54 protein-coding genes, 9 pseudogenes and 1 riboswitch are annotated in these 55,303 nt (G+C 56.5%); of the genes and pseudogenes, 29 read left to right on the top strand and 34 right to left on the bottom strand.

What is annotated here, in order from left to right; translation table 11 throughout:
* Positions 1 to 323: 323 nt before the first annotated feature.
* From C3F35_RS23955 to C3F35_RS23925, 6 genes and pseudogenes are all read left to right on the top strand, one after another.
* Positions 324 to 607 (top strand): annotated as a pseudogene (locus tag C3F35_RS23955) (transposase); the annotation flags it as partial.
* 64 nt (positions 608 to 671) lie between these two features.
* Positions 672 to 1,360 (top strand): annotated as a pseudogene (locus C3F35_RS23950) (IS3-like element ISEc52 family transposase); the annotation flags it as partial.
* 672 nt (positions 1,361 to 2,032) lie between these two features.
* Positions 2,033 to 3,541, top strand: coding sequence for a group II intron reverse transcriptase/maturase (gene ltrA, locus C3F35_RS23940; protein WP_001189111.1), 1,509 nt, complete (start codon positions 2,033 to 2,035; stop codon positions 3,539 to 3,541).
* Between the two features lie 80 nt (positions 3,542 to 3,621).
* Positions 3,622 to 4,110 (top strand): annotated as a pseudogene (locus C3F35_RS23935) (IS3 family transposase); the annotation flags it as partial.
* 5 nt (positions 4,111 to 4,115) lie between these two features.
* Positions 4,116 to 4,598: pseudogene (locus C3F35_RS23930) on the top strand (IS3 family transposase); the annotation flags it as partial.
* Positions 4,599 to 4,605: 7 nt separating this feature from the next.
* A complete protein-coding gene (locus C3F35_RS23925; RefSeq protein WP_223610755.1) occupies positions 4,606 to 4,779 on the top strand; it encodes a hypothetical protein in 174 nt (57 codons plus the stop codon).
* 3 nt (positions 4,780 to 4,782) lie between these two features.
* Here C3F35_RS23925 and C3F35_RS23920 read toward each other — a convergent pair whose 3' ends face one another.
* The 4 genes from C3F35_RS23920 to C3F35_RS23905 form a co-directional block, all read right to left on the bottom strand.
* The gene (locus tag C3F35_RS23920) at positions 4,783 to 5,202 is read right to left on the bottom strand and encodes a helix-turn-helix domain-containing protein (RefSeq protein WP_103181184.1); all 420 of its coding nucleotides are present in this window, start codon (positions 5,200 to 5,202) and stop codon (positions 4,783 to 4,785) included.
* A complete protein-coding gene (locus C3F35_RS23915; protein WP_045898923.1) occupies positions 5,199 to 5,510 on the bottom strand; it encodes a type II toxin-antitoxin system HigB family toxin in 312 nt (103 codons plus the stop codon). Before C3F35_RS23915 ends, C3F35_RS23920 begins: the two co-directional genes overlap by 4 nt.
* 1,048 nt (positions 5,511 to 6,558) lie before the next feature.
* Positions 6,559 to 6,957 carry an H-NS family histone-like protein gene (locus C3F35_RS23910; RefSeq protein WP_103181183.1) on the bottom strand — a complete coding sequence of 133 codons (399 nt, stop codon included), beginning with the start codon at positions 6,955 to 6,957 and terminating at the stop codon, positions 6,559 to 6,561.
* A gap of 771 nt (positions 6,958 to 7,728) precedes the next feature.
* The gene (locus tag C3F35_RS23905; RefSeq protein WP_130588776.1) at positions 7,729 to 8,142 is read right to left on the bottom strand and encodes a hypothetical protein; all 414 of its coding nucleotides are present in this window, start codon (positions 8,140 to 8,142) and stop codon (positions 7,729 to 7,731) included.
* 664 nt (positions 8,143 to 8,806) lie between these two features.
* On the opposite strand from C3F35_RS23905, the gene C3F35_RS23900 reads away from it, so the two are divergent.
* The 3 genes and pseudogenes from C3F35_RS23900 (at position 8,807) to C3F35_RS23890 (ending at position 10,646) form a co-directional block, all read left to right on the top strand.
* A complete protein-coding gene (locus C3F35_RS23900) occupies positions 8,807 to 9,220 on the top strand; it encodes a hypothetical protein (protein WP_103181181.1) in 414 nt (137 codons plus the stop codon).
* Positions 9,221 to 9,395: 175 nt separating this feature from the next.
* Positions 9,396 to 10,082, top strand: a pseudogene (locus tag C3F35_RS23895) (efflux RND transporter permease subunit); the annotation flags it as partial.
* Positions 10,083 to 10,157: 75 nt separating this feature from the next.
* On the top strand, positions 10,158 to 10,646 hold the full coding sequence (locus C3F35_RS23890; protein ID WP_103793613.1) for a GNAT family N-acetyltransferase: 489 nt from the start codon (positions 10,158 to 10,160) through the stop codon (positions 10,644 to 10,646).
* 44 nt (positions 10,647 to 10,690) lie between these two features.
* Here the strand turns inward: C3F35_RS23890 and cadR are convergent, their stop codons facing one another.
* Positions 10,691 to 11,131: a Cd(II)/Pb(II)-responsive transcriptional regulator gene (gene cadR / locus C3F35_RS23885; protein ID WP_003804130.1), complete on the bottom strand. Its 441-nt coding sequence runs from the start codon at positions 11,129 to 11,131 to the stop codon at positions 10,691 to 10,693.
* Between the two features lie 85 nt (positions 11,132 to 11,216).
* Between cadR and C3F35_RS23880 the strand changes: the two genes are divergently transcribed.
* Together C3F35_RS23880 and C3F35_RS27145 are read left to right on the top strand one after the other, a co-directional pair.
* The gene (locus tag C3F35_RS23880; RefSeq protein WP_034375348.1) at positions 11,217 to 13,622 is read left to right on the top strand and encodes a heavy metal translocating P-type ATPase; all 2,406 of its coding nucleotides are present in this window, start codon (positions 11,217 to 11,219) and stop codon (positions 13,620 to 13,622) included.
* A pseudogene (locus C3F35_RS27145) lies at positions 13,619 to 13,822 on the top strand (hypothetical protein); the annotation flags it as partial. The gene C3F35_RS23880 and the pseudogene C3F35_RS27145, both read left to right, overlap by 4 nt.
* A gap of 53 nt (positions 13,823 to 13,875) precedes the next feature.
* Here C3F35_RS27145 and C3F35_RS23870 read toward each other — a convergent pair.
* A complete protein-coding gene (locus tag C3F35_RS23870) occupies positions 13,876 to 14,580 on the bottom strand; it encodes an IS6-like element IS26 family transposase (protein WP_001067855.1) in 705 nt (234 codons plus the stop codon).
* On the opposite strand from C3F35_RS23870, the gene C3F35_RS23865 reads away from it, so the two are divergent.
* Positions 14,571 to 14,864, top strand: coding sequence for a DMT family transporter (locus C3F35_RS23865; protein WP_233759495.1), 294 nt, complete (start codon positions 14,571 to 14,573; stop codon positions 14,862 to 14,864). The genes C3F35_RS23870 and C3F35_RS23865 overlap by 10 nt on opposite strands.
* 353 nt (positions 14,865 to 15,217) lie before the next feature.
* Here C3F35_RS23865 and nhaA read toward each other — a convergent pair whose 3' ends face one another.
* Positions 15,218 to 16,366: a Na+/H+ antiporter NhaA gene (gene nhaA / locus C3F35_RS23860; protein ID WP_011977829.1), complete on the bottom strand. Its 1,149-nt coding sequence runs from the start codon at positions 16,364 to 16,366 to the stop codon at positions 15,218 to 15,220.
* Positions 16,367 to 16,640: 274 nt separating this feature from the next.
* Positions 16,641 to 17,015 (bottom strand): fluoride efflux transporter CrcB, encoded by a 375-nt coding sequence (gene crcB / locus C3F35_RS23855; protein ID WP_004118534.1) that lies wholly within the window; start codon positions 17,013 to 17,015, stop codon positions 16,641 to 16,643.
* Between the two features lie 77 nt (positions 17,016 to 17,092).
* Positions 17,093 to 17,163: riboswitch (Fluoride riboswitch) on the bottom strand.
* A 380-nt stretch (positions 17,164 to 17,543) separates the two neighbouring features.
* On the opposite strand from crcB, the gene C3F35_RS23850 reads away from it, so the two are divergent.
* Positions 17,544 to 18,740, top strand: a complete 1,197-nt coding sequence (locus C3F35_RS23850) for an MFS transporter (protein WP_001549953.1) — start codon at positions 17,544 to 17,546, stop codon at positions 18,738 to 18,740.
* Between the two features lie 71 nt (positions 18,741 to 18,811).
* On the opposite strand, the gene C3F35_RS23845 is transcribed toward C3F35_RS23850, so the two are convergent.
* Together C3F35_RS23845 and C3F35_RS23840 are read right to left on the bottom strand one after the other, a co-directional pair.
* Complete coding sequence (locus C3F35_RS23845; RefSeq protein WP_004118529.1) at positions 18,812 to 19,639, bottom strand: universal stress protein; 828 nt, start codon at positions 19,637 to 19,639, stop codon at positions 18,812 to 18,814.
* Positions 19,640 to 19,657: 18 nt separating this feature from the next.
* A complete protein-coding gene (locus tag C3F35_RS23840; protein ID WP_001549885.1) occupies positions 19,658 to 21,136 on the bottom strand; it encodes a SulP family inorganic anion transporter in 1,479 nt (492 codons plus the stop codon).
* 483 nt (positions 21,137 to 21,619) lie between these two features.
* On the opposite strand from C3F35_RS23840, the gene C3F35_RS23835 reads away from it, so the two are divergent.
* From C3F35_RS23835 to arsC, 3 genes are all read left to right on the top strand, one after another.
* Positions 21,620 to 21,973: a metalloregulator ArsR/SmtB family transcription factor gene (locus tag C3F35_RS23835; protein WP_001549886.1), complete on the top strand. Its 354-nt coding sequence runs from the start codon at positions 21,620 to 21,622 to the stop codon at positions 21,971 to 21,973.
* A gap of 95 nt (positions 21,974 to 22,068) precedes the next feature.
* Positions 22,069 to 23,352 (top strand): arsenic transporter, encoded by a 1,284-nt coding sequence (locus C3F35_RS23830; protein WP_001549887.1) that lies wholly within the window; start codon positions 22,069 to 22,071, stop codon positions 23,350 to 23,352.
* 49 nt (positions 23,353 to 23,401) lie between these two features.
* On the top strand, positions 23,402 to 23,830 hold the full coding sequence (gene arsC, locus C3F35_RS23825; RefSeq protein ID WP_001549888.1) for a glutaredoxin-dependent arsenate reductase: 429 nt from the start codon (positions 23,402 to 23,404) through the stop codon (positions 23,828 to 23,830).
* Positions 23,831 to 23,887: 57 nt separating this feature from the next.
* Here the strand turns inward: arsC and arsH are convergent, their stop codons facing one another.
* Positions 23,888 to 24,601: an arsenical resistance protein ArsH gene (gene arsH, locus C3F35_RS23820; RefSeq protein ID WP_025801347.1), complete on the bottom strand. Its 714-nt coding sequence runs from the start codon at positions 24,599 to 24,601 to the stop codon at positions 23,888 to 23,890.
* Positions 24,602 to 24,606: 5 nt separating this feature from the next.
* On the bottom strand, positions 24,607 to 24,939 hold the full coding sequence (locus C3F35_RS23815) for an ArsR/SmtB family transcription factor (protein ID WP_001549890.1): 333 nt from the start codon (positions 24,937 to 24,939) through the stop codon (positions 24,607 to 24,609).
* Positions 24,940 to 25,187: 248 nt separating this feature from the next.
* Here C3F35_RS23815 and C3F35_RS27280 point away from each other — a divergent pair, with 248 nt between their 5' ends.
* Positions 25,188 to 25,493 (top strand): DUF6710 family protein, encoded by a 306-nt coding sequence (locus tag C3F35_RS27280; protein ID WP_011742557.1) that lies wholly within the window; start codon positions 25,188 to 25,190, stop codon positions 25,491 to 25,493.
* Between the two features lie 173 nt (positions 25,494 to 25,666).
* Here the strand turns inward: C3F35_RS27280 and C3F35_RS23805 are convergent, their stop codons facing one another.
* The 5 genes and pseudogenes from C3F35_RS23805 to C3F35_RS23785 all read right to left on the bottom strand — a co-directional run bounded on the left by C3F35_RS23805 (position 25,667) and on the right by C3F35_RS23785 (position 29,829).
* The gene (locus C3F35_RS23805) at positions 25,667 to 26,200 is read right to left on the bottom strand and encodes a phospholipase D family nuclease (protein ID WP_000792636.1); all 534 of its coding nucleotides are present in this window, start codon (positions 26,198 to 26,200) and stop codon (positions 25,667 to 25,669) included.
* Complete coding sequence (locus tag C3F35_RS23800) at positions 26,200 to 27,195, bottom strand: ATPase, T2SS/T4P/T4SS family (RefSeq protein ID WP_000128596.1); 996 nt, start codon at positions 27,193 to 27,195, stop codon at positions 26,200 to 26,202. Before C3F35_RS23800 ends, C3F35_RS23805 begins: the two co-directional genes overlap by 1 nt.
* A gap of 41 nt (positions 27,196 to 27,236) precedes the next feature.
* Positions 27,237 to 28,397 carry a type IV secretion system protein VirB10 gene (gene virB10 / locus C3F35_RS23795; RefSeq protein ID WP_000101710.1) on the bottom strand — a complete coding sequence of 387 codons (1,161 nt, stop codon included), beginning with the start codon at positions 28,395 to 28,397 and terminating at the stop codon, positions 27,237 to 27,239.
* Positions 28,397 to 29,191 (bottom strand): annotated as a pseudogene (locus tag C3F35_RS23790) (TrbG/VirB9 family P-type conjugative transfer protein); the annotation flags it as partial. The gene virB10 and the pseudogene C3F35_RS23790, both read right to left, overlap by 1 nt.
* Before the next feature lie 32 nt (positions 29,192 to 29,223).
* Positions 29,224 to 29,829 carry a recombinase family protein gene (locus C3F35_RS23785; protein ID WP_000509966.1) on the bottom strand — a complete coding sequence of 202 codons (606 nt, stop codon included), beginning with the start codon at positions 29,827 to 29,829 and terminating at the stop codon, positions 29,224 to 29,226.
* 94 nt (positions 29,830 to 29,923) lie between these two features.
* On the opposite strand from C3F35_RS23785, the gene C3F35_RS23780 reads away from it, so the two are divergent.
* The gene (locus C3F35_RS23780; protein WP_001553819.1) at positions 29,924 to 32,821 is read left to right on the top strand and encodes a Tn3-like element Tn5403 family transposase; all 2,898 of its coding nucleotides are present in this window, start codon (positions 29,924 to 29,926) and stop codon (positions 32,819 to 32,821) included.
* Between the two features lie 34 nt (positions 32,822 to 32,855).
* Here C3F35_RS23780 and C3F35_RS23775 read toward each other — a convergent pair.
* Positions 32,856 to 33,209: pseudogene (locus C3F35_RS23775) on the bottom strand (molybdopterin-dependent oxidoreductase); the annotation flags it as partial.
* 605 nt (positions 33,210 to 33,814) lie between these two features.
* Between C3F35_RS23775 and C3F35_RS23770 the strand changes: the two are divergent.
* From C3F35_RS23770 to C3F35_RS23745, 6 genes are all read left to right on the top strand, one after another.
* Complete coding sequence (locus C3F35_RS23770) at positions 33,815 to 34,825, top strand: zinc-binding alcohol dehydrogenase family protein (RefSeq protein ID WP_011191343.1); 1,011 nt, start codon at positions 33,815 to 33,817, stop codon at positions 34,823 to 34,825.
* Between the two features lie 73 nt (positions 34,826 to 34,898).
* Positions 34,899 to 35,330, top strand: a complete 432-nt coding sequence (locus tag C3F35_RS23765; protein WP_004357630.1) for a GlcG/HbpS family heme-binding protein — start codon at positions 34,899 to 34,901, stop codon at positions 35,328 to 35,330.
* Positions 35,331 to 35,392: 62 nt separating this feature from the next.
* On the top strand, positions 35,393 to 35,683 hold the full coding sequence (locus tag C3F35_RS23760; protein WP_011191344.1) for a DUF1330 domain-containing protein: 291 nt from the start codon (positions 35,393 to 35,395) through the stop codon (positions 35,681 to 35,683).
* Between the two features lie 151 nt (positions 35,684 to 35,834).
* Entirely contained in the window at positions 35,835 to 36,305 is a 471-nt protein-coding gene (locus C3F35_RS23755; RefSeq protein WP_011191345.1) for a TlpA family protein disulfide reductase, read from the top strand.
* Positions 36,306 to 36,308: 3 nt separating this feature from the next.
* A complete protein-coding gene (locus C3F35_RS23750) occupies positions 36,309 to 36,821 on the top strand; it encodes a DM13 domain-containing protein (RefSeq protein WP_004357637.1) in 513 nt (170 codons plus the stop codon).
* Entirely contained in the window at positions 36,809 to 38,080 is a 1,272-nt protein-coding gene (locus tag C3F35_RS23745; protein WP_004357638.1) for an MFS transporter, read from the top strand. Before C3F35_RS23750 ends, C3F35_RS23745 begins: the two co-directional genes overlap by 13 nt.
* 30 nt (positions 38,081 to 38,110) lie before the next feature.
* Here C3F35_RS23745 and C3F35_RS23740 read toward each other — a convergent pair whose 3' ends face one another.
* The 11 genes from C3F35_RS23740 to C3F35_RS23690 all read right to left on the bottom strand — a co-directional run bounded on the left by C3F35_RS23740 (position 38,111) and on the right by C3F35_RS23690 (position 43,856).
* Complete coding sequence (locus C3F35_RS23740; protein WP_004099044.1) at positions 38,111 to 38,512, bottom strand: RidA family protein; 402 nt, start codon at positions 38,510 to 38,512, stop codon at positions 38,111 to 38,113.
* Between the two features lie 106 nt (positions 38,513 to 38,618).
* A complete protein-coding gene (locus tag C3F35_RS23735) occupies positions 38,619 to 39,068 on the bottom strand; it encodes a hypothetical protein (RefSeq protein ID WP_004099042.1) in 450 nt (149 codons plus the stop codon).
* Positions 39,069 to 39,155: 87 nt separating this feature from the next.
* Positions 39,156 to 39,728, bottom strand: coding sequence for a hypothetical protein (locus C3F35_RS23730; protein WP_004099040.1), 573 nt, complete (start codon positions 39,726 to 39,728; stop codon positions 39,156 to 39,158).
* 91 nt (positions 39,729 to 39,819) lie between these two features.
* Entirely contained in the window at positions 39,820 to 40,788 is a 969-nt protein-coding gene (locus C3F35_RS23725; protein ID WP_032640602.1) for a magnesium and cobalt transport protein CorA, read from the bottom strand.
* Positions 40,789 to 40,824: 36 nt separating this feature from the next.
* A complete protein-coding gene (locus tag C3F35_RS23720; protein ID WP_103793575.1) occupies positions 40,825 to 41,382 on the bottom strand; it encodes a recombinase family protein in 558 nt (185 codons plus the stop codon).
* Positions 41,376 to 41,747, bottom strand: a complete 372-nt coding sequence (locus tag C3F35_RS23715; protein WP_003100853.1) for a hypothetical protein — start codon at positions 41,745 to 41,747, stop codon at positions 41,376 to 41,378. The genes C3F35_RS23720 and C3F35_RS23715 overlap by 7 nt, the downstream gene beginning before the upstream one ends.
* The gene (locus C3F35_RS23710; RefSeq protein ID WP_003100856.1) at positions 41,744 to 42,244 is read right to left on the bottom strand and encodes a hypothetical protein; all 501 of its coding nucleotides are present in this window, start codon (positions 42,242 to 42,244) and stop codon (positions 41,744 to 41,746) included. The genes C3F35_RS23715 and C3F35_RS23710 overlap by 4 nt, the downstream gene beginning before the upstream one ends.
* Entirely contained in the window at positions 42,241 to 42,567 is a 327-nt protein-coding gene (locus C3F35_RS23705; protein WP_003100858.1) for a hypothetical protein, read from the bottom strand. Before C3F35_RS23705 ends, C3F35_RS23710 begins: the two co-directional genes overlap by 4 nt.
* Before the next feature lie 254 nt (positions 42,568 to 42,821).
* Complete coding sequence (locus C3F35_RS23700) at positions 42,822 to 43,178, bottom strand: cupin domain-containing protein (protein WP_000215515.1); 357 nt, start codon at positions 43,176 to 43,178, stop codon at positions 42,822 to 42,824.
* Complete coding sequence (locus C3F35_RS23695; protein WP_001293886.1) at positions 43,168 to 43,569, bottom strand: HepT-like ribonuclease domain-containing protein; 402 nt, start codon at positions 43,567 to 43,569, stop codon at positions 43,168 to 43,170. The genes C3F35_RS23700 and C3F35_RS23695 overlap by 11 nt, the downstream gene beginning before the upstream one ends.
* Complete coding sequence (locus C3F35_RS23690; RefSeq protein ID WP_001247892.1) at positions 43,566 to 43,856, bottom strand: nucleotidyltransferase family protein; 291 nt, start codon at positions 43,854 to 43,856, stop codon at positions 43,566 to 43,568. The genes C3F35_RS23695 and C3F35_RS23690 overlap by 4 nt, the downstream gene beginning before the upstream one ends.
* Before the next feature lie 158 nt (positions 43,857 to 44,014).
* Between C3F35_RS23690 and C3F35_RS23685 the strand changes: the two genes are divergently transcribed.
* Entirely contained in the window at positions 44,015 to 46,981 is a 2,967-nt protein-coding gene (locus tag C3F35_RS23685; RefSeq protein WP_103793576.1) for a Tn3-like element ISPa38 family transposase, read from the top strand.
* A gap of 34 nt (positions 46,982 to 47,015) precedes the next feature.
* Here C3F35_RS23685 and C3F35_RS23680 read toward each other — a convergent pair.
* The 3 genes and pseudogenes from C3F35_RS23680 to msrB all read right to left on the bottom strand — a co-directional run.
* Positions 47,016 to 47,717, bottom strand: a pseudogene (locus C3F35_RS23680) (glutathione S-transferase N-terminal domain-containing protein); the annotation flags it as partial.
* A 132-nt stretch (positions 47,718 to 47,849) separates the two neighbouring features.
* Entirely contained in the window at positions 47,850 to 48,389 is a 540-nt protein-coding gene (msrA, locus tag C3F35_RS23675) for a peptide-methionine (S)-S-oxide reductase MsrA (protein ID WP_004099036.1), read from the bottom strand.
* 1 nt (position 48,390) lies between these two features.
* The gene (msrB, locus tag C3F35_RS23670) at positions 48,391 to 48,834 is read right to left on the bottom strand and encodes a peptide-methionine (R)-S-oxide reductase MsrB (protein WP_004099035.1); all 444 of its coding nucleotides are present in this window, start codon (positions 48,832 to 48,834) and stop codon (positions 48,391 to 48,393) included.
* A 124-nt stretch (positions 48,835 to 48,958) separates the two neighbouring features.
* Here msrB and C3F35_RS23665 point away from each other — a divergent pair, with 124 nt between their 5' ends.
* A complete protein-coding gene (locus tag C3F35_RS23665; RefSeq protein WP_032425611.1) occupies positions 48,959 to 49,990 on the top strand; it encodes an IS630-like element ISEc33 family transposase in 1,032 nt (343 codons plus the stop codon).
* A gap of 145 nt (positions 49,991 to 50,135) precedes the next feature.
* On the opposite strand, the gene C3F35_RS23660 is transcribed toward C3F35_RS23665, so the two are convergent.
* On the bottom strand, positions 50,136 to 51,011 hold the full coding sequence (locus C3F35_RS23660) for a LysR family transcriptional regulator (protein ID WP_199770258.1): 876 nt from the start codon (positions 51,009 to 51,011) through the stop codon (positions 50,136 to 50,138).
* Between the two features lie 228 nt (positions 51,012 to 51,239).
* Between C3F35_RS23660 and C3F35_RS23655 the strand changes: the two genes are divergently transcribed.
* From C3F35_RS23655 to C3F35_RS23645, 3 genes are all read left to right on the top strand, one after another.
* Positions 51,240 to 52,472 (top strand): bifunctional alpha/beta hydrolase/OsmC family protein, encoded by a 1,233-nt coding sequence (locus tag C3F35_RS23655; protein ID WP_004357650.1) that lies wholly within the window; start codon positions 51,240 to 51,242, stop codon positions 52,470 to 52,472.
* 107 nt (positions 52,473 to 52,579) lie between these two features.
* Entirely contained in the window at positions 52,580 to 53,068 is a 489-nt protein-coding gene (gene msrA / locus C3F35_RS23650) for a peptide-methionine (S)-S-oxide reductase MsrA (RefSeq protein ID WP_045269765.1), read from the top strand.
* Complete coding sequence (locus tag C3F35_RS23645; RefSeq protein WP_004357654.1) at positions 53,068 to 54,093, top strand: zinc-binding alcohol dehydrogenase family protein; 1,026 nt, start codon at positions 53,068 to 53,070, stop codon at positions 54,091 to 54,093. The genes msrA (C3F35_RS23650) and C3F35_RS23645 overlap by 1 nt, the downstream gene beginning before the upstream one ends.
* Positions 54,094 to 54,489: 396 nt before the next feature.
* Here C3F35_RS23645 and C3F35_RS23640 read toward each other — a convergent pair whose 3' ends face one another.
* Positions 54,490 to 54,984, bottom strand: a complete 495-nt coding sequence (locus C3F35_RS23640) for a MarR family winged helix-turn-helix transcriptional regulator (RefSeq protein ID WP_004099028.1) — start codon at positions 54,982 to 54,984, stop codon at positions 54,490 to 54,492.
* Positions 54,985 to 55,303 lie beyond the last annotated feature (319 nt).

Here is a 55,303-nt window from a genome sequence, read left to right as displayed (position 1 = left end):
GCGATCTCCCTAGGGGGCATCGGAAGACCTCTAAAAGTGAATGGCGCGGATTGCAGGGATACTTACACCTAGAGTTAACTAATTGTCATAAATTCACTATGGTCAGGTGTTTGTTACTAGGGGAATCATGGGAATTTCAGCTTGAAATTTTGATATTAAATCCTATTAAATCATGCTGTTGCGGAGGTTTTTTTATGGGTACATTTTCGTGCTTTTCGTTCAGTGAAGAGTCCTCTTGAGCAAAGAATTATGTATGGTAATGAATCGCCACGGGTTTAACAGACACCTCAGAGTCATTTAAGATGGCTTAAAGAGAGGTGCCCATGAGCGGTAAGCGTTATCCCGAAGAGTTTAAAACTGAAGCAGTCAAACAGGTTGTTGATCGCGGTTATTCTGTTGCCAGCGTTGCAACACGTCTCGATATCACCACCCACAGCCTTTATGCCTGAATAAAGAAGTACGGTCCGGATCCTTCCATTAATAAAGAACAGTCAGATGCTCAGGCCGAGATCCGCCGTCTCCAGAAAGAGCTGAAGCGGGTTACCGACGAACGGGACATATTAAAAAAAGCCGCGGCGTACTTCGCAAAGCTGTCCGACTGAAGTGGTTTACTGAATTTGGCCACCTGAACAGAGGTGATATGCTCACCTCAGAACAACACAGGTGCCATAATGAAAAAAAGAAATTTCAGCGCAGAGTTTAAACGCGAATCCGCTCAACTGGTCGTTGACCAGAATTACACCGTGGCAGATGCAGCCAGCGCTATGGATGTCGGCCTTTCCACAATGACGCGATGGGTGAAACAATTACGTGATGAGCGGCAGGGAAAAACACCAAAAGCCTCCCCCATTACCCCGGAACAAATTGAAATCCGTGAGCTCAGGAAAAAGCTACAACGTACTGAAATGGAAAATGAAATATTAAAAAAGGCTACCGCGCTCTTGATGTCAGACTCCCTGAACAGTTCTCGATAATCGGGAAACTCAGGGCGCGTTATCCTGTGGCCACTCTCTGCCATGTGTTCGGGGTCCATCGCAGCAGCTACAAATACTGGAAAAACCGTCCTGAAAAGCCAGACGGCAGACGGGCTGTATTACGCAGCCAGGTACTTGAACTGCATGGCATCAGCCACGGCTCTGCCGGAGCAAGAAGCATCGCCACAATGGCAACCCAGAGAGGCTACCAGATGGGGCGCTGGCTTGCTGGCAGACTCATGAAAGAGCTGGGGCTGGTCAGTTGCCAGCAGCCGACTCACCGGTATAAGCGTGGCGGTCATGAGCACGTTGCTATCCCGAATCATCTTGAGCGACAGTTCGCCGTAACGGAACCAAATCAGGTGTGGTGCGGTGATGTGACCTATAGTGTGCCCGGAGTTCAGGGCGGGCATGGATGCTTAAATGAACCGCGAGTCTGTCTGGAATATTGAACCGGTAACTCACGATGAGAAACCCAACAATCCCACCGGGTGTGACGGTGGAGAACCTGAGCGGCAGTGACCTGCGGCATGCCCGCAGGGTGATGTAACCCGCTGACAACGGGGATTGAGGCGAGATCACTAAGCCGAGATGATCCTCAAGGTTAAGTACTGAAAGGCTGAAGAACATGAACCCGTTAATCCGCCTCTGTGGGTTGAAAACGTCACCACGGCCTACGTGATCTGACAGGCCGTGCAGGAGGAACTGGCAGTGATACGTAAGCACTGCCGGTCGAAGGTGTTTTGACATGTATGCGAAACACCGGGGCAGCAGCGTCTATCACGCTTGCGTTGCTGACTTCTGCCAACTTGCGGCAAGCAAGGATAAAGAGTGCGACGGGCAGCCTCCTCAGTATGCCTGAGTCCAGGCAGGTAAACCGGGGAAGGTCAGCGACGGATGTTAAGGGGGCATGGCTCCGATGACGCGCTGGCTGGCGGAGCTTCCGTAGTAGTCCGCGATGGGGAAAGCCCATTACATGGCGAAGGGAAGCAGTTTGAATGTGTTTGCGACGTGAATTAACTGACCTAACGAGGTGAAGACCTTTGATAATCAGCGAAATGCAACGCAAGCTTGCCACATGGGCAGCCACCGATCCGTCCCTACGGATTCAACGGCTGCTGCGTCTGATAACACAACCAGAATGGCTGGCTGAAGCGGCGCGGATCACGCTTTCATCAAAGGGGGCCCATACCCCCGGCGTTGATGGCGTGAACAAAACAATGCTACAGGCCAGACTGGCTGTTGAGCTGCAAATCCTCAGGGATGAATTACTCTCAGGCCACTACCAGCCCTTGCCCGCCAGACGGGTTTACATCCCTAAAAGCAACGGCAAACTGCGACCACTGGGTATCCCCGCGTTGCGGGATCGTATTGTTCAGCGGGCCATGCTGATGGCGATGGAGCCGATATGGGAGAGTGATTTTCATACGCTCTCATATGGCTTCCGGCCTGAGCGCAGTGTCCACCACGCGATCCGCACGGTGAAATTACAGCTCACAGACTGTGGTGAAACCCGGGGACGCTGGGTGATTGAAGGCGACCTGTCCAGTTACTTCGACACCGTACATCATCGACTGCTGATGAAGGCTGTACGCCGCAGGATCAGTGACGCACGTTTCATGACTCTGCTGTGGAAAACCATCAAGGCGGGACATATCGATGTCGGTCTCTTTCGGGCGGCCAGTGAAGGTGTACCACAGGGCGGTGTTATATCGCCGCTATTATCGAACATCATGCTGAATGAGTTCGATCAATACCTGCATGAGCGCTACCTGAGCGGGAAAGCCAGAAAAGATCGGTGGTACTGGAATAACAGTATCCAACGGGGCCGAAGTACGGCGGTCAGAGAAAACTGGCAGTGGAAACCCGCGGTGGCGTACTGCCGCTATGCCGATGATTTTGTCCTCATCGTCAAAGGCACCAAAGCACAGGCGGAAGCCATCAGGGAGGAGTGTCGGGGTGTGCTCGAAGGCAGTCTGAAACTCAGGCTGAACATGGATAAGACTAAAATCACCCATGTTAATGACGGCTTTATCTTTCTGGGGCACAGGATCATTCGCAAACGCAGTCGTTATGGCGAGATGCGAGTGGTCTCAACGATCCCGCAGGAGAAAGCCAGAAACTTCGCCGCATCGCTGACAGCACTGTTATCAGGCAACTACAGTGAAAGCAAAGTCGATATGGCTGAACAACTCAACCGAAAACTGAAAGGCTGGGCCATGTTCTATCAGTTCGTTGATTTTAAGGCCAAAGTCTTCAGTTATATCGACCGTGTCGTGTTCTGGAAGCTGGCTCACTGGCTGGCCCGCAAATACCGTACAGGTATCGCTTCCCTGATGAGGTGGTGGTGTAAATCACCGAAACCGGGTCAGAGCAAAACGTGGGTTTTATTTGGTAAAACCAATCACGGCAAGCTCAGCGGCGAAATACTGTACCGGTTGGTGGGGCAAGGCAAGAAGCTGTTCCGCTGGCGGCTACCCGAAGGTAATCCCTATCTGAGGACGGAGACCAGAAACACGTATACATCGCGCTTTACAGAAGTGGCAATGGCGTTCGCCAGCATTTAAATGGAGAGCCGGATGCGCTGAAAGGTGCACGTCCGGTTCGGGGAGGAGAGGCAGGGAAATAGTCCGACTACGCCCTGCCTCTTACTCTACTCTGGACGGGTAAGCGCTGGGCGTACCTCGCCGTTGTTCTCGACCTGTTCGCAAGAAAACCAGTGGGCTGGGCCATGTCGTTCTCGCCGGACAGCAGGCTTACCATGAAAGCACTGGAAATGGCATGGGAAACCCGTGGTAAGCCCGTCGGGGTGATGTTCCACAGCGATCAAGGCAGTCATTATACGAGCAGGCAGTTCCGGCAGTTACTGTGGCGATACCGGATCAGGCAGAGTATGAGTCGGCGTGGAAACTGCTGGGATAACAGCCCAATGGAGCGCTTCTTCAGGAGTCTGAAGAACGAATGGGTGCCAGCGACGGGCTATGTAAGCTTCAGCGATGCAGCTCACGCAATAACGGACTATATCGTTGGATATTACAGCGCACTAAGACCGCACGAATATAATGGTGGGTTACCACCAAACGAATCAGAAAACCGATACTGGAAAAACTCTAACGCGGTGGCCAGTTTTAGTTGACCACAACAGACATAACCTACATCAGGACCCACGAAGGCTGGCTGTATCTTGCCGTGGTTGTTGATCTGTTCTCACGCAAAATTATCGGCTGGTCCATGCAATCCCGGATGACAAAGGACATTGTCCTGAACGCACTGCTGATGGCTGTATGGCGCCGTAATCCCCAAAAACAGGTGCTGGTTCATTCGGATCAGGGCAGTCAGTACACAAGCCATGAGTGGCAGTCGTTCCTGAAATCACACGGCCTGGAGGGCAGCATGAGCCGTCACGGTAACTGCCATGATAATGCGGTTGCAGAAAGCTTTTTCCAGTTGTTGAAACGCGAACGGATAAAGAAAAAGAGCTACGGAACGCGGGAAGAAGCCCGCAGTGATATTTTTGATTACATCGAAATGTTTTATAACAGTAAGCGTCGGCATGGTTCCAGCGATCAGATGTCACCGACAGAATATGAAAACCAGTATTATCAACGGCTAGGAAGTGTCTAGATTATCCGTGGCGATTCATGCCGCCAAGAAAGAGGCAGCGTTACAGAAAGAGGAAGAGAAAAACAAGGGACTGGAGCAGTTGGCTGATCAGTTCGCGTTGGAAAAGCAGCCGTTTATTGACGCTCTGGCGATTGCAGGAAAATCACCAGAGCAGCAGAGAAAATGTTTATGGACTACGTGACAGTCAAAGGAACCACTCTGGTTTGACACCAAAACGAGCAGACAGCGCCTTAATGTGCATGATTGTCAGTGACCGCTGACCAGAGAGAATCTGGCTAACCAGCGATTTAGAGCCGATCTCCTCCTTAAGGTCAGAATAAGACAGCCTGTACTGGTCAATCAGGGTGCGCAGAAGGGCAACGCCGACTGGCATTTCAGCGATAGCCTTGTTGAATTCAGCGAAACGAGGGCTGTTATCCTCATAGTCAGCAATTTTACTCGCCAGGAAGTCAATAAGCGGGTTCTCGTCGTCGTTTTCGATCAGATAGTCCACCAACTCTATCGCTTCGCGGTAATCGCTCTCGGACGAACTGCCCCCCAGGAAGGGAACAGCAGCTACGAGTTGTTTGGTTGCTTCAATGGCTTTTGCAGTGTCGGTAATCATTCTTTGTTCTCCCTGTAATAGCGGGTCAACTTGTCGTAATCAGCGTGGGTGGCGATGTGCTTCACATAGAAGCGTTTATTCACGAAATTGATATAGGCGATAACCCTCAAGTTGTTGCCCCCTACATCCAACACCCACCACTTATTACGATACTTAAAATTGTCCAGGCTCGGTATCAGCGTTCGCATCTCAGCTGGAGAAGAAAAGTCCGTCTCGCGGACTAAGCGGTACAGCGCCCGAACGGCTAACGAATCGTTGGGATATTGCTTTGCCGCTTCCTCAAAAGGCTCTTTTGAAATTACGTGCATCTTGCGGTCGTTCCATCCGTTTACATTATGTGAACATGATAGCACCGCCCATACCCGTTTACAATATGTGAACAATGGCGCTTTCCCCTACATAGCGGCTATGTCTTTTCCTGAGCGCAGAGAGCTGATTTACAGCGCCGGAAGTCTCGTCTTCATGCGGACCTCGACCGTTAGCAATGGATGACTGATAAGGAATCACTGTGATAAAGGCAAAACCTGTACCACTCAAATACCGTCCTATCATATGTGAGCTCAAAGATTAAGGTGTTAAGGATGAAATCCTTTCAATCCGAACGGGTGGGTCACTTGAGAAAATTAAGCTAATTAAGGATAAAGGTAAGCGCCATGGAAAATCCAGTAGCGGTCCATGTTGGCCAATTGTGGGAGGAAATAGATCCGGATTTTATTAACGAGATTCGCATTCCTGGTATTACCATCGATGGATGAGCCTAAAGTCATACCGTTCGAAAATACATAAGCTGGGCGTCAGCATCCCGTCTTAATGGTAAACATGATGTGTTATAGACCAGATTCTTATCTGCTATAGCGCAAAGCGAATTTTGTATTTAAACATGGCCGAACTATAACTTCACTGGGCTGTATATCCGCAACATATTTGTAGTATAAGTCACCACTTAGTTCACATACCATTAAGTCGAATCAACAAACAGATGGCGCGCCCCATAATATCTGCCTAACCTATATAGCACAGAGAAATGCAACCTCCTGTTCCAAAAAACAGGATGGATTAAAGCTTAATTTTAAAAGGTTTTTATTGCATGTATTGTTATGCATCGAATCCAATGCAAATAACGGCCATCCGTCATAATATAGTAATTTCATTTAAGCATAACATTGTGAGGGAAATTTAATAGTTAAATGAATGCTAAAAAAATAACCGAAAATCTTGAGGCCTTCAAACAACCAATAACCTTTATCATAAATAGGAAATATTAAACTCATAAAAAGACAGTATCAAAAAAGGCCAGATTACGGCCACTTTTAATGGGTTGAATATTGCGTACACTTTCATTAAATCTGACTTAGATCAGAAATCATCCAGAGTTTTACCTGCTGAAAGTTGCTCAGTTAGATCTTTAGGAGTGCGTCCCTGACCCGTCCATGTTTTGGTCTCACCATTTTCATCAGTAAATGTATATTTGGTAGGGCGAGGCTCACGGAATTTCTTCGGTGAGGAAGATTTTGAAGAGAATGCGCCCATTAGCTCTTCAGGGTTAATACCATCTTCTTCCATTAATTTACGCAGGGCTTCAAATTTTTCCTGACGAGCTTGCAGGGAAGCTGCTTTGGATGATTCTTCCTCACGACGTTCAGAGACAACTACTTCTAACTTTTCAAGGATTTCTTCGAGAATTTCTAAAGGAAGCTCACGGCCCTGAGCGCGAAGAGTACGGATATTGTTTAATGATTTGAGCACTTCAGACATGTGAACTCACTTAAAAATAAACTTAGAATTAACGCCAGATAATAACACATATTTTTGGCGGTAATACGCTACCCTTTAAGAAAAAACTCACATTCACCAATAAGTTGAAACAATATCAGTACTGAGATATGGACATTTTTAATCAACTAAACCTAGCAATGCAGGGATTCTGTCAGGTGATGAAATCCCGAATTATAGGCATTTCACACTGTAAAACCCGGGAGGGGAGTGGGATAAGGCGTCTTGTGTATCAGCAAGCATCTTGTACATCCCCTCCTTTAGGCCTTGTAAATGCAAGGCAGTAAAAATCTGCCCCCCTTAAGAGAAAAAACATAATCTGAAGCCTCAGAAGATCAGGTTTAAATTAACTTTTCTGAACCCCCTGTCCTGTAACACTTTTAGTCAATTAGTCAGATCAGCTGATTATGAACAATGCTAATGCATGTAACACTTTTTTACCAGAAGTGGTCTTCACTTAACAAAATCCTGTACTCAGTCTACTGCTTATGTGCAACTTCTTCGATAAAAGTCGCACATGGTAATGCTGCCTTATGTTTAACTTTTCATGAATAAGTTAAACATGGAGTGAACTCTGATGTTCAACTTTTTTATAAAAAGTTAAACATGGAAAAATCGACCGTGTTCAACTTTTTGAGTAAAAGTGTTACAAGTATTAATCAAACTTTCACGGATATACAGGGTACGTAAAAAGTAACTTTTTTTCATGCCATTATTCGTCCATTCCACATTCTCAATCCCTATCACTGCCTATCAAGCATCGGCGCTGCGCTTAAACACCTTAAAACTATTTTGTGCATTCTGGCAAAACACGTATGGGTGTTGTCTAAAATCTTCCCCTGTCTGGTATAGTGGATTAAATCCTTTGTGTAGACTATTCGGATACAGGAGGAGAACATGAGAAACTTGTAAATCAGGCGCTACGAAGCACATCAGGATGAGAAATTCAGAAGCCTTGGTAACATAGCCGCTGAAGGTAGAGAGATCTGCAATTACCGGGCGCTCTGAAAGGCGTATAACCTGAAAGGCGTATAACAAGTCTGTAATTTCAGCTACAGATGTGCTAAAATAAGATGCAGAAAAACTGGGCAGTAGATTGTAATCCACAAGCATCCACCATCTGGGATGATAAATGGATTTCGAAATAGCCAACATCGCTGGCGTCACTGTCATTTTCCTGCCGACAGCTAATATTCTTTGTATTCTGACCTTGATATCCAACAATTAGACGGTTGCAAAAAAGTCAAATACCTAGTACGTTACTGAAGGGAGATAGTGTCATTCTGCTACGTGACCTGACATTACCCATAAAAGCAGGCAAACCACTCATGTTTTTCATGTGCTATTTATGCCCACGGCATTTATTTATTAGAAAAAAGAAACTACGCTGGGACGCTTAAAGGTGATATTAACGACTCAATATGGGCTAAATTTCCGGATAAACGGCGGCTTAAGTTACAGGATACGTTTAAACGGAATATCGCCCATATAGAAGCTATCAGAATAGCAGCAAGTGAAAAGGATCTGCCTTCTATCCACGTAGTGTTTATCAACGTAAAATCACGAGTTGATAGTGAAACTGATACACCGAACCGATACTATGGTCTTCAGTACGACACAACGGGAGAATTTTCACCGTCAATTATCGGTATCGACCTGAATACAAGGGAGCATATTCTACTCTCTGGTGCGACGGCAAAGTCTGACCGAGTAATGAACCTTTAAACCCGCATCCAATAAACGCCAAAGCCACCGTGAGTTAACTCGCCTCTTAAGCCGCCTGTTTTTGTTTTTATTTTTATTTTTATTTTTATTTTTCTCTAGAATGGAAATGAAAAAAACGTTAGCGCTGTCCTTCATCGTTTTCTCTTTTTCTGTGATTGCTGGCCAACAAGCATCCCGTAGCACCTGGAATCTGCAGCACTATAATAACTCCGCCGCAGCCTATATCCGAACGCGATTCATTACAACCTGTGAGCTGGCGATAAAAGGTGAAATCAACGCCAAAGAACCGAGTGAACAATCAACCAAAGGAGTATTAGCGCAAGCCACACAGGGCATGGAGAAAGGAACCCCTGCATATTCAATTATTCATGACACCATTATCCTCGGTACGGATGCAGGCATGATGATTCATGAAAAAGGTAAAGTTGTCGCTAAAGACAAAACCGAACCTCATTCCTGCACTGAGTTCGTCAGTTATACAGAAATAAGAGCGTCATTTCTTAGTTTACCGCAGCCTTAAATGGTCCGAAGCAATCCGTTAAGGCTAACGCCGGTAGTGATGACTCTGATGGTAGTGTTTAAAGAACTACGGCTAAAGCTTTAACCGCATTCTACGATGAAAACGAAGTTGCAGCGGATGACAAGATTGGTGGCCGAAAGGTTGAGGTCAAGGGCGTGGTGCAGAGTATTGATAAAGATTTTACCGGTATCCTGCCATACGCATTACCGGGAGTGCCGCACAGGGAAAATCGTCGGGTACCGCAATGGCGGCAATGGACAAGCTGGCTAAGCACTTACCACCGGGGTTCGCCGGTGAGTGGGCGGGAAGTTCGTTACAGGAAAGGGAGTCCGCATCACAGCTTCCGGGTCTTATTGTGCTCTCGGTACTGGTGGTATTCATGGTGCTGGCTGCGCTTTACGAAAGCTGGTCCGTTCCCTTCGCGGTCATACTCGTTGTTCCTCTGGGGCTGCTTGGCGCTGTGCTCGCCGTATCCGTTACGAATATGACGAATGACGTCTTTTTCAAAGTGAGCCTGATAACCCTGATTGGACTTTCCGCCAAGAATGCGATTTTGATTATCGAGTTCGCGAGACAATTGATGAATGAAGGAAAGAGCCTTATTGATGCGACATTGATGGCAGCAAAGCAGCGCTTGCGGCCAATACTCATGACTTCTCTGGCTTTCACATTAGGTGTTGTTCCGCTGATGCTCGCCAGTGGAGCCAGCGACAGCACGCAGCATGCGATTGGCACCGGTGTATTCGGCGGGATGATTAGCGGAACGCTACTGGCCATTTTCTTTGTTCCGGTATTTTTCGTGGCGATCACCCGATTTACTGGCATGCGAAAAGGCAGACCTGGGAATAGCCGGAACGGCTAATCTCTGCCCTGTGTCCCGGCCAGTTTAAAGCAGGTTTCTTGCTGAACTGGCTGGCATAACATTATCAAGGACATTATGAACATCATTGTCACTCAAAGGTTAATCATTCGCCCTTTTAAGGCAGAGGATGCGGCAGCACTTTTCGATTACCTCTCTTCACCACGTGCTCCTTGCTTTAATGATGAAAAGTTACATTCGCTAGCCGAGGCGGAGAGCGACGTGGCTAAACGAGCCACGGACCCAGCGCAGTTTGCCGTTTGTCTAAAAGAAACTGATACGTTAATCGGACATTTTTTTGCGGACAATAGCGACGAGCCAGACAGCAATACATGGTCAGTGGGCTGGCATTTTAATCAACGTTATGAACGTCAGGGATATGCGAGCGAGTCAGTTGCTGCACTATTTGATTATTTATTTAAAGTAAAAGATGCCAGGCGTTTGTATGCCTGGGTAGAAGTTTACAATCTGGCCTCTCAAAAACTCTGTGAACGTTTGCATATGCGGCATGAAGGTTGTTTTAAAGAGTTTGTCGCCTTTGAAAACGAGGATGGTAAGGCAAGATAGGGGTCGCCTCAGAAAACGGAAAATAAAGCACGCTAAGCCCTTACTTACCCAGATGTTTGACTGTTCGTGGCACTTTCACCATGGCAATTGCAATTGCCCAACCCTTGCAAAATGCCGCACGCCTCTACAGATCGAGAGCCAGAACACTTCTCGCGCAAATCAACCAAGTGCCGTTTTAACTGCAACAGCGCGGACACACGCATTTCCACCTGTTGAATATGGGCCTCCAGCAGCGTGTTGACCTCCCCACAGTCCTGCATCGGGTTGTCTCGCAGACCCAGCAATGCGCGAATCTCGCTCAACGTCATGTCGAGCGAACGGCAATGACGGATGAATTGCAAGCGCTCAATGTGCGCCTCACCGTACAGCCGGAAGTTGCCACCGCTTCGCGCTGGCTTCGGCAGTAGCCCTTCCTTCTCGTAGTAGCGGATGGTCACGACCTCGCACCCAGAGCGCTTGGCGAGGTCGCCAATTCTGATTTCCATGCATCAATCTCCAATTATCACTTGACTCTATAGTGACTATAGAGATTTTAATGGAGGCTGAATAGAAGATTTTCAGGAGTTACTCATGAGCGAATGCGCTTCAAAGGGGTGTGGCTGCACGACTGAGCCGATCATCCAACCCACGGCACCGGCCCCGCTGGCAACCGGATCGGCTCAAGCGGTGTACCGCATCGAGAACATGGATTGCCCGACCGAAGAGGCGCTGATCCGAAGCAAACTGGCCGGTCTGGCGGGGGTGGCGGGTCTTGAATTCAACCTGATGCAACGTACCTTGGCCGTGCGACACGAATTGCCTTCGTTGTCTCCCGTCGAGCAGGCGCTGAAGGCCATCGGCATGCAAGCTGTGCGCATGGATCAGGCGTCGGCCGAGCAGACGACCAAGCTGTCCATTGCCAAGATGGATTGCCCGACCGAAGAGACGTTGATCCGCAACAAGCTCGGCACCGTGGCCGGTGTTGCTGATCTCGATTTCAACCTGATGCAGCGCACGCTGTCGGTACGCCATGCGAACCAGGTTCTGCCAGACGTGCTCGTGGCACTGCAAGCGCTTGGATTCGAGGCGCAGGTCGTGGACACGGCAGAGGTCGCATCTCCATCCGCCGCCCCTGTGACCACGCCGACCAACTGGTGGCCGCTGGGCATCTCCTTGGTCACTGCATCGGCGGCCGAGGCGGTCTACTGGCTCCACAACGGCAATCACTGGTCGGTTGTCGTTCTGGCGCTTGTCGCGGTCTTCACGGGTGGCCTCTCCACCTACAAGAAGGGGTGGATTGCGCTCAAGAACCGTAATCTCAACATGAACGCCCTCATGTCGATTGCGGTCACGGGTGCCATGTTGATCGGCCACTGGCCCGAAGCGGCAATGGTGATGGTACTGTTCGCGCTGGCCGAGGTAATCGAAGCCAAATCGCTGGATCGCGCTCGTAACGCTATCCGTGGCCTGCTCGACCTGACCCCGGAACAGGCCACGGTACAGCAGGCTGACGGCACATGGCGCGAGGTGGGCGCCAAGCAAATCACCATCGGCGCCCGCGTCCGGGTCAAACCAGGTGAGCGCATCGCCCTTGATGGTGAGGTGCTGGAAGGCCGCTCTGCCGTCAACCAAGCCCCGATCACGGGTGAAAGCCTCCCGGTCGAAAAATCCCCCGGTGATTCGGTGTTCGCTGGCACGATCAACGAATCCGGCTCGTTCGAGTACCGCGTCACCGCCTTGGCCAACAACTCCACTTTGGCCCGGATCATTCACGCGGTAGAGGCTGCGCAAGGTAGTCGTGCGCCGACTCAGCGTTTTGTCGATCAGTTCGCCCGCTGGTACACCCCCGTTGTATTCGGCGTTGCCATCGCCGTCGCGTTGTTGCCGCCGCTGTTCATGGGTGCGGCATGGCTCGACTGGATCTACCGTGCATTGGTTCTGCTGGTGGTCGCCTGCCCGTGCGCACTGGTGATCTCTACACCGGTCAGCATCGTCAGCGGCCTGGCCGCCGCCGCCCGCCACGGCATTCTCATCAAAGGTGGCGTCTATCTGGAAGAAGGCCGCAAGCTGCGCTGGCTGGCTCTGGACAAGACCGGCACGATCACGCACGGCAAGCCCGCACAGACCGACTTTGTCACATGGGGCAATGCACTCGCCTCGGACAGCCGCAGCATCGCTGCCAGTCTGGCGGCCCGCTCGGACCATCCTGTATCCAAGGCGGTGGCACAGGCCGCGCAGACGGACGGGGTTGCCTTGCTCGACGTGGCCGAATTCAACGCGCTGCCCGGTCGGGGTGTGCAAGGCCAAATCAACGGTGCGACCTACCATCTGGGCAACCACCGGATGCTCGAAGAGCTGGGGCAGTGCACACCAGAGCTGGAGCAGCGCATCGCTGCGCTGGAAACCGCTGGCAAGACCGTCGTGATGTTGGTAGGCGCAAAGGCGGTACATGCCTTATTCGCCGTAGCGGACACCATCAAGGACAGCAGCAGGACCGCCATCGCCGAGCTGCACGCACTGGGCATCAACACCATGATGCTGACCGGCGACAACCCCCATACGGCACAGGCCATTGCCGCACAAGCCGGAATCGACCGTGCGCAAGGCAACCTACTCCCAGATGACAAATTGCGCGAAGTGGAGCAACTGGCCCGAAGCGGCAAGGTTGGCATGGTCGGTGATGGCATCAACGATGCCCCGGCCTTGGCGCGTGCGGACATCGGCTTTGCAATGGGAGCGGCTGGCACAGATACCGCAATCGAGACCGCCGACGTGGCCCTGATGGACGACAACCTGCGCAAGATTCCGACCTTCGTGCGCCTGTCGCGTGCGACGGCGCAGGTGCTGATGCAAAACATTGTGCTGGCCCTTGGCATCAAGGCAGTATTTCTGGTGCTGACCTTCACGGGTCAAGCGACCATGTGGATGGCGGTGTTTGCTGATATGGGGGCCAGCTTGCTCGTCGTTGGCAATGGCTTGAGGCTGTTGCGCAAATGAGCTGGAAATTCTTTCTCTACGACTGGGGTGGTCTGAACATCGCGTTGTTCCAAGCCATCAACATGAGCACACCTGCAGCGCTGGAACCGCTGGCATCGTTCTTCAACCTTGTGATAGGCAACTACTGGACTGCACCACTGATGCTCTTGGCGATGTGGGGATGGTCAAAGTCGGCACCTGACCCAACGCGGGCCGATGCCAGGCACTGTTGCAAAGTTAGCGATGAGGCAGCCTTTTGTCTTATTCAAAGGCCTTACATTTCAAAAACTCTGCTTACCAGGCGCATTTCGCCCAGGGGATCACCATAATAAAATGCTGAGGCCTGGCCTTTGCGTAGTGCACGCATCACCTCAATACCTTTGATGGTGGCGTAAGCCGTCTTCATGGATTTAAATCCCAGCGTGGCGCCGATTATCCGTTTCAGTTTGCCATGATCGCATTCAATCACGTTGTTCCGGTACTTAATCTGTCGGTGTTCAACGTCAGACGGGCACCGGCCTTCGCGTTTGAGCAGAGCAAGCGCGCGACCATAGGCGGGCGCTTTATCCGTGTTGATGAATCGCGGGATCTGCCACTTCTTCACGTTGTTGAGGATTTTACCCAGAAACCGGTATGCAGCTTTGCTGTTACGACGGGAGGAGAGATAAAAATCGACAGTGCGGCCCCGGCTGTCGACGGCCCGGTACAGATACGCCCAGCGGCCATTGACCTTCACGTAGGTTTCATCCATGTGCCACGGGCAAAGATCGGAAGGGTTACGCCAGTACCAGCGCAGCCGTTTTTCCATTTCAGGCGCATAACGCTGAACCCAGCGGTAAATCGTGGAGTGATCGACATTCACTCCGCGTTCAGCCAGCATCTCCTGCAGCTCACGGTAACTGATGCCGTATTTGCAGTACCAGCGTACGGCCCACAGAATGATGTCACGCTGAAAATGCCGGCCTTTGAATGGGTTCATGTGCAGCTCCATCAGCAAAAGGGGATGATAAGTTTATCACCACCGACTATTTGCAACAGTGCCCATTTATCGGTGTGAGCATGTACTTTTTGTCCCTGGCAACACGGACTATTCCTGTAGGAACCGCTTATGCGGTCTGGGTCGGGATTGGTGCTTTAGGGACAGCAGCGTACGGAATAATTTACTTAAATGAAGATAAGGGCCTGTTACGCATTGCCTGTTTCGGACTGATTCTGGCGGGTATCATTGGCCTGAAAATTCTGGCAGGACACAAGCAGCTGTAGGTTCTCATCCATAAACAGAACTCCGGGGGCATTCTGATTTTAGACATCAGCATGCCTCTCCCTTTCCCCTTTTTGAAATGGGACATTACCCGCTACATTAATAACAGGCGAGAGAACCGACATAACCGGGGGCGGCCAGGAAAAGTTGCCATGATTGACAAAAAGACTGCTTTTTGTTTGTACCTGCATGATTAACGGTGCGAATTTTTTCGGCAAACTATAAATGCGGGCACCAGTGTGATGATAAGCACCTGAATAAATGCCGACGGTAATGAAGGTGGCCCTGTTGATTAATAAGTTTGCAGGGAAATAAAAATCCCCGTCATCACGGGGATTTTCCGGACCCGAATGCGTTACCGGGAAGGATGCGAAGGAGAAAAGCGCAGTATCAGCATACCCGCCAGTGCTGCCAGTACAGAGCCGGCAAGTACCCCCACCTTGACCTCGTCCACCAACAGGGGGCTTTCTGCAAACGCCAGGTTGCCGATAAACAGGCTCATGGTAAACCCTATTCCGCACAGGACCGATACGCCGTAAACCTGCAGCCAGGTACTTTTTTCAGGCCGTTTTGCCAGGCCCAGGCTGACGGCCAGCAGCGACAGGCCGAAAATGCCCGCCTGCTTGCCAACAAACAGGCCCAGCGCAACGCCGACCGGTACCGGCGACATCAGGTCATCAGCCGTCATACCGGAGAGCGCGACCCCCGCATTTGCGAAGCCAAACAGCGGCAGTATCAGAAACGTCACCCACGGATTGATGCCGTGCTCCAGCCGGGCAAGAGGGGATTGTTTATCCGGATCGGTTACCCGCAGCGGGATAAAGAGCGCCAGCAGGATACCCGCGATGGTGGCGTGCACCCCGGACTGAAGCATGAAAAACCACAGCACGCCCCCCGCCAGCAGATAGGGAAACAGCCGGGTAATCCCGGCACGGTTCATGATAAACAGCAGAGCAACCGTGACCGCCGCACCGGCCAGCATCAGAAACGAAATATTACTGGTATAGAAGAGCGCAATAATAGCCACTGCGCCCATGTCGTCCAGAATAGCCAGCGCCGACAGGAAAATTTTCAGCGAGGCAGGTACGCGACTGCCCAGCAGTGCCAGTACCCCGAGCGCAAAGGCAATGTCCGTGGCGGCAGGAATTGCCCAGCCAGCGAGGGTTTCATCGCTGCCCGCATTAAACCATACGTAAATGGCCGCAGGCACGGCCATCCCGCCCAGCGCGGCAAATCCCGGCAGCGCGCGCTGGCCCCAGGTGGCAAGCTGACCGGTGAGAAGCTCGCGCTTGATTTCCAGGCCGACCATCATGAAGAACACGGCCATCAGGGCGTCGTTTATCCAGTGCTCAACGGAGAGGCCGGCGGCGTTGTATTTCAGGAATACCTCATATCCCTCCCTGAGCGGAGAGTTAGCCACGATGATAGCGGCTGCTGAGGCGATGATGAGCACGATGCCGCCGGCTGCGGGCGAGCTGAAAAATGCAGATGGCACTTCTGACATCCTCTTTTTATTTCTGTCTGGGATTTCTGACACACTCCCTCCCTTTATTCAAAAAAAACAGGCCTTCCCCTGATATACAACCGCTGGTTATCAGAGGATAAGCCGGCTGAGCTACGCTGAAGATATAAAAAATACGATAATTAATTGCTGATAAATTAACGAATTAGCGTGACGTTAATTTTATCATAACGTCCGGCCCGCTTCAGGCGGAAGAGGTAAAGCCCTGTAAAGCTGCCGCAGGCAGGGGCATTTTTATCCGTCATCAGCCACACGCTCACAGCAGCCATGTGACGACAAAAAAACCCAGGGCAGTCATCAGAATGGAGCCGGTTACGTGTACCAGCAGTGAAGTAAACGCCCAGAAATAATTACCGGACTGCAGCTGTGAGAATATTTCCAGGGAAAACGTGGAAAACGTGGTCAGCCCACCGCACAGCCCGGTGATAACAAGTAATCGCCAGGCCGGATCCAGGTCAGGATGGCGCATGAACCAGGCCAGCGACGCACCAATGATAAATCCGCCCGCAAGGTTCACTACCAGCGTGCCCGGTGGCAGGTCAGGAAACAGGCTGTTCAGGCGTGCGCCAAGCAGCCAGCGGATCAGGCAGCCAGCGGATCCACCAATGATAATGGCCAGATAAGATTTCACGGGGTTTACCTCTGTGTCAGAGGGAGTATGCAGGCTGATGATACGGGGCGGCCTGACATACTCCCGGTTAAAGGGGAGTAATATCAGGCGTCATCAGCTTCTCAGGGGAAGCGGTTGGGTAAGGTGGAACGCCATCACCTCGCCGCAATTCTGGCCCGGTCACGGGCGTTAATCAAGCGGCTATCCACTGTTTTTGTGCGACTCCCCCTGCGGCGGGCATGAGGAGCCCGTTTTCAGGCTTGACCTGAAGAGCATTAAAAATTATCGTTTCGGCAGCATTTTATATCTGACTGTGAGTCATGCACATTACGCCACCCTGAGTTTCTCTTCGCCCGTCCTTTATCAGAGAGCCTGCCGCGACAGCCAGTCCGCGCCGGGTACCGTTCTCTCATATCCGTTACGGGACTGCCACCTTTCACGGTGAACCCGCGTGTACCTGCTTCAGGGACGCAGGCGCCGTGTCCGCAGCAGCCGGTACGGACACGTCGTGATTAATCGGCGGGCTGCAGCCCGCCTTCAGGGATATTCATGCGTCAGCTTTTTCGGTTTATGTTTCATCACGCCTCTCACCTTACGTTCGGTGCGATGCTGATGGCCATGTCCAGCTTTGGACAGACCTATTTTGTCTCACTTTACGGGCAGGATTTTCGTGAGGCCTTTGGGCTCACCGACGGCGGACTGGGCGGCCTGTACGCAATCGGAACGGTGATGAGCGCCATCACGCTGACCTGGGCCGGACGGCTGATTGACTACACCACGACCCGCCGCTTCACGCTGGCGGTCACCCTTTTGCTGCTCACGGCCTGCCTGCTGGTTTCCGGCGCACAGGCGGCGTGGATGCTGTGCATCGGGTTTTACTTTCTGCGCCTCGGCGGCCAGGGACTGATGGTGCATACTGCGCTGACCGCAACGGCGCGCCAGTTCCCCCTTGATGCAGGCAAGGCGCTCGGCGCCATCGCGCTGGGGCTCTCGCTGGCGCAGGCCGTTTTTCCTGTGATTGCGGTGCAGATAAGCGCGCTGACGGGATGGCGCGCTGCCTGGGGCATCAATGCCGGAATGCTTGTTGCCGGCGTGGGGGTCGCGCTGATGTTTTTGCCCCGCGGGAAAGAGAAGCCGCTGCGTACGTTCAGAAAGCGGGGTGAGGAGAAAGAAAAAGAGGCGCCGGTATGGCGAAACCGCAACCTGCTGCTGGCGCTGCCTGTCGTGCTGGCCTCCCCCTTTATCACCACCGGCTTCTTCTTCCACCAGGCGAGGCTGGCACAGGAGAAAGGCTGGGAGCTGTCGTGGGTGGCGGTATGGTTTATTGCCTATGCCATTACCCAGGCGGTATCGCTGCTGTCGTTTGGCCCGCTGATTGACCGGCTCTCACCACGCAGGCTGCTGCCGTGGTTTCTGATGCCACAGGCCCTGGCCATGCTGGCGCTATGGCTCAGCAACGGTCAGTGGGTGACGCCTTTTTACCTGATTATGACCGGCGTATCGTCGGCCATTGCCTCAACGCTTGCCACCGCGCTCTGGGTACAGCTGTTTGGTCCGGCGCAGCTGGCCAGGGTGCGCTCGGCGGTTGAGGCAGGGACGGTGATTGCCAGCGGGGCATCCCCGGTAATCATGGGCGTGCTGATAGATAACCATGTCACCCTGCATCTTCAGGCCCTGTTCTGCCTGGTCTACATTCTTGGCGCCAGCCTGCTGGCCACCGGTATCAGGACGGATGCGCCGCAATAACGCGCCTTTACCTTCATACCCGTCATCCTCTTTCCCCTGTGAAGGCGGGCCTGATATCAGGCCCGCCTGTTTCATCGCAGCATCAGCAGGGGCTGACGGCTTTCAGACAGCATTTCCGTGGTGTGGCTGCCAATAAAGAATCGCCGTAACCGGGAGTGCCCGCAGGCCCCCATTACCGTGAGGTCGATATCATGGGCGTCCGCGTAGCGGCACAGCGCCCCGGTTACGGACTCGTCTTCCAGCAGGCGTGTCTCGGTCGTGATACCGGCTTCCTGAAGAACAGCCTGCGCATCCTGCAGGGCTGACATGTCACCGTTGACCATCACGATATGACAGCTCAGGCCGTGCAGCAGCGGGCTGACCGTCAGGCGCGTCAGGTTTTTACGGCTCTCACTGCTGCCGTCGTACGCAAACATCACCCGCGCCGGCGGCGTAAACGTCTCCGGCACAATCAGCACCGGGTTTTTCTGCAGGCGAATGACGCTTTCCAGATGGCTGCCTACCTGATTCTGCGTCCCGCGGCGCCCCAGCACCATCAGCCGGACTTCGCCCAGCTCCGCCAGGATTTCGTCCAGTGCGCCGTGCTTTTGCAGCAGCTGTGCGTCCGGCTGTCCGGTCTGCTTCAGGAGCTCCGCACAGCCGGCCAGCACGGCCTTGCCCTGCGCCATCAGCAGCCGGCTGCGCTCACCCTCGACGCGGACCAGCGCTTCGGTCAGCTGCTCCCGGCTGTCAATACCAATGCTCCCGGTCAGGTCAGACACGGCGGGAGTCTCACTCTTTTCGAGCACGTGCAGCAGCGCCAGCGGCGCGCCAAGTTTACCGGCTGCCCAGGCAGCATACTCACAGACCGGCCGGGTTGACGGCGAGCCGTCAACGCAGGCAATAACGGTGTTATTCATGATGCTTTCTCCAGTAAATTAATGGCCACCCATCAGCTTTTCCACTTCTTCAGGCTTGTCATGCACTCCGAAGCGGTCAACGAGGGTGCGGGTCGCGTCATTCATACCCTTGATCTCCACTTCCGTGCCTTCGCGACGGAACTTGATAACCACCCGGTCCAGCGCGCTCACGGAGGTGATATCCCAGAAGTGGGCGTGCGTTACGTCAATCACCACGCGCTCCACCGCTTCACGGAAGTCGAAGTGGCTCATAAAGCGATCGGATGAGGCAAAGAATACCTGGCCGGCTACGGTATAGGTGCGGGTGTCGTCCTTCAGCTCAGAGGAGACCGCCATAAAGCGGGCGACCTTGGTGGCGAAGTTCAGCGAGGCAATCAGCACGCCGGTGAGCACGCCAAACGCCAGGTTATCGGTCGCCACCACCACCACCACGGTGGCCAGCATCACCACGCTGGTTGACAGCGGATGGCTGCGCAGGTTGCTGATGGAGCGCCAGGAGAAGGTGCCGATGGAGACCATGATCATCACCGCCACCAGAGCCGCCATGGGTATCCGGGACACCCAGTCGCGCAGGAACACCACCATCAGCAGCAGCACCACGCCGGCGGTGAGCGTGGAAAGCCGCCCGCGCCCGCCCGATTTGACGTTGATCACCGACTGGCCAATCATCGCGCAGCCCGCCATGCCGCCGATAAAGGAGGTGCAGATGTTGGCCACGCCCTGCGCCTTGCACTCGCGGTTTTTATCGCTCGGCGTGTCGGTCATGTCGTCCACGATGGTGGCGGTCATCATCGACTCCAGCAGCCCCACCACGGCAAGTCCTGCCGAGTACGGCAGAATAATCATCAGCGTGTCGAGGTTAAGCGGGATATCCGGGATCAGAAACACCGGCAGGCTGTCCGGCAGTTTGCCCATGTCACCCACGGTGCGCACGTCCAGGTGCAGCCACATGGAAATGGCGGTCAGCACGATGATGCAGACCAGCGGCGAGGGAATGGTTTTGTTCAGATACGGGAAGAGATAAATGATGCCCAGGCCCGCAGCGGTCAGGGCATAAACGTGCCAGGTGACGTTGGTCAGCTCCGGCAGCTGCGCCATAAATATCAGGATGGCCAGCGCGTTCACGAAACCGGTGACCACCGAGCGGGAGACGTAGCGCATCAGGCTGCCCAGCTTCAGGTAGCCGGCCGCCAGCTGCAGTACGCCGGTCAGCGCCGAGGCCGCCAGCAGATACTGCAGGCCGTGGTCTTTTACAAGCGTGATCAGCAGCAGCGCCATCGCACCGGTGGCGGACGATATCATTGCCGGACGGCCGCCGAGGAAGGCCATAACCAGGGGAATACAGAACGCAGAGTAGAGCCCGACCTGCGGGTCGACTCCGGCGATGATGGAAAAGGCGATCGCTTCGGGAATAAGCGCGAGCGCGACCACAATACCGGCAAGGACGTCACCACGGACGTTACCCAGCCAGTCCTTACGCGTCGAGGACAGCAGCATAGTCATTTCTCAGTTTTTGATTACGGTCAGCCCGTGAGGGCAAAAATTTTACGTACGAAAAAGCACATCCGCAGACGGGATGTTTTTGAGTGCGCGCCGAAGTTTATTCAGTGCGACAGAGGAGGGGTACGACTCAGGGTGGCGTAAGACGCATGGTGGTGTTTATCACTCCTTCACGGCTGACAGAGCAGCGCGGGTAATCAGAAAGACCGGATGAACAGACGTTCAGTACCGGCCACAAATGCCCGCCGGGCAGATGAACCACGGCAAAAAGCGCTTTTTACTCTACACGAATTGTTAACGGGGTCAACGCGCAGGGCAAAAACGCTGTTCATGGAATGCCGGTCAGGCGCATCCGGACGGAAAGTCCTTCTGCATGCTCAGGCTCGTCCGGCGTTCGCACATACATATGATTAAGTGAATATAAATTTGACGGAGAAAGTTTCACAGGTACACTCAGGTCAGTCACAATAAGGAGTCACCATGCCACCCGTGTCCCCCCTGCAGCTTTTTAAAAGCCTTTCCGACGAAACCCGACTCAGCCTCGTGCTGCTGCTACGCGAAAAAGGGGAGCTCTGCGTCTGTGAACTTACGTCCGTGCTGAAAGAAACTCAGCCCAAAATCTCACGGCATCTGGCTCTGCTGAGAGAAAACGGGCTGCTTACCGACCGGCGGGACGGAAAATGGATCCACTATCGTCTGTCGCCTCATATGCCGGCGTGGGCAGCGGCGGTTATCGAACAGGCTTATCTCTGCCAGCGGGATGATATCCGCCAGCTCAGCCGGCAGGCTGAACGCGATAACGCCACCACCAACGGCAAGCCTGTCTGCATTTAAAAATTTACCGGTATATATCTGGATTATCGAATATATTACGCATCGAAAATTTATCAGTCCGGTTTAACAGGCATTTGTATTCAATAGGAGCGGGTATGTTTCTGGCAGGTGCGATTTTCATCCTGACGCTGGTACTGGTCATCTGGCAGCCGAAGGGGCTGAGCATTGGCTGGAGTGCCGTCATCGGTGCGGCGCTGGCGCTGCTGACCGGCGTGGTGCACATCGGTGATATTCCGGTGGTCTGGCAGATTGTCTGGAACGCCACGGGCACGTTCATTGCGGTCATCATTATCAGCCTGCTGCTCGATGAGTCCGGCTTTTTTGAGTGGGCCGCGCTGCACGTTTCCCGCTGGGGAGGCGGCAGGGGCCGGCTGCTGTTCACGTATATCGTTCTGCTGGGTGCCGCAGTGGCGGCGCTGTTTGCCAATGACGGAGCCGCGCTAATTCTGACGCCGATCGTTATTGCCATGCTGCTGGCGCTGGGATTCACTCCCGGCTCCACGCTGGCGTTTGTGATGGCAGCGGGCTTTATCGCTGACACCTCCAGCCTGCCGCTCATCGTATCGAACCTGGTGAACATCGTAACGGCTGACTTCTTTACGCTGGGCTTCAGCGAGTACGCATCCGTCATGGTGCCGGTGAACATTGCCTCCATTGCGGCCACGCTGGTGATGCTTCATCTCTTTTTCCGCAGGGACATCCCGGTCACCTATGACCTGGCGAAGCTGAAGGCACCGCGGGAAGCCATCCGGGATGCACGAACCTTTAAGGCTGGCTGGGTGGTTTTGGTTCTTCTGCTGGTTGGCTTTTTTGCTCTGGAGCCGCTCGGCGTGCCGGTCAGCCTGGTGGCGGCGGTGGCGGCGTTTATTCTCTGGCTGGTTGCCCGCAAAGGACACGTGATTGACGCCGGCAGGGTGCTGAAAGGCGCGCCCTGGCAGATCGTTATCTTTTCGCTGGGCATGTATCTGGTGGTATACGGACTGCGTAACGCCGGACTGACTGATTACCTTTCCGCCGCCCTGAACCGGTTTGCAGAGCACGGCGTATGGGGCGCAACGCTCGGCACCGGCTTCCTGACGGCGGCACTCTCGTCCGTCATGAACAACATGCCCACCGTGCTGGTTGGCGCGTTGTCGATTGACGGTAGTAGCGCACAGGGCGTGGTGAAGCAGGCGATGATTTACGCCAACGTCATCGGCTGTGACCTCGGCCCGAAAATAACCCCTATCGGCAGCCTCGCAACCCTGCTGTGGCTGCACGTGCTGGCACAGAAAAACATCACCATCAGCTGGGGCTATTACTTCCGCGTGGGCATCGTGATGACCCTGCCGGTGCTTTTTGTCACGCTGGCCGCGCTGGCCCTGCGCCTGTCTGTTTAACTTTAACCCCGGGGCTGCGCCCGTGCAGCCCCTTTACGGAGTACCGCTTATGACTGACATTACCATTTACCACAACCCGGCCTGCGGGACATCCCGCAATACCCTGGCGCTTATCCGTAACAGCGGCGCCGAACCCACGGTTATTCTGTATCTGGAAACGCCGCCGTCACGCGATGAGCTGAAGAAGCTGATTGCGGATATGGGCATCGGCGTGCGCGACCTGCTGCGCAAAAATACCGAACCGTACGAACAGCTCGGCCTGGCAGAAGACCGCTTCAGCAATGACGAACTGCTCGATGCCATGCTGGCTCATCCGATCCTCATTAATCGCCCGGTGGTAGTGACACCGCTCGGCACGAAGCTGTGCCGTCCCTCCGAAGTGGTTCTGGACATACTGCCGGACCCGCAGCAGGGCGCGTTTACCAAAGAGGACGGCGAAGCCGTCATTGATGAGCACGGGAACCGCGTCAGCCACTGATTTTTTACCAGGCTGCGGGCATAACAGTGTGGAAAAAGCCGGCATCTGCCGGCTTTTTTATATGCTGCGCTGGTTGACCCGCTCAGAAAGCTGCGCGGCACTCTCTTTCCTTTCGCTGTAGCGGTCGGTGAGATAATCACTGCGACCGCGCGTCAGCAGGGTGAACTTCATCAGTTCCTCCATGACGTCCACTATGCGGTCATAATACGAAGAAGGCTTCATGCGGCCATCCTCATCAAACTCGGCCCAGGCTTTTGCCACGGATGACTGATTCGGGATGGTGATCATCCGCATCCAGCGTCCAAGAATACGCATCTGATTTACAGCGTTGAACGACTGTGAGCCGCCGCTGACCTGCATGACGGCCAGGGTTTTTCCCTGTGACGGGCGGACCGCGCCTGACGTCAGCGGTATCCAGTCAATCTGGGCCTTCATGATGCCGGTCATGGCCCCGTGACGCTCCGGAGAGCACCAGACCATGCCTTCCGACCAGAGAACCAGCTCCCGCAGCTCAGCCACTTTCGGGTGCGTCTCCGGCGCATCATCGGGCAGTGGCAGGCCGGACGGGTTGAAAATTTTCACCTCCGCGCCCATGGCCGTCAGCAGCCGGGCACCTTCTTCCGTTGTCAGCCGGCTGTAAGAGCGCGCCCGCAGCGAGCCGTAGAGCATCAGGATGCGGGGCGGATGCGTTATCTCTCTGGCCTTCAGCTTATCTTCCGTCAGCGGCGCGTCCAGGAGGGCCGGATCGATATTTTTCAGGGCATCAGTCAGGTTGTTCACAATGGGGTCTCTTCGGGAGTCTTTGCGGGTGACAGACTGCAGCTGCCGCCTGCGCAGCATTCTTCTGTCAGAAAGGCCATCAATTGCTCAAGCTGCGCATAGCAGGGCCTGCAGAACAGGGTACGACTCTGCCGTTCCTGGCTTATGAGTCCAGCGGATATCAGCGCTGAAAGATGATGGCTGAGCGTGGAGGCAGGAATCTCAAGGTGCTTCTGCAGTTCGCCAACCGGCAGGCCTTCATGACCCGCCCTGACCAGCTCCCGGTATATGCTGAGACGTGTCGGGTGGCCCAGTTCTCGAAGTGCGTTTGCAGCAGTGTTTAAATCCATAATACCTCCTTTATCTATATTTCCAGAATAATAGAAATATAGCCTGCGTCAATCGTTTCTGCCGTGAGGGTACCGCTTTCCCAATCATGCTCTGTCCGCCAGGTTATGGGGGGCAGAGCCAGAGCACTACCGAAATCCTTGCGAATACCCGTGCAGGGAATAATTTCCGCCCCCTTTATGGCCGGAAAAAAAACTGATAAACGTCGCCTTTTCAGAAGGTTGCTTTCTTAACGTGGTTTTTCGCATGGTTGGACCTCAGACCCCATATAGGCAGCGCTAAGGGCAATCCGTGGGTACAGGATATTAACCACCGCGTTACTTTGTGGTTGCCCTGGCGGATAGGCTTTGTACGAGGAGGGAACCATTCTATTGCCAGCGGCGTTCTGGCCGGTGAGGGTGAGGTAATACCCGATACGGTTTATGATATGCGGTATTTGCTCGATATTGTCAGCACTGACGGGTATTACTGGTACATGAGCGGGAAGATCTGCGAGAGAGTCAGTGACTACCGTACAGCCGCCTTTTTTGAAATAGGCCGCCTGCTTACACTGTGATTCCTTCAAAATATCTCAACGAAATTTCCCGACACCTGTTTAAGCTATCTTGCTGATATTTCTGTTTTTCGATTTTTGCCGGCGCGATGCCGGCGACGTTGGCCAGCTGCCCCGTGCGCGATACTGAGATCAGTTTCTTTGAACAAAAAAAACCGCCTTTCGGCGGTCAGTATTCAGTAGCTGGAACGGTAGTCTCTCCCCCGATTCCAGCGGTCTTGCCAGTGTTCGAGGAATGATTCAGCGAGCTTAGGCATGTTCCAGATCACCACCGCATTCTCCGAGTTTTTCGTTTCGGCCGCTTTGGTGAAATTAAAGCTGCCAGTTTCAACGGTCACATTATCCACGATGATCACCTTGTCATGCTGGATAGGGAAATCACTGTCAGTACGCAAAGGGATGCCGCTGTTCGCTATGTAGTTCATGGCCGCAATGCTGGCGCGCCCCGTATTGCCCCTTTCATCAATTACGATTTTCACATCAACTCCCCGTTTTTTGGCTGCTACCAGTGCCTTCATAATATCCGGGGCGGTAAAAGAATAAGCCATCATCCGTATCGAGGTTTTTGCGGAGTCAATGGCGCTCAGGACGAGAACGCGGGCGCTTCCTTCAGGCGAGTAGCCAACCTGAACGGATGGTTCCACCGCAAAGGCGGGCAGGGCGGCTGTCGTAAATGCTGCGGCCAGAAGCCAGGTTGCTAAGTTTTTCATTACAGGCTCCCGTTCACACACTGCATTTTATATTCAGGGTCAAAATAAATTTCTTTGATTTTCCGCTTTTCCATATGCACCACAACGTCAATGGTGGAGTAGAGCATTCGCATAATATCGCTCATATCGAGCATACGGCCGATAGGGGTCGCTTTGATAAGCAGCCCAATACGGTTAAAGGCATCGCGCGCAGAGTTAGCGTGCGTTGACATAACACCGCCTGGATGGCCGGTATTAAGTGCTTTAAGATAATCCCACGCAGCATCATCCCTAAGCTCAGTCATGATGATACGGCCCGGTGTCAGACGCATACAGGCTCGCAGGGCATCAGTGGCGCTGACGCGGCCGATCTTTCCTGCATCGCCGTACATCATATAAACGGCTTCTACAACGTGATCGACCGTGACTTCGTGAACGTCCTCTAAAATAATTACACGCTCGTCTTTATGTAGCGATTTTAACAGCGCGCGCGTGAGTACCGTTTTCCCCGACCCGGTTTCACCGCAGATCACGATAGTGCGTTTCTTCTCAACGGCGGTTTGCAGGAATGCGGGCCATTTTTCGCTGCTGTGCAGCTCTTTAAGGAAAAAATCATCATCCGTTAGGCTTTGCTTGCTGCCGGTAATCTTCCGGCAGTCACTGAAAATCCCCTCGCTGGTCAGCTGCTCCAGATTTTTATCGGCCGCCAAATCCTTACGAAACGCTACGGCCGTTGTACCGTCAATCACCGCAGGGGGCAGACAGATAACGCCCCTGATCCCGCCAGGCAGGATCACGTCATTAATGGCCTGCATGGTCAGCTTGTTGCTGCTCACCAACGATTTAGCAAGGTTCCTAATAAAATCTGCCGTAATTGCCGCGTTCTGCACAACCCTGCGGCCGCTGAACGTATCACAGATAACTTCCTGAAAGCAGTTAATGCGAATTTCAAAAACAGTAGGATCTTCTAAATACTCGCGCAGTGGGCCAAGTTGATAGAAAGCTGCATCAGTCATGATTACTCCTGAAGAAAAGCGGGCGCTAAGCGCCCACTTTTTTAGTTGTCTGCGAGCGTATAAACGCCGCTGAAATCGAGGTCGCGGGCAACAAAAATGCTCACCGCATCACCCTGCTGATCGTAGAGGGTAGGGGGGATAGACATGTAAGAGCGAAGTGCTTCAGACGCCAGCTGCTCACCGCTGTTTTCTGTGCTGTTGTACTGAATGTTATTACTCTGCGTCTGGTTAACCAGCGCCGTTAAGGTGTCAGAGAACAACGAAATCATGATCGCACCACGCAGACGCTCCCACATATGGGTATCCACCTGGCCCGGAATCCCCGCGCTGCCGAGTGAGTTCGTTCCGGCACTGTCAATATTAACGATTGTCCCGTCCTGGTCATTGCGGATACGCTCCCAGAGAACAAACACGCGCGCCTGGCCGTCTTTGATACCACCGGTAATCTGCCCGTCAACCCATGAGCCTTTATCAATCAGCCTAACGAGTCCATCAGCTGAGTAAACGTCCTGTGAAACCCGGCAGGAAACCTGACCCGGAACAGTGGTATCCAGCTCGGTGCCGGTACCACAGGGGATCATTTTGCCTTTCGGAACAGTCAGGCTGGGATTAGCCATGACTCCAGCGCGGCTAGCCTTCAGCCTTGCAGGAGTCAGGTTTTTAGCGAGTGCTGAACTACCTTCGCTTGTTTCGTTGTCCTGGGGCTGCACTCCGGGACTATTGCTTGTAGCCGCCTGATTAGTCTGGGCCAGCTCGCCGCCCAGACGACGCTGCATAGCCAGTTCTTCAGGCGAAGGTTCTTTACGCTTATTAGAGGTACGCGCGGCGGTATTGCTGCTGCCCGCATCTGCATCTGCCTGTGCGGCAGCCTGCACAGCACGGGCATCAGTGGCGCTATTCTGCGCAGTTGCAGGTTTATTAACATCAGGATCGCTGTTAAAGCTGTAGTTTGGCAGTGTATTGGCCTGTTGCGCTTTACCACCGTCTTTATCAGCTTCAGCTTTAGCCGGGGTGCGAATTTTACCCATGACCGTAATCCCGATGAATACCAAAGCAAGCAGCGCCATCAGTATGACAAAGGCTTTCATACCAGGAGCCGAACGGCGGTTACTGCCTTTAAATCCGCCACGCTCGCTTTCGAATTCACCGTCTCCGGTGTTTTCATCGAGTTCCTGATCTACATCGACACTTTTACGGGCCATCAGTTATCCTCCCCAATTTGAACCCTGCGCACATCCGGGGAAGCCGTACCGGTTGCTACCGCACCGGCGCCCGGCGCGAAATTATTATTACGAACGCCAACGACTTTATCGCCCAGACGAATACGCCACTCTTTAGCGACGGTTTCCACCTCGATGATGTTGCGGTTCTCACCCACAACATGAGAGTTAGGCAGCGTTTCTTTGCCACTGGCCGAAATCATGTAGACCTGCGGTAACTCCGCATTGGCCGGAAACTCAAACCGGGTAAAGCGGTAGTTATCCCAGACGTGAACCGGCTGGATGCTGCGCATTTCAGGCTGTTCGCTCATTACGTACTGATAGTTCTTCGCCCCCGCAAAAGCCGTCTGCTTCAGCTTCTGCGTAATGCGTTTTTTATCAGCCGCGCTTTTGGCTTTTTCCTGCTGCTCAAACGGATATTCATAGGTCAGCTGAAGAACGGCCTGGCGCACAGCCCACGGCGTTTCAATAAAGGATTTTGATACCGTACCGTCTGCATTTTTCTTCGTTTCTTCACCGATGAAATGGAGGACGATGTTATAGGTGCGCTTATCGGTGACGATCACCAGGTTGGTATCACTCATGGCCTGTTTCGGCTTCACAAAAAAATGGTTCATTTTGTGCGCAAACGTCCAGCTTTCAGAATCGCCAAAAGCATGAGTGATATAGGTTTCGTCAGGCGCGACAACAATGTGGGTAGCCACACCGGCGATAGCGTCAATTTTGACCACATTAACAGGGTTATAAACAACGCTTTTAATGCGATAGTCATAAGGGGGTCGGTTCCGGCTGAGGGCGAAATGACACCCTAAGCGTTAGCTCTGTGTCGTTGCACGATGTCAGCGACGGTATTCTTGCTGATACCGAGCTCGCGTGCGATCCAGCGATAGCTGCGTCCCTCGGCCCTCATCGCAACCACCTTAGGCAAAAGTCGGTCTGATTTTGGTCGCACTCCGGCCTGACGACCAAGCCTCTTACCACGTGCCTTCGCAACAGCAAGGCCTGACTTGACCCGCTCGCTGATGAGATCCCGCTCAAACTCCGCAATGCCGGAAAGAAACGTCGCCAGCATTCGTCCATACGGCGACGAAAGATCGAACGCCATTCCATTCATGGCTATCACGGAAACCTTCCAGTTCTCCAGTTCACGTAGCGTATTGAGCAGATCGAGCGTCGAGCGCCCCCACCGGGAAAGCTCAGTGACCAGGATTGCATCAATTTGTCTGGACTGGGCAAGCGCCAGGACTTTCTTTCGCTCGGCCCGGTCGAGTTTAGTTCCTGAACCTGTTTCCTTAAATATTCCCACCACGTCGTAGCCGGCACGGCCGGCGAAGGCTCGCAGATCAAATTCCTGGCGTTCACAAGACTGATCCGCTGTTGAAACCCGGCAGTAAATGGCGGCACGATGTCCCAATTGAACCCTCCTGGATTTTTGTATCGGAACGCCCTGATTTATATGGGCTGGCTGTTGTCCAAAACAGACTATACTTCAAAAGGGACGAATTTGTATGTCACGACGCCATATTTTCACCGAACGGCAGCGAGCAGCGCTGTTCGATCTGCCCACGGACGAACTGTCGCTACTGAAGTTCTACACGCTGGGCGATGATGACCTGGAAAACATTAGGCAGCGCCGCAGACCGGAAAACAGGATTGGCTTTGCCCTGCAACTTTGTGCCTTACGATATCCGGGCCGTGCACTGGCTCCTGGTGAGATGATCCCGCGTGAAGTCCTTTCCTTCGTCGGTGCTCAGCTTGGAGTTCCGGCTGATGCGCTTCTCACTTATGCCACACGGCGCCAAACCCGTCAGCAGCACATGGACACGCTGCGCGAAATTTACGGCTACAAGACCTTCACGGGCCGTGGTGCCCGTGATCTGCGGGAGTGGACTTTCGGCCAGGCCGAAGATGCCAGATCAAACGAGGATCTTGCTCATCGTTTTATTGTGCGGTGTCGGGAAACTTCCACCATTCTGCCCGCAGTATCGACAATCGAGCGCTTGTGCGCGGATGCTCTGGTCGCCGCTGAGCGGCGGATTGAAACGCGGATTGCGGAAAATTTAACAGCGGATGTTCGCGATCACCTGGACAAACTTCTGAGTGAAATGCTCGCCGGCAATATCAGTCGTTTCATCTGGCTTCGCAACTTCGAGGTTGGTAACAACTCGGCTGCTGCTAACCGTTTGCTCGACAGGCTCGAATTTCTGCGTACCCTGAATATCAATCATAGTGCTTTGGCCAGCATACCTGCCCATCGCATTGCCCGGCTGCGTCGGCAGGGTGAACGCTACTTCACCGACGGTTTGCGTGACATCACTTCGGACCGCCGCTGGGCGATCCTTGCCGTCTGTGTTGTGGAGTGGGAAGCGGCGATTGCTGATGCCATAGTCGAAACCCATGACAGGATCGTAGGAAAAACCTGGCGGGAAGCGAAGCGCCAGCATGACGAAACAATTTCCGGCTCTAAAGCCACACTCACGGATACGATCCGTACCTTCACCGCGCTGGGAGCTTCGTTGCTTGAGGCCCGCAGTGACGGAACCCCGCTGGAGATGGCTGTCGCCAGTTCGGTTGCATGGGACCGGCTCGCTCAACTGGTAGCGACAGGGACTCAACTCAGCAACACGCTAGCCGATGAGCCTCTTGCATATGTCGGGCAGGGATACCATCGCTTTCGTCGTTATGCGCCCCGCATGTTGCGCTGTCTGAAGCTCGAAGCCGCGCCGGTCGCCGGACCATTGGTAGCAGCAGCTTTGTCGATCGGAGAGATGAAAGGTGTTGCATCGCCAGAAAGGCGTTTCCTGCGGCCCAGCTCCAAATGGAACCGTCATTTACGAGCTCAGGAAAAAGGAGATACCCGTCTTTGGGAAGTGGCGGTACTCTTTCACCTCCGGGATGCTTTTCGTTCCGGAGATGTCTGGCTCGCTCATTCGCGCCGCTATGGTGACCTCAAGCAGGTACTGGTGCCGATGATCGCGGCGCAGGAAAATGCAAAACTGGCCGTGCCTTCCAACCCACAGGATTGGCTGGCAGACAGAAAGGCGCGACTCACGATCGCTCTTAAGCGGCTGGCCCGGGCTGCCCGTAACGGCACTATTCCGCACGGTAGCATAGAAGATGGAACGTTGCGGATCGACAGGTTGACAGCAGACGTGCCGGATGGTGCCGAGGCACTCATACTGGATCTGTATCGCCGAATGCCGTCCGTTCGGATTACCGACATGCTGCTTGAAGTTGATGCAGCCCTTGGTTTCACAGATGCGTTTACCCATCTGAGAACCGGGGCTCCATGTCGCGACCGGATCGGTCTGCTCAACGTCCTGCTCGCTGAAGGGCTCAATCTGGGCCTGCGTAAGATGGCGGAAGCTACAAACACGCATGATTACTGGCAGCTCTCACGCCTTGCCCGCTGGCATGTTGAAAGCGAAGCCATGAACCAGGCATTGGCAATTGTGGTGGCCGCGCAGGGTAAACTGCCGATGTCACGCGTCTGGGGGATGGGCACGTCAGCATCGAGCGATGGTCAGTTTTTCCCAACAGCGCGGCATGGCGAAGCCATGAACATGGTCAATGCCAAATATGGTTCTGTTCCCGGCCTCAAAGCGTATACTCACGTAAGCGACCAGTTCGCGCCATTCGCTTGTCAGTCGATCCCGGCGACCGTGAGCGAGGCACCGTATATTCTCGATGGACTACTGATGAACGAGGTCGGTCGCCATGTTCGCGAACAGTATGCCGATACAGCAGGATTCACCGACCATTTGTTCGGAGCCAGTAGCCTGCTCGGCTACAATCTCGTTCTGCGAATCAGGGATCTGCCATCGAAGCGGTTGTACGTATTTAATCCCGATACGACCCCCAGGGAGTTACGCAAGTTGGTAGGTGGAAAAGCCCGGGAGGATCTTATCGTTGCGAACTGGCCTGATATTTTCCGTTGTGCCGCGACGATGACCGCTGGCAAAATCAGGCCCAGCCAACTCCTGCGCAAGCTCGCTTCTTACCCACGACAAAACAACCTTGCAGTTGCGCTTCGTGAAGTTGGTCGTATTGAACGGACCCTTTTCATTATTGAGTGGATCCTGGATACGGACATGCAGCGGCGTGCTCAGATCGGTCTTAACAAGGGAGAGGCCCACCATGCGCTCAAAAATGCGCTCCGTATCGGGAGGCAGGGGGAAATTCGCGATCGCACGACAGAGGGGCAGCACTACCGAATCGCTGGGCTCAATTTATTGACTGCGGTGATCATTTACTGGAATACCGTCCATCTTGGTCATGCCGTCACGGAGCGGCGGAACGAAGGGTTGGATGTTCCCCCTGAATTTCTTCCCCACATATCCCCATTGGGCTGGGCGCACATTCTACTGACTGGCGAATATCTTTGGCCCAAGGAACCGAAAGCTTAGGGTGTCATTTCGCCCTCAGCCGGAACCGACCCCAGTAATTATCGTAGCAGTGCGCCAAGACGAAATCGGTGGGCCGATCGAGCCCTGCATCTGCAAGGATGTCTTCGATGAGTACGCCCTCCCAGGCGGTATCCAGCTTGGACCAGGACGTGACGCAGTGAATGTCTCGGGTCATCTTGGTCTTCGGTAGGGCGTTGAACTCGCTCCAGTTCCACACTTTGACGGGCTTCGGACCGATCTTGACGGTGAATTTCCAATCGGAGGGCTCCACGCTCGGCGTTGGCCCGGCCGTCAGAACAGGGAAATTCTCCACGAGATGCTGACCCGGCGGTATCCGATCGGACTGGTCGCCGCCTGGACCGCGGCCTGTGAAACCTCTGGTGACCATAGCGAAACCCCCTTGCTTGTCACGACAGACCAGAACCTGATTCAGTTCAGAATTCTGTAAAAGATCTTTGCGCGCACAACCGCCGAACGAGCCAATTCACTGAAAATCAGAATACCGGATTCTCTATTAGCGTAGAGAAAAGTGTTGGACCATTTTGAGTCGTGGTTATGCGTGAAGACTATAGCGTCAGTCCAGTATGATTTCCCAATACCCTGTAGCTATAGTTTCGATAGCTTCGAATCGGCATTGCAGGCGTATCCCCGTCAGCGGATTTCGAGCGGACGCCGTCGCTTGCCAACGTTGGTGTGAGACCGGCGGGCGAGATCGCCCCTGCCAACGCGACCGCTGAGAGGTCGACTCCTCAACCGCTTGGGCGCTTATCGCCTCCATCCGGATGCTCACCCGCCGAACAGCAATAAACCGCTATTTTCGATAAACTTCTGAATCCGGCTCCGAGGTATGGAAACTATGTCGTACCGCTATTGGATATGTTGCGCGCATACCTTCATAGTCTGACACGCGAAATCTTTAAATCCTGAGTATATTTCGGAAGAAATTTCGATCTGATCGATAAGACTTCAGGATACAGCAAGCTGGAGACACCGATGAAAGCCGTTGGTTACAAGGTTCCGGGACCCATCGCCGAGGACGCCTCTCTGGTCGACATTGATCTGCCTCGGCCTGTCGCTGAAGGAGGCGATATCCTGGTTGAGGTGAAGGCTGTCTCGGTCAACCCGGTCGACTACAAAATCCGCAGCAGCACGCCGCCCGCTGATGGCGATTGGAAAGTGCTGGGATGGGATGCGGCCGGGATCGTGCAAGAGGTCGGCCCCGACGTGACGCAGTTCGCGGTAGGCGACGAGGTCTATTATGCCGGATCGCTCATAAGGCCTGGCACCAATGCGGAGTTCCATCTCGTCGACGCCCGGATCGTCGGTCGTAAACCCGCGTCGCTCGACTGGGCGGAAGCGGCGGCGCTGCCACTCACGACGTTGACGGCCTGGGAAGCCATGTTCGATCGCCTGGACGTGACGAAGCCCGTTCCCGGGGCGGCGGCGATCCTCATCATCGGTGGTGCGGGTGGGGTCGGGTCGATCGCCATCCAGATCGCTCGACAGCGCACGGATCTCATCGTCATCTCCACCGCCTCTCGGCCGGAAACCCAGGAGTGGGTTAAAGGGCTTGGGGCTCATCATGTCATCGACCACTCTCGGCCGCTCGCGCCACAGATTGCCGAGCTCAACATCGGCGCTCCCGCTTTCGTGTTCTCGACCACGCATACCGAGCAGCATGCATCCGACATCGCCGAACTGATCGCCCCGCAAGGACGGTTCGGATTCATCGACGATCCCAAGGCGCTCGACGTCATGCTGTTCAAGCGCAAGGCAGTGTCGATCCACCACGAGCTGATGTTCACACGGTCGCTCTACGGCACGCCCGACATGGATGAGCAGGGCAAGATCCTCAATTCGCTGGCGGTGCTGGTGGACGACGGCAAAATTCGCACGACGCTAACCGAAAAATTGTCGCCAATTAATGCCGCCAATCTGAAGACGGTGCACGCACTGATCGAAAGTGGCGCGGCAAGAGGCAAGATTGTCCTCGAAGGCTTCTGATGACTGCCACCGCCGAACGTCTTTTCTAACCTCAAGAACGCCGGACGGATTACGCCACGGCGAAGGAAATTTCATGACGAAATCCATTGCCACCGCCTCGATCAACCGCGAAACCGCCGTCGCCCTCATCGACGCGGCGATCGCCGCGGCACGTACAATCGGCATCCCGGCTGCGGTCGCCGTCGTCGACGCCACCGGTAACCTGCGCGCGTTCGAGCGCACTGATGACGCGCCGTTTCTCACCGTCGATGTTGCCATCGACAAGGCTTGGAGTTCCGCCTCGTTTGGGTACCCCACCCATGTCTGGAACGACTATGTTTCGAACGATCCAAAAGTGGCGCCGCTGGCCTATCGCCCCCGGATGGTCGCTGTCGGCGGAGGCTATCCGATCCTGGAAGACGGGAAGTTGATCGGCGGGATCGGCATCTCCGGAGGCAACTATCAGCAGGATCAGGATGCGTGCGTCGAGGCACTCACGAAAATCGGGTTCGAGCTGCCAGCCTGACGACTTTAAGGCCATCGCCAGCGGCGGTGGCCTGCAGATGCGACCTTATGAAAGACTTTAAGATGGAAGCGTTCGTCGTCTTCACCCGCGAAGAAACCACCGATCCGGAAGAACTCGCAACCTATTCTGCAGGCGTCGGCCCATCGTTCGATGGCCACGACGTAACCTTTCTCGCCGCTTATGGCGCGATGGAGCATTTGGAGGGGCCGCCCGTCGAAGGGGCCGTAATTTTGCGGTTCCCGACGATGCAGGCCGCCCGTGATTGGTATCATAGCCCCGCCTACCAAACCATCGCTGCGCACCGTTTTGCCGGTTCCCGCTATCGCGCCTTTGTCATTGAGGGGCGGCGGTGACACACCGACGGAAGAACGGCGGGGCTGGCCACGAGGTATCGGTCGGCGAACTCGCATCCTACAACCTGTAGGGGATCAAGGCGGTGAGGTTCGCGTGCCATCGCCACACGCGACCACTCATCGGACTTCTGCATCGGAATTGGAGGATCAGATGAGCGTCGACGAACGACAAGCCCCCGAGCTGCGGGTGCAGAGATGGATTGGCGCGGATGGAGAAAGCATCGCGCCGCTCAAGCTGTCGGATCTCGGCACCGGCCCGAAAGTCCTCTTCGCCTTCCAGCACTGGTGCCGTGGCTGCCATTTGCATGGATTTCCGACGCTACAAAGGTTGCATGGTGCATTGAGCGCCAAGGGCGTGGGCTTCGCGGTGATCCAGACCGTCTTCGAAGGAGCGGATGAGAACACCTTCGAGAAGCTGCGCGTGAACCAGCTCAAGTATGCGCTTCCTGTCGCGTTCGGTCAGGACGAGCCACCTGCCGGCGCGACGCTTCCCACCTTCATGGAGGACTACCGCACGCGGGGAACGCCCTGGTTCTCCGTGATGGACGCTGGCGGCCGCATCGTATTCTCGGACTTCCATCTCGACGCCGATCAGCTCGTGAAGGGACTGGAGCTGGTGTAACCGATGCGGCGCTGGGTCATCCTGATTGCCACCCATCTCGCGATGCTCGCCATGGGCTTCGCGGGCGGTGTCTACACGCTGCCGATCCTGACCGCCCCCCAGGCCCCGGACGCGGCGGCCTTGCGGACCATCTCAGCCGAGACGCTCTACGCAGGGCGTCTGGCCCGCGATCTCAAAGGCAGCGACCTGCTTCACTGGGGGGAAGGCGAGATCCGGGTCTCGCGCGACCGTATCGCCCATATCGGGCGCCTCGCCCCTGGTCCCGACTACAAGCTCTACCTCGCACCACGTTTCGTCGACACGAAGGAGGCCTTTCTCCTAATCAAGGACAGATCAGTCCGCGTGGGCGATGTGAAGACGTTCAACGGCTTCATCGTCGAGGTGCCTGCCGGCATCGATGTCCGTGACTACAACACGGTCGTCATCTGGTGCGAAGCATTCGACCAGTTCATCAGTGCGGCAGAGTATCAACCCTCAAGTCAGGCCCGAGAACGAGCCCGGCGATGGATACCATGAGGTCGGCGGGCAAGCGCGGCCTCGTTCTCGCGCCGGTGGCGGCGCTGCTGCTGAGCGTCGCCGCTCTGCTGCTGGGCAATGGCCTGCTGAGCACGCTCCTGATCGTGAGAGCCGGCCATAAGGGGTTCTCGACCGGCGCGATCAGCGCGATGATGTCCTTCTATTTCGCGGGTTTCACGATCGGCGCGCTCGTGTTGCCACCGATCATCGTCTCCGTGGGACATGTCAGAACCTTCGCCGGCTTCGCGGCCATTGCCTCGATGACCGCCCTTCTCCATGTGGCGTTCGTGGAGCCGATCGCCTGGATGCCGCTTCGCCTGATTACCGGCTTCGCCTACGCGGGCATGATCCTCGCAACGGAGAGTTGGCTCAACGCCCACGCATTGCCATCCACACGCGGGCAGCTCCTGTCGATATTCGGAGTTGTCTCTATGGGCTCATGGGCAATCGGGCAGGCGTTACTCAACATCGCACCGCCCGCCGACGTGACATTGTTCCTCATCGTGTCGCTGCTGATATCAGCGGCGGTGGTTCCGATCACCTTGCTGCCCAGTCATCCGCCGGCCCAGGTGGAACAGGAATGGGTCGCGTTCAGGGACCTCGTCCTCGTATCACCTCTCGCTGCGGCTGGCGCTTTCCTGGCCGGCCTGGCTATCGGTGGTTTCTGGGGCATGGGCGCGAACTTCGCCCAGAGCATCGGCCTCGATGTGGGCGGTATCTCCGCCTTCATGGCTGCGGTTCTTGGTGGAACGCTCGCCTTCCATTGGCCACTCGGTTGGCTTTCGGATCGAGTGCCCCGGAATCTTGTCATCGCCGGTGCGGCGCTGGCGTCCGCAGCGTCTGCCATCGGCGTAGCGTTGGCGGTGGAAGCGCCTCTGCCGCTGCTCCTTGCGGCAGGTGCGCTGTTCGGCGGCTTTGGCATCCCGATTTATTCGTTGTGTCTCGCCGTCGCAAACGACGATCTTCCGGCCGGTCGGCTACTCGGCACCGCGCGCGGGCTTCTGTTGCTCAACGGGATCGGGACAGCCGCTGGCCCCCTAATAGGAGCAGCTGCAATGAATATCGTCGGCCCTGGCGGCCTGTTCCTTTATGCGGCGGCGTTGCTCACGCTCCTGGCAGTGCTGGCCATCGCCCGCAGGCAGCCGAGGCGCGCCAACCAGGCCAAGGCGGCCCCCCGTTCTCCGAGCACGCCGATGATAACCGGATCTCTCGATACGATGATATGCATGGAGAAGCGGGCGCAGGGCGTGCGGGATTAGCGCGGCACGGCGCCTGCACGAACCGCGGGGTCAGGCGATGATAGCTGTTACGCGAATTTCGATACGCATGGTTGGAAGCCCCAGCGCTTCGATTCCCAACTGCGTCCAGATTGGAGCGCGGTCGGGCATGTAGTGGCGATACAGCTTGGCCATTGTTTCGTTGATCACGGGAGGGAATCCACCGACGTGATAGGAATTGACGTGGACCACATGCGGCCAGCGTGCTCCGGCGGTCGCGAGCGTCCGTTCCACGTTCTTGAACGCCTGCTCGATCTCTTCCTCAATCGACTCCGGAATGACGAGATCGTCGTTCCATCCGCCCTGTCCGGAGATCTCCACGCGGTCACCAATGCGCATTGCCTGAGAATAATGAAGCGCGTCATGCAGGCGCGTCCCGTATCCGGGGGTGATGAAGAATGAAGGTGTTGTCATGAGTTTGCCTTTGATGAGCCAGGTCAACGCGGCTGCAAGTGACCGTATGCATGCAGAAAGAGATGCAGGGCGTTCGGCACTAGCGCGCCGGCTGCGGTGGAGGGCTTTATTCCACGTCTTCTACGGTGAGGTCCCGGCCGTTGAACTGCACGGTCTCCCCGGCTCGGGCACCCTCGATCGCTTCGAAGATCGGCGCCATCGTGGAAATGCCCATGAGCTCACGCCCCTGACAGGTAAACTTGCTCGTTGACACCGCGATCACAAAGTGGCGGCCGGACAGCTTGACGACAGCGCCTTCGTTGACGGCCAACTTGGGGCCGAAATCGATCGTCCTGAGCTTTTCGAGTTTATTGGCGTAGTCATGGAGCGTGTCATCGAGCGCTTCAGCGAAGTCGCTCGCGACCTCGGCCTGAGCTAGTTCGTCGTTTTCGATCGGTTCGCTCCGATCGAGCCGAGCGGTAGAGACATAGTCCAGGTAGTTTTCGCGAGCGCTGTGCAACGCTGCTGTCTCCAGCAAGAGCATAGTTTCTCGTATGTGGTCCTTGTTCCAGTCCATAATCACCTCCTAATTTTCGATGTTCTTAAAGTTCAGCCTGCAGATGTGTGGGCCAGGAAGGCCAGCCTTTCCGGCTAAGCGACACCGCTATTCGTCGCTGATGACGTCTTCGCCCTGGTATGGAACCCTGATCAGCCGAGGATCTCGAATGATGCTCGTGACGAGCCAGACATATTCCTGCTCGGCGGTATCGAAGCCGAGGATGCTGAAGGATTGGCCGAAAGGGCATGGCGGGAAGTCTGGAAAGCCCTCGCGCAGAACGTAACGCTCGGGATCGCTGTGAAACTCGCTCTTGTAGACTTTCCGTAGTCCGTGCTTGCTCGGCGCGTCCTGGTCACCTGCCGGTGCTGTTTCCCGATGCGCCACAAGGCGCTCGGACAAGTCGCGGGGGCAGATTTCGTGGAACACGTCGAAGGCGTCGATCAACAGGCCTTTATGCTCTGTCGCCGGATCGGTGATCGCGTAGATGTTGGAGGCATCTTCGCCGTCGTCCCCGCTCTCGAGGCGCAACGCCGCATCGACGCGAATGCTGCATGCATCGAGGGTTGACCCTAGTTCGAGATCGACGAGATTGCCGTCCTTGACGCGGTATTCGCGGTCATAGCCTTTGGCGATGAATGACTGGACTGCTTCTAGAACGTCGGTCACCTGGGAGGTCATGGAAGCACCTTCATCTTGAACTGGATTGGACACGCTCGCGCACAAAGCGCGCTGTGACTCGGCGGACGGAGAAGCTCGCGAAGTGCGTTACTCATAGCCACTTGGCCTTCTTGAAGCGCATGAATAGGAGAAGGCAGAACACCGCTATCACTCCGAGCACGACGAAGTAGCCATATGGCGTGTCCAGTTCCGGCATGTGCTTGAAGTTCATGCCATATATTCCGGCGATCGCCGTCGGGACCGCCAAGATCGCCGCCCAGGCCGCGAGCTGGCGAGTGACCACACCGATCCTTTGCGCTTCCAGAAGGCTGCTGGCCTCGAAGACCGTGGACAGGACAAGCAGGAGGCCGTCGACCATGGACTGCACGCGGTGGACATGGTCCGCGACGTCGTGGAAATATGGTGTCATTTCGGCGCTGATGCAGGGAAAGTGGCCGCGAACGAGCTTTCGCACCAGCTCGGCCATAGCCCCGAGCGTGCGCTGGAACCGCGTGAGTTCGGACCTTAGTTCGAAGATTCGCGCCACCTCTTCTGGCTCGAGGAAATCGTGCAGCGACCGTCGCTCCATCGCCAGGACGTCGTCCTCGATCATTTCGAAGATGGGCAGATACTGGTCGACCACTCGGTGCAAGATCGCGTGCAGCACATAGTCGACACCCTTGCCGAACTGCGTCGGCGATGCCTCGAGTTGCTCCCGAAGTTTGCCCAGCGCTCCGGCATTGCCGTGCCGCACGGTGATAAGGTGATTGTGACCGGTGAAGATCGCCATCTTGCCGTAGCTGATCCGGTCGCCGACCAGCTCGGCGGTCTGGGCGACGACGTACAACTCATCGTTGTAGACCTCGAGCTTGGGCGGGCACAGCGGGTGCATGGCGTTGTCGATCGCCAAAGGATGGAGGTTATACGTCGTCTGGATCGCGCTGAGTTCGTCTGCGGTGGGCTCGCTAAGCGCGATCCAGCAGAAGCCCGAGCGATTCTCGTTTAGTTCGACGTGCTCATCGAGCCTGATTTCACGGACTCGCTTACCTTCGTTGTAATAATATGCGGCGATAATGGTCATGCAGGGGTCGTCTCAGAAAACGGAAAATAAAGCACGCTAAGCGTGCGTGGAGGCTGGCACCCAGCGGTACAGCGTCGGAATGGACACGCCGAGGTTCTTGGCCACGTCCTTGGGCGGCACCCCGCTGGCCAGCAGCTTCTTGGCCGACTCGATCTTGTTGTCGGTCATCTTCGGCTTGCGGCCGCCTTTGCGGCCGAGCTGCTTGGCGACTTCCAGCCCGGCGCGGGTGCGCTCGACGGTCAGCTCGCGCTCCATTTCGGCAAGGCTCGCCATGACGTGGAAGAAGAACCGCCCGGATGGTGTGCCGGTGTCGATGGAGTCGGTGAGGCTCCTGAACTGGACACCGTGCTTGTGCAGATCGCCGACCAGATCGACCAGTTGCTTGACCGACCGGCCCAGCCGGTCGAGCTTCCAGACGACCAAAGTATCGCCTTCGCGCAGCATTTCGAGCGTCTTGGCCAAGCCAGGCCGGTCTGCCCGCGTGCCACTCACCTTGTCCTCGAAGACCTTTTTACATCCGGCCTTGCTCAAGGCTTCGCGTTGCAGCTCCAGGTTCTGATCCTGCGTCGAGACGCGCGCATAGCCAATCAACATGGCTTGTCTCGCGCCCGGTCGATGCGTTCCTGCATCGCCTGCATCACTTCTTCGTGGGTGTACGATCTGGCGTTGGCGTCGGTGGCTTGCCGCAGGGCTTCCTCAACCTCGCGCGTCATCCGCTCGTAATCCTCCGGCCACAGCGCTTGCTCCATGCGCAGCGACGCCTGACCCAGCAGGTGCAGCAGGCTGAACAGCCGCATGTCGTTGGTGGCGACGATGCGCTCCCGAATCTGCTCCTGAATAGCTTCGCTAGCCCGATGCGCTTGTGGTGTGGCAGTCCCCTCGTAGTCAGCGGGGAATTCCGCTTCCTCGGCAATCCTTGCCCAGGCGCTGGCCAGCGCCTCGATGGTTGACGTGCTCATTTCCGCCGCTCCTGTGCTCTTTGGCGAATCAACCGGCCAAGGGGCCTCGACGCGAAAACCAGCAGCATCACGCCTATCGGATACCAGGTCGAGAAGACCACCAAGGCATCGAAGGCTGGCCGTCCGGTGTTGGTAGGCAGTACGGCGGTCACAGCCATCAACCCGCCGACCGTCCAGATGATGCGCCACACGTAGGGCATCACGCGGGGCACGTAGCCGTCATCGAAAGCGGTCTGGTAGTAGCGGCGCAGGCCGCGCTCGGCAAGCGCCTGGCGCTGCCGCTCCGACAGCGCATCCGTCCGGCCATACCAGCGCCGGAATGGTGGACAGCGCAGCAGCAAAGGGGTGAAGAGGATCATCACCGCCACGATCGCGACACCCCACGCCATGACGGCGCCGGCATCGGGCCGCTTGGCGTTCTCGATCACGGGCGCGAAGACGCCCGGAGCACCGATCATCCAGAACAGCGCAATGTGCTGATGGAAGGAGAGCTTCATTTGCTCATCCACTTGCGCAGCAGGCGCTTTTTCAGGGAGGCGCGTTCTTGCGGGTTGCGTCCCTTGTGATTGGCGATGCGATCCGCCGTGGCGGCCTGGCGCTTGACGGGCCAGTAGGAGCGGCCATCCTTGCCCATCGACCAGACGCTGCTGGCCTGGTTTTCCAGCAGGGGCAGATGGGCGCTCAGGGCTTCGGGCGACGCGCTGGTCAGCGCCGTGCGCTCACGGGTGCGCCAGCGCTGATGCCAGAGCTTCTTGTCCTCGCGCTCGCTGCCGCAGGTCGTGTGCCCGACGATGGGTGTTTTGCGGCGGCTGCGGCTCATAACGTAGTGGTCTCCAAGAACATTCAGGACTGATCCCAGGCGTCGATGGTCAAGACCTGATCGGCAGGACAGGCGGCTACGCGGTCGGGAACTGGATGGTGTTCAGTCTCATGCCGACCCCATTCGATTGATCGCGTCGCTTGCGGCACGCTGCGACGCAAGGAGGTTTGCGACCTGGTTTAGCAGCCGTGTCCGCTGCATGTCTGTTACCTATCTCCCCGACCGCTCATTGGACCAACTCCAGAGATTGGGCTCTATCGCTCAGCCAATACGAAACCGGCATTGGCTGATGCCACAACCGAGACTAACACAAATGGCTCGGTACCTGTATTTCGCGCCCCGTGCACTTGGCCCGGTCTTGCCACGGCTATCTCACCTTCCCTGAGGGCACGAACAATCCCATTGCCCTGAAAGTAATCAGCCATTCCCGACAAAACAGTCCACGTGTCTTGGCCGTGAGGATGAATGTGAGCCGCAATTTCCTGCCCGGGATGGACATGCCAAACCACGATAATTGAGTCTCGGGTTTCAAGCACAACGGAACGAATAGGCTCGCCTTCGGACGGCTGAACATACTCGGCTACAGAAAATATTCTCGATTCAACAGTCATCGGAGATCCCTCTTTCACAGTTGTCGTTACGGTCTTCATCGTCGGCATCCTGACGCACGGCGGGCAATTGCTGGAGCAACGCCGGCAGCCATTCCTGTACCGTCTCCCACACCACATCGAGGTTGATGTCGAAATAGCCGTGAGCCATGCGATTACGCATATTGCGCATGCTGCGCCACGGCACGTCGGCATGCGCCTGGGTGAACTCGACGTAGCCATCCATCACCTTTGTGGCCGCCTCGCCGATGACGATCAGGCTCATGATGACGGCCTGCTGGGTGCGCTTGTCGGCCAAGAAGTCGTCCTTGGCCATCCCTTCCACGAAGCTGCGCGCATCGGTTGCGGCCTGCTGAATGTGGTCGAGGTAATCGGGCAGGCGGTTCTCGCTCATATCGGTTGCGCCTCCGCGAGCACCTTGGCCCGGAACTTCGGCGGCAGGTCGCCGGGAGTCAGCAGATCGACGTCAACGCCGAGCAGCGATTTCAGTTCTTCTTCCAAATCGCCCAAGTCCAACAACGTGGCACCGGGCAGCGCATCGACCAACAGGTCGAGGTCGCTGCCATCCCGGTCGGTGCCATGCAGCACCGAGCCGAAGACGCGCGGGTTCGCGGCGCGAAAGCGGCCTACCGCTTCACGCACTGCGCTTCGCTTCATGTCAAGCACAACAGACGGTCGCATGCGCATCCTTTCTTATCGAAACTCGTTGAGATGATATGCAATCAAGAATAGAATTTCAAGAACTATTTTCGAGAATCGCAATGCCTTGATTCCCGTGCCGCGCCGGTTGCCTTGGCGGGTTTGTCACAAACCTACGTTTTCAAGAAGAAGGAAACCGCATGCCCCGCCGTTCGATCCTCTCCGCCGCCGAGCGCGAAAGCCTGCTGGCGTTGCCGGACACCAAGGATGAGTTGATCCGTCACTACACGTTCAGCGAAAGCGACCTCTCCATCATCCGGCAGCGGCGCGGCCCGGCCAATCGGCTGGGCTTCGCGGTGCAGCTCTGCTACCTGCGCTTTCCCGGCGTCATCCTTGGCGCTGATGAGCCACCGTTCCCGCCATTGCTGAGACTGGTCGCCAACCAGCTCAAGGTCGGCATCGAAAGCTGGGACGAGTACGGGCAGCGTGAGCAGACCCGACGCGAGCACCTGGTCGAGCTGCAAACGGTGTTCGGCTTCCAGCCGTTCACGATTGGCCACTACCGGCAGGCTGTCCAGTTGCTGACCGAGCTGGCCATGCAAACCGACAAGGGCATCGTGCTGGCCAGAGCCTTGATCGAGCACCTGCGGCGGCAGTCGGTCATTGTGCCCGCCCTCAACGCCGTCGAGCGGGCGAGCGCCGAAGCGATTACCCGCGCCAACCGGCGTCTCTACGACGCCTTGGCTGAGCCGCTGACGGACGTGCATCGCCGTCGCCTCGACGATCTGCTCAAGCGCCGCGACAACGGCAAGACGACGTGGCTGGCCTGGCTGCGGCAATCCCCGGTCAAACCGAACTCGCGGCACATGCTGGAACACATCGAACGCCTCAAGGCGTGGCAGGCGCTCGACCTGCCCTCCGGCATCGAGCGGCTGGTTCACCAGAACCGGCTGCTCAAGATCGCCCGCGAGGGCGGCCAGATGACGCCCGCCGACCTGGCGAAGTTCGAGCCGCAGCGGCGTTACGCGACCCTGGTGGCGCTCGCCATCGAGGGCATGGCCACCGTCACCGACGAAATCATCGACCTGCATGACCGCATCCTGGGCAAGCTGTTCAATGCCGCCAAGAACAAGCATCAGCAGCAGTTCCAGGCATCCGGCAAGGCGATCAATGCCAAGGTGCGGCTGTTCGGGCGCATCGGCCAGGCGCTGATCGAGGCCAAGCAAGCGGGCCGCGATCCGTTCGCCGCCATCGAGGCCGTCATGTCCTGGGATGCTTTCGCCGAGAGCGTCACCGAAGCGCAGCGGCTCGCGCAACCCGAGGACTTCGATTTCCTGCACCGCATCGGCGAGAGCTACGCCACGCTGCGCCGCTACGCGCCGGAATTTCTCGACGTGCTCAAGTTGCGGGCCGCGCCCGCCGCCAAGGACGTACTCGACGCCATCGAGGTGCTGCGCAGCATGAACAGCGACAACGCCCGCAAGGTGCCCACCGACGCGCCGACCGAGTTCATCAAGCCGCGCTGGCAGAAGCTGGTGATGACCGACACCGGCATCGACCGGCGCTACTACGAACTGTGCGCGCTGTCGGAGCTGAAGAACGCGCTGCGCTCCGGCGACATCTGGGTGCAAGGCTCGCGCCAGTTCAAGGACTTCGAGGACTACCTGGTGCCGCCCGCGAAATTCGCCAGCCTCAAGCAGGCCAGCGAATTGCCGCTGGCCGTGGCCACCGATTGCGACCAGTACCTGCATGACCGGCTGACGCTGCTGGAAACGCAGCTCGCCACCGTCAACCGCATGGCGCTGGCCAACGAGCTGCCGGACGCCATCATCACGGAGTCGGGCCTGAAGATCACGCCGCTCGATGCGGCGGTGCCCGATACCGCACAGGCCCTGATCGACCAGACGGCGATGATCCTACCGCACGTCAAGATCACCGAATTGCTGCTGGAGGTAGACGAATGGACGGGCTTCACCCGGCACTTCGCCCACCTGAAGTCAGGCGACCTGGCCAAGGACAAAAACCTGTTGCTGACCACGATCCTCGCCGACGCGATCAACCTGGGCCTGACCAAGATGGCGGAATCGTTCCCCGGCACGACCTACGCCAAGCTGGCCTGGCTGCAAGCCTGGCACATCCGCGACGAAACCTACGGGGCGGCACTGGCCGAGCTGGTCAACGCGCAGTTCCGACATCCCTTCGCCGGGCATTGGGGCGACGGCACCACGTCATCGTCGGACGGCCAGAACTTCCGCACCGGCAGCAAGGCCGAGAGCACCGGCCACATCAATCCGAAATACGGCAGCAGCCCAGGGCGGACGTTCTACACCCATATCTCCGACCAGTACGCGCCGTTCCACACCAAGGTCGTGAACGTCGGCGTGCGCGACTCGACCTACGTGCTCGACGGCCTGCTGTATCACGAATCCGACCTGCGGATCGAGGAGCACTACACCGACACGGCAGGGTTCACGGACCACGTCTTCGCGTTGATGCACCTGCTGGGCTTCCGCTTCGCCCCGCGCATTCGTGACCTGGGCGACACCAAGCTCTACATCCCGAAGGGCGATGCCACCTACGAGGCGTTGAAACCGATGATCGGCGGCACGCTCAACATCAAGCACGTCCGCGCCCATTGGGATGAAATCCTGCGGATGGCCACCTCGATCAAGCAGGGCACGGCGACGGCCTCGCTGATGCTCAGGAAGCTTGGCAGCTACCCGCGCCAGAACGGCCTGGCCGTCGCCCTGCGTGAGCTGGGACGCATCGAGCGCACACTGTTCATCCTGGACTGGCTGCAAAGCGTCGAGCTGCGCCGCCGCGTGCATGCCGGGCTGAACAAAGGCGAGGCGCGCAACGCGCTGGCCCGCGCCGTGTTCTTCAACCGCCTGGGGGAAATCCGCGACCGCAGCTTCGAGCAGCAGCGCTACCGGGCCAGCGGCCTCAACCTGGTGACGGCGGCCATCGTGCTATGGAACACGGTCTATCTGGAGCGGGCCGCGAACGCCTTGCGTGGCCACGGTCAAGCCGTCGATGACGGCCTGTTGCAGTACCTGTCGCCGCTCGGCTGGGAGCACATCAACCTGACCGGCGATTACCTCTGGCGCAGCAGCGCCAAGATCGGCGCGGGCAAGTTCAGGCCGCTACGGCCGCTGCAACCGGCTTAGCGTGCTTTATTTTCCGTTTTCTGAGACGACCCCATGCAGGCCTCGCAGGAATTCGCAGGCCACGCTGTACAGCCGGTCGCGCCAGCCCGCGTTCGAGCCATGCCTGCACGTTCGAATAGCTGCTTAGGCCGAGGATGTCGCCCGCTGCGTAGAATTCGACCAGCGCATTCACCCAGCCAAACGTCGCAATGTCCGCGATCGAGTAATCATCGACAATCCATTCGCGGCCCTCCAGCCGGTGATCCAGGACCCCGAGAAGACGCCTGGATTCATCAACAAAGCGCTGCCGAGGTCGCTTGTCCTCATAGTCCTTGCCGGCAAATCGCAGGAAAAAGCCTAGCTGTCCGAAGGTCGGCCCAACGCCCGACACCTGAAAGAACACCCAGGCCAGAGTCTCGTACCGCTGGGCGGGTGTTGTTGAGATGAGCTGCCCCGTCTTGTCGGCCAGATAGATGAGGATCGCACCGGTTTCCCATATGCCAATGGGCTGGCCGTCAGGGCCAGCCGGATCGATGATCGCGGGTATGCGGCCGTTGGGATTCAACGACACGAACGCTGGATCCTTCGACTCGTTGTTCGAGATGTCGACGAAGTGGGGCTCATACGGCAGGCCAGTCTCCTCCAGCATCATCGAGACCTTGACGCCGTTGGGCGTGGGGGCCGCGTATAGTTGCAAGCGATCCGGATAAGATGCTGGCCAGCGCTGCGTGATGGGAAAGGAGGAGAGGTCTGTCATATCTGGATCCTGGCACTGCGACGGCGGCTGAATGGAATGATCTGCTTCAAGGCCGGGTTCGACGACCGCGTCGATTGACGCGGTCGTCGGAGGTTGCGAACCGGATCGGCGCGGCACTAACGGCAGCGAAGCCTATTCCGCTGCAGCCCCGGCCGCAGGGCTCACATCGCCGGCCTCATGCCGCTTTGGAAGAACCCAGTCGGGACGGACGAAGTGGCAGGTGTAGCCGCCCGGCCGCTTCTCCAGATAATCCTGGTGATCGGGCTCGGCCTCCCAGAACTCGCCGACCGGCTGGACCTCGGTCACCACTTTGCCATCCCACAGCCCCGAGGCATCCACATCGGCGATCGTATCCTCGGCGACGCGCTTCTGCTCCTCGTCGACATAATAGATGCCCGACCGGTAGGAGAGCCCACGATCATTGCCCTGGCGGTTCAGCGTCGTCGGATCGTGGATCTGGAAGAAGAATTCCAGGATGTGCCGGTAGCTCGTCACTGTCGGGTCGAAGACAATCTCGATCCCCTCGGCATGCGTGCCGTGATTACGATACGTGGCGTTCGGAATATCGCCGCCCGTGTAACCCACACGGGTCGAGATGATGCCGGGCCGCTTGCGGATCAGATCCTGCATGCCCCAGAAACATCCTCCTGCGAGAACAGCGCGCTGATGCATGTTAAGCCTCCTCTACTTGATCGAGATATTCACCGTATCCCTCGGACTCCATCTCGTCGCGCGGGATGAAGCGAAGGGACGCAGAGTTGATGCAGTAGCGCAGACCGCCGCGGTCGGAAGGACCGTCCGGGAAAACGTGGCCCAGATGGCTGTCGGCGTGTACCGACCTGACCTCCGTCCGGACCATGCCGTGTGCACTGTCCCGCACCTCGTTCACGTTTGCCGGAACGATCGGCTTGGTGAAGCTGGGCCAGCCAGTACCCGAATCGAACTTGTCCGTTGAAGCGAACAGCGGCTCTCCCGACACTATGTCGACGTAGATGCCAGGCTCCTTGTTGTCGTTGTGCTCACCCGTGAAGGGCCTTTCGGTCCCCGAATCCTGGGTAATCCGGCGTTGCTCGGGGGTCAGGCGGTCAACTGCTGCCTGTGACTTCTCAAACTTCATGATAGTCTCCAATAATTAATCTAAATAGATGCGCGGAATAGTAGATCACTGAAAGGGAACTCAGCCCGGATTGTGCGATCTGATCAATCGCCAAACCAACCAAAACCACCAACCGGACTGAGCGATGCCGATCATAGCACCAATACCCCGTGGCGAACGACGCCTGATGCAGAAAGCTATTCATAAAACGCGCGATAAAAATCATGCCCGCAGACTCACGGCCATGCTGATGCTTCATCGGGGTGAACGGGTCAGCGATGTTGCCAGAACTCTCTGTTGTGCTCGTTCATCCGTTGGTCGCTGGATTAACTGGTTTACGCACTCAGGTATTGAAGGCCTGAAATCCTTACCCGCAGGGCGCTCCCGACGCTGGCCTTTTGAACATATCTGCACCCTGTTACGTGAGCTGATAAAGCATTCTCCCGGCGATTTTGGTTATCAACGTTCACGCTGGAGCACCGAATTACTGGCATTAAAAATCAATGAGATAACCGGTTGCCAGTTACATGCAGGAACCGTTCGCCGCTGGTTGCCATCTGCGGGGCTTGTATGGCGCAGGGCCGCGCCAACTCTGCGTATCCGTGACCCACATAAAGATGAAAAGATGGCGGTAATCCACAAAGCGCTGGATGAATGCAGCGCAGAGCATCCGGTATTTTATGAAGATGAAGTGGATATCCACCTTAATCCTAAAATCGGTGCGGACTGGCAGTTGCGCGGACAGCAGAAACGGGTAGTGACGCCGGGGCAGAACGAAAAATACTATCTGGCCGGCGCACTGCACAGTGGCACGGGTAAAGTCAGCTACGTGGGCGGCAACAGCAAAAGTTCAGCGCTGTTTATCGCTCTGCTGAAGCACCTGAAAGCCACTTACCGGCGGGCGAAAACAATCACGCTGATCGTTGATAACTACATTATCCATAAAAGCCGCGAAACACAGCGCTGGTTGAAAGCAAATCCCAAGTTCAGGGTAATTTACCAGCCGGTTTACTCGCCGTGGGTGAATCATGTGGAACGGCTATGGCAGGCACTTCATGACACGATAACCCGTAATCATCAGTGCCGCTCAATGTGGCAGTTACTGAAAAAGGTCCGCCATTTTATGGAAACCGCCAGCCCATTCCCCGGAGGAAAACATGGTCAGGCAAAAGTGTAGCGGTATTAGGCGCAGCTATTTAGAGAGCTCGACACACTGTCATTTATCTTTGCAGTCATTGCGCCGACTATCGCAGTGCGCCCCAGATTTATCCAATACGCTGCGCGTATAGTTTCCATAGCGCCGAAGCTCTTCACGTCGTGATTCAGTTCCACTCATACCGGGCTGCCAGCTGCGCGATGTTCCGTATCTCGACCGTTGCCGTGGAGCCGGATACTGTCGCGATCACGACTTCGCGCTCCAAGACAAATCCGTCGATCGGCCGAGTGACGAGGCCTTGCACGGTCGGCGATCGTTCCGGAAGAATGCATATGGCGTGGCCGTCAGCGACGACCCGTTGCACCCAGTCCTCGCGATCTGATCGAAAGCGAGGTCGCATGAGCAAGTCCCGTCGCGCGAAGTGATCGAGGATCCGATCGCGAAACTCGCATTTCAGGCGATCGACGAAAGGAAACTCGAGCAGGTCTTCGCCGCGCACGACCTCGTTGGCAGCCAAGGGATGGTTTGCAGAACAGCCGAGCACGAAGCGCTCCCGAAATAGAGGATGCACATCCAGCTTGCGTTCCGGTCTTGTTTCACGCGGCATGATGCACGCGTGGTATTTTCCTGAAAGCACCTCCGATGTGTCCTCGTTCGACTGGAGCGAGTGCAGCTTGATTTCGATGGATGGCATCTCCGCCAATGCGCTCTCGAAGAATGCCGTAAATTCCTTTGGTCCGACGGTGGGCGCGACGGCGACATCCAGCACGCGGTGCCCCCCCATCGCCCAGTGCTCCGAGTGATTGCGAACGCTCTTCATCGCGACCACCATGCGCCGGAATTCTGCCTCGACGTCATGGCCAAGGCCAGTCAGGCGGCTGTTCTTCCCGTCGCGATAGATCAGCGGCCCGCCAAGCTCATCTTCCAAGCGGCGGATCGCGCGGGTCAGACTTGGCTGTGACACACCGCTCAAGCGAGCGGCCGCTGTGAAATTCAGCGTCTCGGCCAAGTTGATGAAATAGCTGACTTGATTGAGTTCCATAGTCCTTTGGCCCACGCGCCTGACTGATACCTCTTCCGTGAGACCGCCTTTGGAAAGCAGGTCGCAGAAGTATGCTTGGCGCATATAATCATGGTATAGGGGCTTGTCTATATGCGCCAGACATATAAATGTTAGCCTGAGATGACGATTACCGGTTGGCGGTGCGCTCCGCTCAGCTCCGTCGAAGGTTCTGAGAGCGCAACCGCCAAGCCGCGTGCTGGAGGTTTGATGGACATGGCAGGAAGATCATTTACGTTTGTCAGTGGGGCTGGCTCTCCGCTGTCCGGGCACCTCGAACCGCCGGAAGGGACGCCGCGGGGCTGGGCGATCTTCGCCCACTGCTTCACGTGCGGGAAAGACAGTCGCGCCGCTGTTCACATCTCGCGCGCGCTGTCGCGTGCGGGCATCGGGGTCTTGAGGTTCGATTTCGCCGGGACCGGGATCGGCGGTGGGACGGGAGAACCTGTGAACTTCGCGTCGGACGTCGAGGACCTTCGGGCCGCCGCAAATGCGATGGCGGCGGCGGGCATGTCACCGTCCCTCCTCGTCGGGCACAGCCTGGGTGGCACCGCTGCGATCGTAGCCGCCGCCGACATGCCTGATATTGCGGCGGTAGCGACGATTGGTGCGCCGGCCGACCTTCAGCATATCTTGCGCCTCTTCGGACCGAATGATCTGGACACCATCGCGAGCGAGGGCGAGGCCTCGGTGGAGATTGCCGGTAGGCCCTTCCTCATTCGCCGAGGGTTCCTTGAGGCGGTTGAGGGGATCGACGTCGAGAAGGCCATTGCCTCCCTGCGACGGCCGGTGCTGGTCATGCACTCTCCGCTGGATCAGGTGGTCGGCATCGACCACGCGTCGCGCATCTTCGTCGCGTCCAGGCACCCTAAAAGCTTCATCTCGCTCGACAACGCGGATCACCTTCTCACCGACGTCGCGGACGCGAACTACGCCGCGGCCATGGTGGCGGTTTGGGCGAGCCGCTTTCTCCCACCACTCAGCGCGGATCTTCCGCAGGTCGAGGTTGCGGAGGGCGTCGTCTCCACCGAAACTCTTGCAGGGACGTTCCAGCTCAAGGTCCGCAGCGGCGAGCACACTCTGTTCGCCGACGAGCCAGCATCGGTCGGTGGCCTCGGGACCGGACTATCTCCCTACGAACTCGTATCTGCCGGCCTCGCAGCCTGCACGGTGATGACGATGCGTCTCTATGCGAACCGCAAGGGCTTTCCGCTCGAACGGGCGAGCACGACCGTGCAGCACGAGAAGGTGCCGGACATGATGCCACCCGACCGGTTCACCCGCACCATTGTCCTCGATGGGCCGCTGAGTGATGATCAGCGCGCTCGGATCCTCGCGATCGCTGATCGGTGTCCCGTCGATCTGAGTCTCATCCGGGGTTCGGACGTGCAGACCGAGCTCTTGAGCGCCAGTCAGGCTGCGGATCCCGCGAGGCTGGCTTGACCGTGGCGCACACGGAGGAGGGCGAACGGACTGTGAGCCAATCGCCTACCGGCAATAGGGCGGCCGCGACAGAGCGAGCAATTCTCGCAGGCGGCTGCTTCTGGGGCATGGAGGATTTGCTGCGCCGAGCCAGGGGAGTCATTTCGACGCGTGTCGGTTACACAGGCGGAGAAATGCCTGATCCGACCTACGCGAGACATTACGGCCATGCGGAAGCAGTGGAAGTGACCTTCGACCCTTCCGTTCTCGCCTATCGCTCGCTCTTGGAACTCTTCTTCCAGATACATGACCCCACGACCTACGAGCAACAAGGCAGCGATGTCGGTCCGAGCTATCGATCGGCGATTTTCTACACCACCGAAGTGCAGAAGGAAGTCGCCCTCACAACCATCGCGGAAATCGAGGCATCAGGAAGCTGGCCAGGCCCGGTCGTGTCGGAGATCAACCCAGAAGAACCCTTTTGGGAGGCGGAGCCAGAGCACCAAGAATACCTGGTGCGCTATCCTGGGGGCTATAGCTGCCACTTCGTGCGCCCGACCTGGCGGTTGGACCGCTCAGACGAACGCCCAGCTGTAATACTTGACAGAAAGAGTTGATGATGACCGAAACCGTGACTAATCAGGCCGCCTGGCAGAAAGCGCCGGGGCAGCCACTGAGGATCGGTGTCACCGCTCTGCCGCATCTGGCGGCGAACGAGATATTGATCCGCAACGCGGCCATCGCGATCAACCCACTCGACTGGATTCTGCAGGACGTCGCGCTTTTGCCATGGCTCGACTATCCCGCGATTCTCGGCAGCGACGTCTCCGGTGAGGTCGCGGCGGTCGGTGGCGCGGTCGAGCGGTTCAAGGTCGGCGATCGAGTCATCGGACAGGCGGTCGGGACAACCGTAAATCAACCTGCGCAGGGTGCGTTCCAGCACCACACGATCGTGCTGGACCACATGGCGGCGCCGATCCCCAACAACATTGCCTTCGCTGATGCGGCAGTCCTCCCGCTTGGCCTTGGCACCGCCGCAAGCGGGCTCTACGGACGGACACAGTTGGCTCTCGCGCCACCGTTACACTCGCCGACCGCGCGTCCAGAGGTCGTTCTGGTCTGGGGTGGATCGTCGAGCGTTGGCTGCAACGCCATCCAGCTCGCGGTGGCGTCGGGCTACAGGTGCGTCGCCACCGCTTCGGCGCGCAACGTCGGCCTGTTGAAGGAGCTGGGTGCAAGCGAGGTTCTTGACCACTCGAGTCCAGCCATCGTGGAAGACGTGATTGAGGCAATGCGCGGGCGCAGTCTCGCTGGAACGCTTCACGCGACCGGTCACATGAAAGACTGTTTTGCCGTAGTTGCGAGATGCGAGGGCTCGCGCCGGGTGGCAGCGACGCTGGCCCCGCCCGACGAGCGTTCATTTGGAGTCGAGGCGACGCACATCTCCGGGACGAGCCTCAAGGATGACGAGGTTGGTCCAATGATCTACCGCGAATTCCTGCCGCAGGCTCTCGCGGCGCGCACGTTCGTCCCCGCCCCTCCGGCGAAGATCGTGGGCCAGGGCCTTGAAATGCTCCAGGCTGCCTTGGAAGCCCTGAAGGCGGGTGTATCCGCAGCGAAAATCGTCGTTACCCTGCCTTGAGTGACCAGCCAGGCGGTTTTTCGCGTTCGCAGTCTGAGGTGGCCCGCACTTTGCCGATTGGGAAGCTCTACCGGGAAAACGCGTTTGGGACGCGCGCTGCGCTCCTGCCGGAGCATGCGTTCCCGAAACCTGTTCCCGACTGCTTTTCCCCGAAACTACCTATCGGACATAGAGAAATGGGAATGCAGCGAGTGGTTTGAACGGCCGCTTCCGAAACCGCGTTCCGATCAATTGAGCGGCTAAAAGTGGGGCGATCACCGACATATTAGAATGAGACCGCCATGCCCGATCGGCCGGCTTGACGCGTAGCCAAAAGAATGCGGCTGATGGTAGGCTCGCTGACATTATGAAGCCCCGCCATCTGAGCAGCGTTGAGCTGCCGCAATTGCGAGTCTCCTACGCGTCGTCGTTCTTCTCGCGGTCCACACCTCGCTCATGCAATTCGGCATCGACGGGGCAGTTCGTGCAGCCCTCGTAGCAGCACAAGCGGCAGATGCGGTATGACTGCTCGAGGTTTTCCAAGCGATTTCGGAGAACGCGTTCAGCGATGTCCGATAAGGTTTTCAGTTCGTCTGGATTAAGGATCGATAGCCCTTCGGCAATCACTTGATCGCGCGAGGCCAGGACCTCGTCGCTCGCGACCTTGCCAGTTGGAGTAAGATAGAGGGATCGCGCGCGCCCGTCTGTCGAATGCTCCCTACGCTCGATCAATCCCTCGCTTACCAATCTATCCACCAGGCGAACAGTTCCAGCATGTGAAAGGCCCACCCCGATCGCAAGCATACGGATCGAGAGCCCGGGCTTGTGCGCGAGCAACGCCAGCGCTGAGGCGGCGGGTCCAGCTTCCGGCGCCCGCGATGAACTAGCGCGAACGATGTCGTCGCTGATCATGAGTGCGAACGCCCCGAAAATGTTTCGATCTCGAGGTCCATCCATTGCCACATCTATATGTGCGCGGAGCATAGACAGCAAGCCATACCGTGGTCCTCTTCCTCCGCGCGGCTTGTGGAAAATGTCCTGTTTTAGAAGGGTTTCGGAGGATTTCGACTGATCGAGCGCGCCGAAAAAAACGGGTCCGGCTCGTTAAGGCCGCGGAACCGTTGATACCTGGCGGCTATAGGGCAAGCCTTTTCGCTCGGAATCGCCGTAGGTCGCGCCCGAGAATCACTCCGCGTCAGCGCTGTCATCCAGGCCGCGCAGGTGCAGATCA

Origin of the sequence: Leclercia sp. LSNIH3 (genome assembly GCF_002935105.1) — a bacterium.
Taxonomy (GTDB): Bacteria; Pseudomonadota; Gammaproteobacteria; order Enterobacterales; family Enterobacteriaceae; genus Enterobacter; species Enterobacter adecarboxylatus.
This window is presented reverse-complemented; position numbering and strand designations above follow the sequence as displayed.

Bases quoted from the DNA above. Each gene is read 5' to 3' on its own strand.
- C3F35_RS23720 (WP_103793575.1), bottom strand. From the start codon at position 41,382: ATGTTGATTGGCTATGCGCGCGTCTCGACGCAGGATCAGAACCTGGAG.
- C3F35_RS23645 (WP_004357654.1), top strand. From the start codon at position 53,068: ATGATGACCGAAACCGTGACTAATCAGGCCGCCTGGCAGAAAGCGCCG.
- C3F35_RS23715 (WP_003100853.1), bottom strand. From the start codon at position 41,747: ATGAGCACGTCAACCATCGAGGCGCTGGCCAGCGCCTGGGCAAGGATT.
- C3F35_RS23655 (WP_004357650.1), top strand. From the start codon at position 51,240: ATGGACATGGCAGGAAGATCATTTACGTTTGTCAGTGGGGCTGGCTCT.
- C3F35_RS23685 (WP_103793576.1), top strand. From the start codon at position 44,015: ATGCCCCGCCGTTCGATCCTCTCCGCCGCCGAGCGCGAAAGCCTGCTG.
- C3F35_RS23880 (WP_034375348.1), top strand. From the start codon at position 11,217: ATGAGCGAATGCGCTTCAAAGGGGTGTGGCTGCACGACTGAGCCGATC.
- C3F35_RS23920 (WP_103181184.1), bottom strand. From the start codon at position 5,202: ATGATTACCGACACTGCAAAAGCCATTGAAGCAACCAAACAACTCGTA.
- C3F35_RS23700 (WP_000215515.1), bottom strand. From the start codon at position 43,178: ATGACTGTTGAATCGAGAATATTTTCTGTAGCCGAGTATGTTCAGCCG.
- C3F35_RS23640 (WP_004099028.1), bottom strand. From the start codon at position 54,984: ATGATCAGCGACGACATCGTTCGCGCTAGTTCATCGCGGGCGCCGGAA.
- C3F35_RS23755 (WP_011191345.1), top strand. From the start codon at position 35,835: ATGAGCGTCGACGAACGACAAGCCCCCGAGCTGCGGGTGCAGAGATGG.
- C3F35_RS23845 (WP_004118529.1), bottom strand. From the start codon at position 19,639: ATGAATAACACCGTTATTGCCTGCGTTGACGGCTCGCCGTCAACCCGG.
- C3F35_RS23710 (WP_003100856.1), bottom strand. From the start codon at position 42,244: ATGAAGCTCTCCTTCCATCAGCACATTGCGCTGTTCTGGATGATCGGT.
- virB10 (WP_000101710.1), bottom strand. From the start codon at position 28,397: ATGGCCCGTAAAAGTGTCGATGTAGATCAGGAACTCGATGAAAACACC.
- nhaA (WP_011977829.1), bottom strand. From the start codon at position 16,366: ATGTCAGAAGTGCCATCTGCATTTTTCAGCTCGCCCGCAGCCGGCGGC.
- C3F35_RS23760 (WP_011191344.1), top strand. From the start codon at position 35,393: ATGGAAGCGTTCGTCGTCTTCACCCGCGAAGAAACCACCGATCCGGAA.
- msrB (WP_004099035.1), bottom strand. From the start codon at position 48,834: ATGAAGTTTGAGAAGTCACAGGCAGCAGTTGACCGCCTGACCCCCGAG.
- msrA (WP_004099036.1), bottom strand. From the start codon at position 48,389: ATGCATCAGCGCGCTGTTCTCGCAGGAGGATGTTTCTGGGGCATGCAG.
- C3F35_RS23835 (WP_001549886.1), top strand. From the start codon at position 21,620: ATGCCACCCGTGTCCCCCCTGCAGCTTTTTAAAAGCCTTTCCGACGAA.
- C3F35_RS23910 (WP_103181183.1), bottom strand. From the start codon at position 6,957: ATGTCTGAAGTGCTCAAATCATTAAACAATATCCGTACTCTTCGCGCT.
- C3F35_RS23705 (WP_003100858.1), bottom strand. From the start codon at position 42,567: ATGAGCCGCAGCCGCCGCAAAACACCCATCGTCGGGCACACGACCTGC.
- C3F35_RS23690 (WP_001247892.1), bottom strand. From the start codon at position 43,856: ATGCGACCGTCTGTTGTGCTTGACATGAAGCGAAGCGCAGTGCGTGAA.
- C3F35_RS23735 (WP_004099042.1), bottom strand. From the start codon at position 39,068: ATGGACTGGAACAAGGACCACATACGAGAAACTATGCTCTTGCTGGAG.
- C3F35_RS23765 (WP_004357630.1), top strand. From the start codon at position 34,899: ATGACGAAATCCATTGCCACCGCCTCGATCAACCGCGAAACCGCCGTC.
- C3F35_RS23890 (WP_103793613.1), top strand. From the start codon at position 10,158: ATGAACATCATTGTCACTCAAAGGTTAATCATTCGCCCTTTTAAGGCA.
- msrA (WP_045269765.1), top strand. From the start codon at position 52,580: ATGGAGGATTTGCTGCGCCGAGCCAGGGGAGTCATTTCGACGCGTGTC.
- C3F35_RS23865 (WP_233759495.1), top strand. From the start codon at position 14,571: ATGGGTTCATGTGCAGCTCCATCAGCAAAAGGGGATGATAAGTTTATC.
- C3F35_RS23870 (WP_001067855.1), bottom strand. From the start codon at position 14,580: ATGAACCCATTCAAAGGCCGGCATTTTCAGCGTGACATCATTCTGTGG.
- C3F35_RS23850 (WP_001549953.1), top strand. From the start codon at position 17,544: ATGCGTCAGCTTTTTCGGTTTATGTTTCATCACGCCTCTCACCTTACG.
- C3F35_RS23805 (WP_000792636.1), bottom strand. From the start codon at position 26,200: ATGAAAAACTTAGCAACCTGGCTTCTGGCCGCAGCATTTACGACAGCC.
- C3F35_RS23695 (WP_001293886.1), bottom strand. From the start codon at position 43,569: ATGAGCGAGAACCGCCTGCCCGATTACCTCGACCACATTCAGCAGGCC.
- C3F35_RS23840 (WP_001549885.1), bottom strand. From the start codon at position 21,136: ATGCTGCTGTCCTCGACGCGTAAGGACTGGCTGGGTAACGTCCGTGGT.
- C3F35_RS23800 (WP_000128596.1), bottom strand. From the start codon at position 27,195: ATGACTGATGCAGCTTTCTATCAACTTGGCCCACTGCGCGAGTATTTA.
- C3F35_RS23900 (WP_103181181.1), top strand. From the start codon at position 8,807: ATGAAAAAAACGTTAGCGCTGTCCTTCATCGTTTTCTCTTTTTCTGTG.
- cadR (WP_003804130.1), bottom strand. From the start codon at position 11,131: ATGGAAATCAGAATTGGCGACCTCGCCAAGCGCTCTGGGTGCGAGGTC.
- arsC (WP_001549888.1), top strand. From the start codon at position 23,402: ATGACTGACATTACCATTTACCACAACCCGGCCTGCGGGACATCCCGC.
- C3F35_RS23770 (WP_011191343.1), top strand. From the start codon at position 33,815: ATGAAAGCCGTTGGTTACAAGGTTCCGGGACCCATCGCCGAGGACGCC.
- ltrA (WP_001189111.1), top strand. From the start codon at position 2,033: ATGCAACGCAAGCTTGCCACATGGGCAGCCACCGATCCGTCCCTACGG.
- C3F35_RS23745 (WP_004357638.1), top strand. From the start codon at position 36,809: ATGGATACCATGAGGTCGGCGGGCAAGCGCGGCCTCGTTCTCGCGCCG.
- C3F35_RS23660 (WP_199770258.1), bottom strand. From the start codon at position 51,011: ATGGAACTCAATCAAGTCAGCTATTTCATCAACTTGGCCGAGACGCTG.
- C3F35_RS23830 (WP_001549887.1), top strand. From the start codon at position 22,069: ATGTTTCTGGCAGGTGCGATTTTCATCCTGACGCTGGTACTGGTCATC.
- C3F35_RS23915 (WP_045898923.1), bottom strand. From the start codon at position 5,510: ATGCACGTAATTTCAAAAGAGCCTTTTGAGGAAGCGGCAAAGCAATAT.
- C3F35_RS23780 (WP_001553819.1), top strand. From the start codon at position 29,924: ATGTCACGACGCCATATTTTCACCGAACGGCAGCGAGCAGCGCTGTTC.
- C3F35_RS23730 (WP_004099040.1), bottom strand. From the start codon at position 39,728: ATGACCTCCCAGGTGACCGACGTTCTAGAAGCAGTCCAGTCATTCATC.
- C3F35_RS23815 (WP_001549890.1), bottom strand. From the start codon at position 24,939: ATGGATTTAAACACTGCTGCAAACGCACTTCGAGAACTGGGCCACCCG.
- C3F35_RS23665 (WP_032425611.1), top strand. From the start codon at position 48,959: ATGCCGATCATAGCACCAATACCCCGTGGCGAACGACGCCTGATGCAG.
- C3F35_RS23750 (WP_004357637.1), top strand. From the start codon at position 36,309: ATGCGGCGCTGGGTCATCCTGATTGCCACCCATCTCGCGATGCTCGCC.
- C3F35_RS23740 (WP_004099044.1), bottom strand. From the start codon at position 38,512: ATGACAACACCTTCATTCTTCATCACCCCCGGATACGGGACGCGCCTG.
- C3F35_RS23725 (WP_032640602.1), bottom strand. From the start codon at position 40,788: ATGACCATTATCGCCGCATATTATTACAACGAAGGTAAGCGAGTCCGT.